The organism is Kitasatospora sp. NPDC093806 (assembly GCF_040683335.1).
GTDB lineage: Bacteria > Actinomycetota > Actinomycetes > Streptomycetales > Streptomycetaceae > Kitasatospora.
The window spans coordinates 112,207-169,209 of sequence record NZ_JBFBDO010000005.1 but is presented as its reverse complement, the minus strand read 5'-3'; the positions used below and the strand labels follow the sequence as shown (position 1 = coordinate 169,209).

Sequence of the window (57,003 nt, the reverse complement as noted above, 5' to 3'; positions counted from 1 at the left end):
CCTCCGCGACCGCGCCTGCCGACCAGGACACGAAAGCCGCCGCGTCCGCTGCTGCCGTCGGCGGCGCAAAGCCACCAACGTTCACCAACGGGCGGTCCGGTGCCGACGGCCAGGCCACGAAAGCGACGCCCACCTCCGTCGGCAGCACAAGGCCGCCAGCCACCAGCAACGCGGCTACACCTGCCGACCAGACCACGAAAGCCGCCCCCGCTGCCGTCGGCAGCGCAAAGTCAGCGGCCTCCACCCCTGCCAATGGGCGGCCCGGCGCTGAGACGGCCAAGCCTGCGCAGGCCGCCCCTCCTGACCAAGTGGCAGCACCTGGGGCGCCCGATACCGCACCAGCAACCACCACCCCCGCCGACGTACGGCCCGGCGCCAAGGCGGCCGAGCATCCCGGCCAGGCCGCGAAAACAGCGCCCGCCTCCGTCGACAGCGGAAAGCCAGCGGCCTCCACCCCCACCAGTGGGCGGCCCGGCATCAACACGGCTGCGCCTACCGGCCAAGCCGCGAAACCCGCGACGGCCACCGCCGCCGTCGGCAGCGCGAAGCCACCAGCCGCCGCCGCGACCGCGCCCATCAGCCAGGGCCTGAAAGCCACAACCGCGGCTGCCGCCGTCGGCAGCGCGAAAGCACCGGCCGACGCCGACGCGACCGCCCCCGTCAGCGAGGGCGCAAAAGCCGTAGCGCCCACCACTGCCATCGGCGGCGCGAAGGCACCAGCCATCGCCGGCGGGCAGCCCGGCGCCGAGGCTGACGCACCTGTTGGCCAAGCCGCAAAAACCGCAGCGGCCACTGCCGCCGTCGGCGGCGCCAAGCCACCGGCCACCACCGACGCGAGCTCGTCTACCGGTCAGGGTGCGAAGGCCACGGCGCCCAACGCCGCCAAGCCGACCACTCCCACCCGACCCGCCACCGACGACCCATGCGCGGACAAGGCCAAACGCACCGACGGGGAGCCCGCTGCTGCGGCCGAGGCGTTCAACGAACCGTACGCGGACAAGGCCAAACGCACCCGCAGGGAGCCCGCTGCTGCGGCCGAGGCGTTCAACGAACCGTGCGCGGACAAGGCCAAGCGCACCGGCGGGGAGCCCGCTGCTGCGGCCGGGGGGTTCGAGGAGGTGTACGAGGCGGCGCACGCGCGGTTGGTGCAGCAGGTGTTCCTGCTCACCGCGTGCAAGCACCGGGCCGTGCACTGTGTCGGGCGGGCGTTCGGGGAGGCGCGGCGGCGGTGGGCGCGGGTCGTGGGCGGGGGTGATCCGGAGCGGTGGGTGCGGGTGCGGGCGTTCGAGCTGGCGCTGTCGCCGTGGCACCGGGGCGGGCCGCGGCGGGCTCACGCGTGGCGGCTGCCGCACCGTCGGATCAAGGTCCGTCCGGCCGACGAGACCCAGGCGGTGCTGCCGGACCACGACCGCCTCACCGACCGGGACCGCGCGCTGTTGAAGGCGCTCCGCCGGCTCTCCCGCCCGCAGCGCCGGGCGCTGGTGCTGCACGACGGCCTCGGACTGCCCGCCGTCGCGGTGGCGGAGGAGGTGGAGTCGACGCTGGCCGCCGCCGAGGGCCGGGTGTGGACGGCGCGGACGGCGCTCGCGCACTGGGTGCCGGAGCTGGTGGGGCCGGATCCGGCGGCGGACGGGTTCGCCGACCGGCTGTGCGGGCTGCTGCACCGGGCGGCGGTGCGCGGGGTTCCGGAGCCGCACCGCCCGCCGGTGCCGCTGCTGCGGGCCCGGCACGGGCTGGTGAGCGCGGGCCGGACCGGCGCGGCGGTGCTGCTGACGGCGGCGGTGGGGGGCGCGGTGGTGGCGACGCTGGCGGGTGGCGGGCCGGGTGAGCTGTTCCGGCCGCCGGAACCGCCGCCGCCGTCGCTGTGCGCGGCGTTCCCGACGCTCGCCTCCTCGCCGGACGCGCTGCTGCCGCTGCTCCCGGACGGGGCGCCGAGCGGGGTGCACAGCCTCTGGTGCTCGCCGACGCCGGGGCTGGAGCCGGTCGTGCTGGACCCGCCGCCGCCCCGCCCGGACGGGCCGTACCGGCCGCCGGCGGGCGGCCGGACCACCGAGGCGCTGCCGCCGCCGGGCACGGTGGCCGGCGCGCTGTCCGCCTGCGCCCTCTGGGCCCTGCACCCCTGCGCGACCGACCGCTGAACGGCGAGCGCGGAAAGCACAGCGCCCCGTCCGGGAGTCCGGACGGGGCGCTGTGGGACAAGCCGCGGGGCGTCAGCCCTTGAACAGCTCGCGGGCCAGGCGGGCGGTCTCGGACGGCGTCTTGCCGACCTTGACACCGGCGGCCTCAAGGGCCTCCTTCTTCGCCTGGGCGGTGCCGGACGAGCCGGAGACGATGGCGCCGGCGTGGCCCATGGTCTTGCCCTCGGGGGCGGTGAAGCCCGCGACGTAGCCGACGACCGGCTTGGTGACGTGCTCGGCGATGTAGGCCGCGGCACGCTCCTCGGCGTCGCCACCGATCTCACCGATCATGACGATGAGCTCGGTCTCCGGGTCCTCCTGGAACGCCTTGAGGGCGTCGATGTGGGTGGTGCCGATGACCGGGTCACCGCCGATGCCCACGGCCGAGGAGAAGCCGATGTCGCGCAGCTCGTACATGAGCTGGTAGGTCAGGGTGCCCGACTTCGAGACCAGGCCGATCTTGCCGGCCTTGGTGATGTCGGCCGGGATGATGCCGGCGTTCGACTGTCCGGGGCTGATCAGACCGGGGCAGTTCGGGCCGATGATCCGGGTCTTGTTGCCCTTGGAACCGGCGTAGGCCCAGAACGCGGCGGTGTCGTGCACCGGGACGCCCTCGGTGATGACGACGGCCAGGCCGATCTCGGCGTCGATGGCCTCGACGACGGCGTCCTTGGTGAACTTCGGCGGCACGAAGATGACGGTGACGTCGGCACCGGTCTTCTCGATGGCCTCGGCGACGGTGCCGAAGACGGGCACCTCGGTGCCGTCGACGTCAACGGTGGTGCCGGCCTTGCGCGGGTTGACACCGCCGACGATCTGGGTGCCGGAGGCGAGCATGCGGCGGGTGTGCTTCATGCCCTCGGAGCCGGTCATGCCCTGGACGATGACCTTGCTGTCCTTGGTAAGGAAGATAGCCATGGTGTGAAAGTCCCCTTCCTTACTTGTTGGCCAGCTCGGCGGCGCGGTCGGCCGCACCGTCCATGGTGTCCACGCGCTGGACCAGCGGGTGGTTCGCGTCGTCCAGGATCTTGCGACCCAGCTCCGCGTTGTTGCCGTCGAGGCGGACGACGAGCGGCTTGGTGACGGCCTCGCCCTTCGACTCGAGCAGGGCCAGGGCCTGGACGATGCCGTTGGCGACCGCGTCGCACGCGGTGATGCCGCCGAAGACGTTGACGAAGACCGACTTGACGTCGGGGTCGCCGAGGATGATCTCCAGGCCGTTGGCCATGACCTCGGCGGAGGCGCCGCCACCGATGTCGAGGAAGTTGGCGGGCTTCACGTTGCCGTGCTGCTCACCGGCGTACGCGACCACGTCGAGGGTGCTCATGACGAGACCCGCGCCGTTGCCGATGATGCCGACCTCGCCGTCGAGCTTGACGTAGTTGAGGCCCTTGGCCTTGGCCGCGGCCTCCAGCGGGTTCGCGGCGGCCTTGTCCTCGAGCGCCTCGTGCTCCGGCTGGCGGAACTCGGCGTTCTCGTCCAGGGAGACCTTGCCGTCGAGCGCGATGATCTTGCCGTCGCCGGACTTGATCAGCGGGTTGACCTCGACGAGGAGGGCGTCCTCCTTGATGAAGACGGTCCACAGCTTCTGCAGGACCTCGGCGACCTGGTCGGCGACCTCGGCCGGGAACTTCGCCGCGGCGACGATCTCGGCGGCCTTCTCCGGGGTGCAGCCCTCGTTGGCGTCGACCGGGATCTTGGCGAGCGCCTCGGGGTTCTGCTCGGCGACGACCTCGATCTCCACGCCGCCCTCGACGCTGGCCATGGCCAGGAAGGTGCGGTTGGTGCGGTCCAGCAGGAACGAGACGTAGTACTCGTCCTTGATGTCCGCGGTCTGGGCCAGCATCACCTTGTGGACCGTGTGGCCCTTGATGTCCATGCCGAGGATCTGCCCGGCCTTGGCGACGGCGTCGGCCGGGTCGGCGGCGAGCTTCACGCCACCGGCCTTGCCTCGGCCACCCACCTTCACCTGAGCCTTGACGACGGCGCGGCCGCCGAAGCGCTCCGCGATGGCGGCAGCGTCTGCGGCGGTCTCGATGACATCACCGTCAAGCACGGGAACACCGTGCTTGGCGAAGAGGTCCCTCGCCTGGTACTCGAACAGGTCCACGTGTTTGTCCTTGTTCGTGGTCGCGGATTGTGTCTCTACGAGCGTGCCACGGCAGGATCTTCGCTGCGGGTCGTCGGGGCGGTGCGGGTACGCAGAGGTACGGCCTTGCGGCCCACACAGCCACGGGCGCACACGTCAATTCACACGCGCGTCACGTCCGTCTGGCAGGTTATCCCCGCCGGACGGGCGTGTTTCGCCCGGGACCGGCCCGTCTTTGGTGAGAACCGTCACAGAAAGCCTACGGGCGTGCGCCGGGCGCCCTGACCGGCGGGTCCGTTCGCCCGCGCCCCGGGTTCCGCCTTCCGAGTGAGCCCGGCGTGCGCCGCTTTGACACCTTTGTTCACACTCCGCGTTCCGCGAGCGCCGTTCCCGCGTTCCGCCTCGCCTCACACCCCCTGGTCCGGGACCGGGATCGGGCGCTTCTCGATCGCCGCCGCCATGATCTCCGGGAAGACGTCGGGGGTGCAGGCGAAGGCCGGGGCACCGAGCGCGGCCAGCGCGGCGGCGTGCGCGTGGTCGTAGGCGGGCGCCCCCTCGTCGGAGAGCGCCAGCAGGGCGATGAACTGGACGCCGGCCGCCTTCATCGCGGCGACCCGCTTGAGCATCTCGTCCCGGATGCCGCCCTCGTAGAGGTCGCTGATCAGCACCACGATCGTCTCGGCCGGTCGGGTGATCCGGGACTGGCAGTAGGCGAGCGCCCGGTTGATGTCGGTGCCGCCGCCGAGCTGGGTCGCGAACAGCACGTCGACCGGGTCGGTCAGCTGCTCGGTGAGGTCCACCACCGAGGTGTCGAAGACGACCAGCCGGGTGTCCAGGCTCTTCATCGAGGCCAGCACGGCGCCGAACACCGCCGAGTGCACCACGGACGGGGCCATCGAGCCGGACTGGTCGATGCAGAGGATGACGTCCTTCTTCACCGCGCGCTGCGCCCGGGCGTAGCCGACCAGCCGCTCGGGGACGACGGTGCCGTGATCGGGCAGGTAGTTCTTCAGGTTGGCGCGGATGGTGCGGTCCCAGTCGATGTCGCGGTGGCGCGGACGGTTGACCCGGGCGCTGCGGTCGAGCGCGCCGCCCAGGGTGGCCCGGGTGCGGTCGGCGAGCCGGCGCTCCAGCTCGGCGACCACCTTGCCGACCACCGCGCGGGCGGTCTCCCGGGTGGTCTCGGGCAGGGCGTGCTTGAGCGAGAGCAGGGTGCCGACCAGGTGGACGTCCGGTTCGACGGCCTCCAGCATCTCCGGTTCGAGCAGCAGTTGCTCCAGCCCGAGCCGGGTGATGGCGTCCTGCTGCATCAGCTGGACGACGGTGGCCGGGAAGTACTCCCGGATGTCGCCCAGCCAGCGGGCCACCTGCGGGGCCGAGCCGCCCAGGCCGGCCGCGCGGCGCCCGGAGCGCGGCTGCCCGGACCGGCCCTCGCCGGCGGCGCCCCGGTAGAGGGCGGCGAGCGCGCCGTCGATCGCGGCGTCCCGGCTGTGGAGGGTGCGGCCGGTGCCGTCCGCCTCGCCGCCGAGGACCAGGCGCCAGCGGCGCAGCCGCTCGTCGGCGGCGAGGGAGACGGGCTCGGTGGTGACGGCCATCGGGGCTCCTCTGGGTGCGGTCGGTGTCAGCGGGAAGGGGGATCAGGTGTCGCGGCCGTCGGCCTGCCGGGGGATCCGCGGCCGGTCCCCGGCGGGCTCGGGCCGGTCCGGTCGGTCCGGCAGCCCGAGCAGCAGGGCGACCACCGGCAGTGCGGCGGCGGCCCGGGCGGCGTCCAACTCGGCGTCTTGGTCGGCCGGTTCGTCCCGCCCGCCTAGCGGACCGGCCGCGACCCGGCTGCCGACGGTGCCGCGCACCCCGGCCTCCAGGGTGGCGAAGGTCCGCCGGAGCAGCGGCAGCACATCGGTGAAGACCTCCGCCGGGACGGCGGTCAGCCAGTCGTCGAGCAGGCCCAGCAGCCGGGGGTCGTGCAGCAGCAGGGCACCGCCGCCGGTCAGGAAGCCCTCGATCCAGCCGGCCGCGTCCGCCGGGCTGTTGGCGGCGGACAGGACCAGGCCGAGCCGGCGGCCGGCCTCCGCCGAGTCGAGCCGGCCGTCGTCCAGCAGCAGCCGGACGGCGCGCCCGCGCAGCAGTCCGGGGACACCGGTGGCCGGCCCACCGGCCGGCTCCCGCCGGGCGAGCGCCCGCAGCGTGCCCGCCCACCGCTCCGCGAGCCCACCGGCCGGGTCGAGGGCGGTGGCCGGGGCCGGGTCGGGGACGGCGGCCGGGTCAGGGGCGGTGGCCGGGTCAGGGGCGGTGGCGTTGCCAGGTCCACCGGCCGTGCCGGATCCGTCGGCAGAGTCGGATTCACCAACTGAGCCGGGTACGGCAACCAGGTCGGATCCACCGGCCGCGCCAGGTCCGGCGACCGAGCCGGATCCACCATGCGAGCCGGGCCCGCCGACCTGGTCGGAGCCGGCAGCCGTGCCAGGTCCGTCGGCCAGGCCGAGTCCGCCGGCCGAGCCGGGTCCGCCGGCGATGCCCGATCCACCAGGCGAGCCGGACCCGTCGACAGAGTCGGACCCGTCGACCGAGCCGGGCCCGCCCGCCGGGGCCAGGAGGCCGATCGCGCCGTGGACCTCGTCGAGGTGGGCGCGCATCAGGGCGGCGCCGGCCGGGTCCAGGCCGGTGCAGGCGGGCGGCAGGCCGACGCAGATCCGGTCGGCGAGTCCGCCGGCGACCTCGTCGAGCGCGCCGTGGTCGGTGCCCCGGACGTCGCCGTAGCGCAGCGCGCGGACCAGTGCGGGCAGCGCGCCGGCCAGGTGGGCGACGTCGGTGTCCAGGGCGGCGCGGTCGGCGAGCACCCGCATCACCGCGGGCAGCGCCTCGCCCAGCCCGGCCACCAGGCAGGTCTCCACCAGACCGGTGAGCTCGGCGAGTTCGACCGCCGCGTGCGCCGTGCCGACCGCCTTGCCGACGGCGGCCCGTTCGACCGTGGTGCCCCACTGGGCGGCCTCGGCGATCCGGACCGCGAACTCGGGCTGCCAGCAGAGCCGCCAGCTCTCCCGGAAGGTCCCGGTGGAGGTGACGGCGGAGCGGGCCGGCACGCCCCAGTCGACGCCGAGCAGGCGCAGCCGGTGCAGCAGCCGGGAACGGGCCGCGTCGGTGTCCTTGCGCAGGTCGAGGTCGAGGTCGCGCGGCGCGGGGTCGGGCTTGAGCCGCAGGGTGCGCTGCAGCCGGGCGAGGTCGCGCTGGAGCGGGACGGCGGGCGCGCCCTCGGGCACCTCGCCGAGCGCGTCGCCGATCACCAGCCGGTCCCGGACCAGGGCGAGCGGGACGTCCGAGCCGTCGCACAGCACCGAGCGGACGGCGTCCAGCGTCTCGGTGAGCCCGGCGAGCGGGCGGCCGCGCAGCACGGCGAGGGTGCGGGCCAGCCGGACGGCCTCGATGACGTGCGCGGAGGAGACCGGGTGGTCCTCGGCGCGGAGCAGTTCGGCGGCCCGGGTGAGCCAGCCGGGCAGCGGGTCGCCCTCGGTCCGGTACAGGTGGTGGTACCAGCCCGGGGAGACGATCCCGGCGCCGTAGCCGCTGAGCTGGGCGAGCCGGCGGTGCGTCCAGGGCACCCAGGTGATCTCGGTCCGCACCTTCTTCGGCAGGCCGGCGAGCAACGCCCGGTCGTGGGCGACGGTGGTCGTGGCGGCCAGCGCGGGGACGTGGAAGGCCCCGCAGACGACGGCGATCCGCCGGTGGCCGGCCCGGCGGGCGGCGCGGATCTGCTGGCGCATGTAGACCTCGCGCCGTTCGTCGTGCAGGCTCGCGCCGCCGTCCTCGCGCAGCGCGGTCATCGCCTCGGCGACGGCCGCGAAGGGCGCGAGCGGGTCCTCGCCGCCCACCGGGCGGCGGTGCTCGACGACGTCCTCCCACCAGCGTTCCGGGTCGTCGTGGCCGGCCGCCGCGGCGAGCCGGGCGATCGGGTCGCGCGGCAGCTCGGCGTCCGCGTCCTCCTCGTCGAGCCCCTCCGCAGTGTCCGTGGCGTCCGTGGCGTCCGCGAAGGCGTAGCCGGCCGGCAGGTCGATGAAGCGGAGCGGGACGCCGAGTTCGCCGGCGTAGCGGATCGCCACCCACTCGGGCGAGAACTCGGCGTACGGCCAGAACGCGGCCCGGGCCGGGTCGTCGGCCGCGTGGGCCAGCAGGGCGACCGGCGGCACCATGTCCTTCCCGGCGGCCAGCCCGAGGATCGGGTCGGCCTCCGGCGGGCCCTCGACCAGCACCGCGTCCGGTCGCAGCCGCTCCAGGGCGGCGGCCACCGCGCGGGCCGAGCCCGGACCGTGGTGCCGTACGCCCAGCAGCGTCACCTCCGCGCTCGTCGCCACGCCCGCCCCCACGCTCGTCCCCCCGCTCGTCCCCGTGCTCGTCGCTGCGCTCATCGCGTCCTCCCTCCGGTGTGTCGTGGTGTGTCGTGCGGGTTCAGCGGGCGTTCTCACGGGCGGCGCGGTAGAAGTCCTTCCAGCCGTCGCGCTCGCGGACCACGCCCTCGACGTACTCGCGCCAGACCACCTGGTCGGCGGCCGGGTCGCGGACCACCGCGCCGATCACGCCGGCCGCGACGTCGCCGGCCCGGAGCACGCCGTCGCCGAAGTGCGCGGCGAGCGCGAGGCCGTTGGTGACCACCGAGATCGCCTCGGCGGTGGAGAGGGTGCCGCTGGGGGTCTTCACCTTGGTCCGGCCGTCGGCGGTGACGCCGGCCCGCAGCTCCCGGAAGACGGTCACCACGCGCCTGATCTCCTCGGCGCCGCCCGGCAGTTCGGGCAGCCGCAGGGAGCGGCCGAGCTGTTCGACCCGGCGGGTGACGATCTCGACCTCCTCCTCCAGTGAGCCGGGCAGCGGGAGCACGACGGTGTTGAAGCGCCGGCGCAGGGCGCTGGACAGCTCGTTCACGCCCCGGTCGCGGTCGTTGGCGGTGGCGATGAGGTTGAAGCCGCGGACGGCCTGGGTCTCGGTGCCCAGCTCCGGGATGGGCAGGGTCTTCTCGGACAGGATGGTGATCAGACTGTCCTGGACGTCCGCCGGGATGCGGGTCAGCTCCTCGACCCGGGCGATCCGGCCGTCCGCCATCGCCCGCATCAGCGGCGAGGGGACCAGCGCCTCCCGGCTCGGCCCGTTGGTGAGCAGCTGCGCGTAGTTCCAGCCGTACCGGACGGCCTCCTCCGGGGTGCCGGCGGTGCCCTGCACCAGCAGCGTGGAGTCGCCGCTGATCGCCGCGGCGAGGTGCTCGGACACCCAGGTCTTCGCGGTGCCCGGCACGCCGAGCAGCAGCAGCGCCCGGTCGGTGGCCAGCGTGGTGACCGCGACCTCCACCACCCGGCGCGGGCCGATGTACTTGGGGGTGATCACGGTGCCGTCGGGCAGCTCGCCGCCCAGCAGGTAGGTGGCAACGGCCCACGGGGACAGCCGCCAGCGCTCCGGGCGCGGGCGCTCGTCCTGGGCGGCCAGCGCGGCCAGTTCGGCGGCGAACGCGTCCTCGGCGTGCTGCCGCAGGACGTCCGCCGCGGCGTCCGTCGCGGCGTCCGTGGTGGGGTCGGTCGTGAGGTCGGTCATCGGGGCTCCTTCGGGTCGGCCGCCGGGCGCACGGGTGCCCCGGCGGCGGGGTGACGGGAAAGGGGAGCCAGGTCGGCGTCCCGGCCTGCGACAACCACCCTGCACCGGACCACTGACAATCCTGACCGGACCTCAGTTCGGTCCGTCCGACTGTCAGTCCCCCCGCCTACGGTCGTGGGCATGGAGGAACGCTGGAGCACCGAACACGTCCTGTCCCTGGCGCCCGACGCCGCCTCGCGCAAGGCCGCGGGCAAGCTCTCCACGCCCGCGCCCTGGTCGGACACCGGCACCGACGGCGGCGCGGTCTGGGGCGCCTGCAAGGGCAGCGGCAGCACGCCGTACCGCACGGTCGTCGAGCTCGCCACGCCCGCCTACCAGTGCAGCTGCCCGAGCCGGAAGTTCCCGTGCAAGCACGCGCTCGGGCTCCTCCTGCTCTGGAGCGGCTCCCCCGACGCCGTGCCCGAGGCCGCCGAGCCCGCCGAGTGGGCCGCCGAGTGGCTGAAGGGCCGCCAGGAGCGGTCCGAGCAGCGGGCCGTGAAGGCCGAGGCCCCGGTCGATCCGGCCGCCGCCCGGCGCCGGGCCGAGAAGCGCTCCGCCCGGGTCGCGGCCGGCGCCGCCGAGCTGCGGCTGCGGCTGGCCGACCGGGTCCGGCACGGCCTCGCCGACCAGTCCACCGCCGGCCCCTGGGAGGAGGTCGCGGCGCGCATGGTCGACGCCCAGGCCCCCGGCCTGGCCACCCGGGTCCGCGAGCTCGACGCGCTGCCGCAGCACGGGCTGCTGGAGGAGTACGCGCTGCTCCACCTGCTCGCCACCGCCGCGACCCGGGTCGACGAGCTGCCCGCGCCGCTCGCCGCGACCGTCCGGGCCCGGGTCGGCTACACCACCGACACCGCCGAGCTGCTGGCCGGCCCGACGGTCCGGGACCGCTGGCAGGTGCTCGGCAGCCGGGACACGGCCGACGACCGGCTGACCACCCGCCGGCTCTGGCTGCGCGGCGCCAAGACCGGCCGGCCCGCCCTGCTGCTCGCCTTCGGCCGCCCCGGCCAGGCCCCCGAACTCGCCCTGCCCACCGGCCAGGTGGTCGAGGCCGAGCTGGCCTTCCACCCCGGCGCCCGCCCGCTGCGGGCCGTCCTCGGCACCCGCTACGGCGCCCCCGAGGCCGGGCCGGACGGCCCGCCGCCCGGTCTGGGCGTCGCCGAGGCGGTCGCCGGCTACGGCACCGCGCTGGCCGACGACCCGTGGCTGGACGCCTGGCCGACCGTGCTCACCGACGTCGTCCCGGTCCTCGCCCCCGAGGGCTGGCAGCTCACCGACGGCCGGCACACCGTCCCGGTGCGCCGCGCCGCCGTCCCCGAGGCCGCGCTCTGGCGGCTCGCCGCCGTCTCCACCGGCCGCCCGCTCACCGTCTTCGGCGAGCACGGCCACCAAGGCTTCGCCCCGGTCACCGCCTGGGGCGCGGACGGCCGCCCGATCGGCCTCACCACGCCCTGACCTGTCCCCGAACGGAGGAGGAGGCCCCGTGCCCGACCCCTGGGAGTCCCTGCACACCACCGCGCTGCTCGGCACCGACCGCCGTCCGCTCCCGGCGCCCGACCCGGCCGTCCCGTACGACGCCGCCGTGGACCGCACCGACCCGGCCACCGCGCTGCTCGAACTCGCCGCCCTGGCGACGGTCCGCCGCCGGGCCGGCGCGCTGCCCGTCCCGGCTGGCGGGCCGCCCGCCGCACCGGCCGCCGAGGACCCGCGCCCCGAACTGCCCGCCGCGGCCGCCCGCCGGCTCTCCCTGCTGCTCTCCTCCCGGGGCGGCGGCAGCGCCGTCCTCGCCAACCTGGGCGAGCTGCTCCCGCAGTGGCTGGCCACCGCCCGCGACCGCGGCTACCGGCCGCCCGCCGCCACCGTCCCGGCGCTGCTGGACGCCGCCCGGGCGCGCAGCGAACTGCGTCCGGACGCGGTGGCGCTGGCCGGGCCGCTCGGCCGCTGGCTCGCCGAGCGCAACCCGGACTGGCGGTTCGTCCAGCGTGCCGCCCCGCAGCCCGCGCCCGCCCCGCGGCCCACCCCCGAGCCCGCGTCCGCACCCGCACCGGGTCCGGACGCCGCCTCGGCCGGCGACGACCGGCTCTGGCACGAGGGCCTGTTCGCCGAACGGGTCACCCACCTCACCCTGCTGCGCCGCCGCGACCCGGCGGCCGGCCTCGCGCTGCTGCGCGGCACCTGGCCGACCGAGCGCGCCGAGGACCGGCTGCTGTTCCTGGACGCCCTCCAGGAGGGCCTCTCCCCCGCCGACGAACCGTTCCTGGAGGCCGCGCTCGGCGACCGCAGCAAGAACGTCCGGGCCACCGCCGCCGAACTGCTCTCCGCCCTGCCCGGCTCCGCCCTGGCCGCCCGGATGGCCGAGCGCGCCCGCACCGCCGTCCGCCTCTCCGAGCACGGCACCCACCTGCTGGTCACCCCGCCCACCGCGTGCGACGCGGCCATGCAGCGCGACGGCATCCCGCCCAAGTCCCCGACCGGGCGCGGCGAACGGGCCTGGTGGTTCGGCGAGCTGATCGCCGCCGCCCCGCTCGCCCTCTGGTCCGGGCACACCGGTCTGACGCCCGAACGGCTGCTCGCCCTGCGGGTCGGCGACGCCATCGACGAGACCAGCAGCACGTGGGCCGACGACCTGCGCGAGGCCTGGGCCCGGGCCGCCGTCCGGCAGCAGGACGCCGACTGGGCGCGCGCCCTGCTCGGCCCGCCGCCGGTCCCCGGCCCGGGGCGGACGGCCCGCCCCACCGGCGCCCCCGCCAAACTGCTCGCGGTACTGCCGCCCGCCGAACGGGCCGCCTGGACGGCCGCGTTCATCGAGGCGCACGGCCTGGGCGACGCCTTCCAGCTGCTCGGCGCCTGCGCCACCCCGTGGACGCCGCCGCTCTCCACCGCCGTGGTCACCGCGCTGGCCCGGGCCGCCGCCTCCGGCGCCTACCCGTGGAGCCACAGCGGGGTGCTCGGCATGACCGAGCGGGCGCTCTCCCCGGAGGCGGCCACCGCCGTGGAGGAGCTGGCCGCCGAGGCCGCGCCCGCCACGGCCTGGGGCGAGACCTTCGCCCGGCTGGCAGGCACCCTGCGCTTCCGGGAGGCGATGCTCGCCGAACTGGCCTGAGCCCGGACGCACAGGGGGCCCGGACACGCCAAGGCCCCGGGCACGCGAAGGGGCCGGTGCCGGACGCGTGTCCGGTACCGGCCCCGAGGGCGTGACGTCAGCCCGCGGCCCGCAGGTTGGCCGCGACCCAGGCGACCACGTCGCTGGTCGGCGTGCCCGGGGTGAAGATGTCGGCGACGCCCATCGCCTTCAGCTCGACGATGTCCTCGTCCGGGATGATCCCGCCGCAGAACACCTTGATGTCCGCCGCGTCGCGCTCGTTCAGCAGCTCGATCACCCGCGCGCAGAGCGTCATGTGCGCCCCGGACAGGATCGACAGGCCGATGCCGTCCGCGTCCTCCTGGATCGCGGTGTCGACCACCTGTTCCGGCGTCTGGTGCAGGCCGGTGTAGATGACCTCCATGCCGGCGTCGCGCAGGGCGCGCGCGATGACCTTGGCGCCGCGGTCGTGGCCGTCCAGCCCCGGCTTGGCGACCACCACGCGGATCGGTCCTGACACACCCATCACTGCCTCCCGGACCTCGTCGTCCATTCCCCACCGGACCTTGTGGGCACGGGCGAGGTTAACGAGCAATAACCAATCTGATGGGGAGGGTAGCGTCACCCGCCGCGGTTGGCGTTGCCGCCCCTCAAGACGAGGGGAAAATCACAGGCGCCCACCCACCCGGCACTCTCCTACCCCGCAACCGCACGCCCCCAGCCCCTTGACATACGGACTTTTGTCCGGATGTCCGGCTTCCGGCTACAGTCTCGGTCGTTTACCCCTCGCCCGACGACGCGCCCGAGGCCCACCGAGGAGGCAGCCCGCGATGGCTCCCGAAGCAGCCGCTCGCCCGACCCGTGCGGAACTGCGCGTCGCCGCCCGCGAGCAGTCCCGCGCACAGCGCCGCGACGCCGCCAAGGCCGCCACCCGGACGGCCCTGCTGCGGGTCGCGCTGCCCTCGGTCGCCGCCCTCGGGGTCGCCGCCGCGGCCGCCGTCACCGTCCAGGGCGAGGCCGACCAGCAGCGCGCCCAGGCCGCCGGCCGGCTTCCCGAGCAGGCCACCGCCGCCGCCTCCGGCGACAACGCGACCTACCCGTCGGAGCAGGCCGCGAAGGCCGCCGCCCAGCAGGCGCTCGCCACCGGCAACGCCGCCCAGGCCTCCCGCGGCGACGCCCGCCAGCCGCTCTCCGGCGCCCAGCCCGCGGCCGACGGCGCCGCCCCGGCGACCGGCACCGACCAGGCCCCGCCGCCCGCGGCCCGCCCCGCGGTCTCGCTGCCGGTGTCCCAGCACGGCCTCGGCGAGGTGTTCGGCGCGGCCGGCACCCACTGGGCCAAGCGGCACACCGGCATCGACTTCCCGGTGGACGGCGGCACCGAGGTCATGGCCGTCACCGACGGCACCATCCGCACGCAGTGGAACCCGTCGTACGGCTACATGTCGATACTCAAGATGGCCGACGGCACCGAGGCCTGGTACTGCCACCTGCGCTCGTACAAGATCCGCAAGGGCACGGTGAAGGCCGGCGACGTGATCGCCTTCGTCGGCAGCAGCGGCAACAGCACCGGCCCGCACCTGCACTTCGAGATCCGCCCGGCGGACGGCGGCGCCCCCGTCGACCCGCTGCCCTGGTTCCTCGCCCAGGGCGTCGACCCGCGGTAGCCGCCGCCGTTCCGCAGGCCTACAACTTCTCCACCGGCGCGTAGCGCAGCAGCAGCTGCTTGCGCCCCTCCGTGCCGAAGTCCACGGTGGCCTGCGCCTTGTCGCCGACCCCGGTGGTGGCCACCACGGTGCCCAGCCCGAAGGTGTCGTGGGTGACTCGGTCGCCGACCGCCAGCGCCACCGCCTCGCGCTCGACCGCCGCGCCGCCCGGGCGCCGCGCCGACTGCCCCCAGCCCGCCTTCGGCGAGGACGCCGTCGAGGCCGAACCGCGCGAGGAACCGCCGCGCGAGCCGCGCGAGGAGCCGCCCCAGGACGAGCCCGAGGACCCCGATGCCCCGGAGGAGAAGCCGCGCGAGGCCGGCGCCGCCACCCCGCCCGTGCGCTTCCACTCCACCAGCGGCTCCGGGATCTCCTCCAGGAACCGCGAGGCCGGGTTGTACGACGGCTGCCCCCAGGCGCTGCGCAGCACCGACCTGGTCAGGTAGAGCCGCTGCCGCGCCCTGGTCAGGCCGACGTAGGCGAGCCGCCGCTCCTCCTCCAGCTCCTTGACCTGGTTGAGCGCCCGCATGTGCGGGAAGATGCCGTCCTCCATGCCGGTCAGGAAGACCACCGGGAACTCCAGGCCCTTGGCCGTGTGCAGGGTCATCATCGTGATGACGCCCCGGCCGTCCTCGTCCTCGTCCGGGATCTGGTCGGAGTCGGCGACCAGCGCGACCCGCTCCAGGAAGTCGGCCAGCGAGCCGACCGGCGGCGCGCCGTCCTCCCCGGCGTCCGGACGCTCGCCCGGGTCCTGCTCGTACTCCAGGGCGACCGAGGCCAGCTCCTGGAGGTTCTCCACCCGGGTCTCGTCCTGCGGGTCGGTGGAGGCCTGCAGCTCGGCCAGGTAGCCGGTCTCCTCCAGCACCGCCTCCAGCACGGCCGCCGGACCGGCGCCGGACTCGACCACCTGGCGCAGCCCGGCCAGCAGCGCGTTGAACTTGCGCACCGCGTTCGCCGAGCGCGCGGCCAGCCCGTACGCCTCGTCGACCCGCACCAGCGCCTGGGCGAAGGAGATCCGCTCGCGCGCGGCCAGCGCGTCGATCATCGCCTCGGCGCGGTCGCCGATGCCGCGCTTGGGCACGTTGAGGATCCGGCGCAGCGGCACGGTGTCCTCCGGGTTGGACAGCACCCGCAGGTAGGCGAGGACGTCCTTGACCTCCTTGCGCTCGTAGAAGCGCACCCCGCCGACCACCTTGTACGGCAGGCCGACCCGGATGAACACCTCCTCGAAGACGCGGGACTGGGCGTTGGTCCGGTAGAAGATCGCCACGTCGCCGGGCTTGGCGGCGCCCGCGTCGGTGAGCCGGTCGATCTCGTCGGCGATGAACTGGGCCTCGCCGTGCTCGTCGTCCGCGACGTAGCCGACGACCTTCTCGCCGTCCTCGCCGGCCGTCCAGAGCTTCTTCTCGCGCCGGTTGGCGTTGCGCTCGATGACGGCGTTGGCCGCGCTCAGGATGGTCTGGGTGGAGCGGTAGTTCTGCTCCAGCAGGATCGTGGTGGCGTTCGGGTAGTCCTCCTCGAACTGGAGGATGTTGCGGATCGTCGCGCCGCGGAAGGCGTAGATCGACTGGTCCGCGTCACCGACCACGCACAGCTCGGCGGGCGGCACCTCGGCGAGCCGGCCGGCCGCCGGGTTCACGTAGTCGCCGTCGGCGGTGCGCTTGGGGGCGTCGGCCGCCGCGCCGCCGCTCAGCTCGCGGACCAGCATGTACTGGGCGTGGTTGGTGTCCTGGTACTCGTCGACCAGGATGTGCCGGAACCGCCGCCGGTAGTGCTCCGCGACGTCGGGGAAGGCCTGGAGCAGGTTCACCGTCGTCATGATGATGTCGTCGAAGTCGAGGGCGTTGGCCTCGCGCAGCCGCCGCTGGTAGAGGAAGTACGCCTCGGCGAGCTTCTTCTCCATCGGGTTGGCGGCCTGGTCGGCGTAGGTCTCCTCGTCGATCAGCTCGTTCTTGAGGTTGCTGATCTTCGCGGTGAAGGACTTCGGCGGGAACTGCTTCGGGTCGAGGTCGAGGTCCCGGCAGACCAGCGCCATCAGCCGCTGCGAGTCGGCCGCGTCGTAGATCGAGAACGACGAGGTGAAGCCGAGCAGCTTGGACTCGCGGCGCAGGATCCGCACGCAGGCGCTGTGGAAGGTGGAGACCCACATCGCCCGGGCGCGCGGGCCGACCAGCTGCTCGACGCGCTCGCGCATCTCGCCGGCCGCCTTGTTGGTGAAGGTGATCGCCAGGATCTCGCCCGGCTGCACCCCGCGGGCGCCCAGCAGGTGGGCGATCCGGTGGGTGAGCACCCGGGTCTTGCCGGAGCCGGCGCCGGCCACGATCAGCAGCGGCGAGCCGGCGTGCACGACGGCCTCGCGCTGCGGGTCGTTCATGCCCTCCAGCAGCGCGGCCGGGTCGATCACCGGACGGGCGGCGCCGTTGCGGTACCAGGAGTCGCGCTCGGCCTCGGCGGCATGGTCGGTGTGGAACAGCCCCTCCGGGATCGCCTCCTCGTAGGCGTCGTACGGGGCTTCGTCCTCGTACGGCGGCGGCTCCTCGTCGAGGGGCGGCGCGGGCTGCTTCGACCCGGCGGCGGGGGCCTCGAAACCGGGGAGCGGGAGGTCGTCAAAGAGGCTATTCATGGCACTCCGAGTCTATGGCCACCCACCGACAAGCCCGCCCGGTCCCGACGGACCGGACGGGCCTCGACAGCGGACGGGCCTCGACAGCGGACGGGCTCAGACCAGCCGGCGCGCGGTGGCCCACCGGGTCAGCTCGTGCCGGTTGCTGAGCTGGAGCTTGCGCAGCACCGCCGAGACGTGGCTCTCCACCGTCTTCACCGAGATGAACAGCTGCTTGGCGATCTCCTTGTACGCGTAGCCGCGGGCGATCAGCCGCAGCACCTCGCGCTCGCGCTGGGTCAGCCGGTCGAGGTCCTCGTCCACCGGCGGGGTGTCGGTGGCGGCGAAGGCGTCCAGCACGAAGCCGGCCAGCCGGGGCGAGAAGACGGCGTCGCCGTCGCCGATCCGGAAGATCGCGTCGACCAGGTCGGTCCCGGTGATCGTCTTGGTGACGTAGCCGCGCGCGCCGCCGCGGATCACGCCGATCACGTCCTCCGCCGCGTCCGACACGGACAGCGCCAGGAACTTCACGCCCCCCTGCTCGCCCATCAGCCCGGCCGAGCGGCGCAGCACCTCGACCCCGCCGCCGCCGGGCAGGTGGACGTCGAGCAGCACCACGTCGGGGCGCGTCTCGGCGACCACCCGGACCGCCGACTCCACGTCGTCGGCCTCCCCCACCACGTCGATGCCGGTCGTCTCGGTGCGCCCGATCTCGGCCCGGACCCCGGTCCGGAACATCCGGTGGTCGTCGACCAGCACGACCCGAGCGGTGCGGTCCGGCGCTGCCTCAGTCATTCGTTCTCTCCATCTCCAGCTCGACCTCGGTGCCGCCGTCCGGCGCGGGCCGCACCCGTGCGGTGCCGCCGTTGCGCTTCATCCGGCCGAGGATCGACTCCCGTACGCCCATCCGGTCCTCCGGCACCGTGTCCGGGTCGAAGCCCGGTCCGTGGTCGCGGACGAACACCATCACGGTCCTCCCCTCGACCTCGGCGTAGACCTGGACCGGTCCCCCGCCACCGTACTTGGCCGCGTTGACGGTCGCCTCCCTCGCGGCCTGCATCTGGGCCGCGATCCGCTCGTCCATCGGGCAGTCGCCGACGATGACCACCTCGACCGGGACGCCGTGCCGGTCCTCGACCTCGGCGACCACCGCGCGCAGGCTCTCCGCCATGGTGTCCGGCGCCGCCTCGGCCACCGCCTCCGGACGGTAGAGCCAGAGCCGCAGTTCGCGCTCCTGGGCGCGGGCGAGCCGCAGCACCTCCTTCGGGTCCTCGGCCCGACGCTGGATCAGGGTCAGCGTGTGCAGCACCGAGTCGTGCACGTGCGCGGCGATCTCGGCCCGTTCCTGGGCCCGGATGCGGGCGGTGCGCTCGGCCCCGAGGTCCTGCCACATCCGCAGCGCGTACGGGCCGACCAGCACCAGCACGCCGGCCAGCACCGCGAGCGAGGCCTCGATCACCGAGGCGATGGTGGAGCCGCTGCCCTGGGTGGCGAGGAAGGCGATGGTGCCCGCCACCACCAGCAGCACGCCCGCGCCGACCCGGGTGTACGCGCCGCGCCGCTTCTCGCCCTCCTCCAGGCCGAACCAGCGCTGCCAGCGGGAGTCGTCGGCCTGCCGCCAGACCAGCGCCACGCCGACGCCGATCGCCAGCAGCGGCCAGGTGTACGGCTTGGCGGTCTGCACGTTCAGCGCGTTGAGCAGCGCGATCACGCCGATCACCAGCGTCACCAGGGCGGCCAGCTGCCCCAGCCCGCCCTGCCGCGGCCCGCCCGGACCGGCGTCGGCCGCGGCCCCGTCGGCCGCTCCGGCCGCCGCCCCGGCGGGCTCGCCCCGGAGGGCGTGCTGCAGCACCTCGCGCAGCCGGCCGATCCAGCCGCCGCGCCGGGCGCCGCCCTTGCTCAGCTCCCCCGAACCGCCCTGCCAGGAGCCGACCGGGACGAACGCGCCGTTCACGTACACCCAGTGCGCCCCGCCGCGCCGGGCCGGCTCGCCGATGCCGATCGGCACCACGAACCAGAACGCCGCGTACAGCAGCGCGCCGATGCCCTGCGCGAAGAACAGCAGCACGAAGGCGATCCGCACCCAGCTGACGGGCAGTCCGAGGTGCACCGCGAGCCCGTGCGCGACCCCGCCGAGCATCCGTCCCTGCGGGCTGCGGTACAGCCGGCGGTACGGCGGCCGCTCACCGTCGGGCGCGGACGGGTCGACGCCCCCGGGCGGCGCGGGCTCGGGGGCGAGGGGACGGGAGTCGGAACCGGGTGCAGCCACGGCACCGATGGTTCCACGCGGGCGCGTCCACCCGCATCAGGGTGCATCCCTGACCCTTCTCAGGGACAAGTCAGGGTCCGGACAGGGGCAGCACCGGTTGGGCCGGGGAGCGACACCCACCAGGATGGTGCCATGACCCGAGACCACCGCACCGAGGAGTCCCATGAGGCCGGGCCGAGCGCCCCGCCCGCGCCGGACCGGCCCCCGCTGACCCGGGCCGAGCACCACCGCGTGGTGGCCGGCGTCTGCGGCGGCCTCGGCCGGCACCTGGACATCGACCCGGTGGTGTTCCGCGTCGTCACGGTCGTGCTCTGCCTCTCCGGCGGCCTCGGCCTCTTCCTGTACGGCCTCGCCTGGCTGATCGTGCCGACCGAGGCCGGCCCGGACGGCGCCGGCGGCCGCTCCGGGCGCACCGAGCTGCAGCGGGTGCTGACCGGCCGGGTGGACGGCCAGTCGATCGGCGCGGTGCTGCTGACCGTGATCGGCACCGGCGTCTTCTTCTCCCAGATGGGCGACGGCGACCAGATGTTCCCGTTGCTGCTGCTCGCCGGGCTGGTCTTCCTGGCCGTCCGGTACGACCCGGAGCGCCGGCGCGGCCGGATCCGCGGCCGCCGCCGGCACCGGCACGGCCACGGGCATGGCCACGGGCATGGCCACGGCGGCCCGTACGACCGCTGGTTCCCGGAGGCCGACCCGGCCGCCGGCGACCCCACCGGAGACCCGGCCGGCCACCCGACCGTCCGGGAGTGGGCGGACTCGGTCCGGGCCAACGCGCACGCCGCCGCAGCCCGTGCCCGGCACGCCCGGGAGCGCGCCGCCGGCACCGTCCCCGCCGACACCCCGCACGCCGGCCCGACCGGCTACCTGTGGGACCCGCGCCACCCCGAGCGCAACCCGTACGGCGCCGCCACCCCGCCACCGCCGCCACCGCCCCCGGGCGCGACCCCGGCCTACGGCACCGCGGCCCAGCCGTGGTGGCAGCGGCCCGACCTCCCGCAGGGCGACCCGCTGCGCAAGGACGGCCCCCCGGCCCCGCCGGCCCCGCCGCGCCCGCGCGTCGTGGTGCACCGGCGCGAGCGCTCCCCGCTCGGCCTGATCGGCCTGCTGCTGGCGGTGGGCGCGGCCAGCGCCCTCTGGTCGGCCTCGGCCGGCGGCGGCTCGACCGTCCGGACCGGCGCCGTGCTGGCCACCGCGCTGCTGGTGATCGGACTGACCCTGCTGGTCGGCGCCAAGTTCGGCCGGGCCCGCCGGCTGGTGGTGCCGGGCCTGCTGCTCACCGTGGCGCTGACCGCGGTCGGCCCGTCCTCGATCTCCGCGCAGAACCTGGCCGGCGAACGCTCCTGGACGGTCCCCAGCGCCGCCGAACTCCAGCCCACGTACAGCCTGGGCTTCGGCGAGCTGAACCTGGACCTCAGCGCGCTCGACCCGGCCGGCGGGACGCTGGCCACCACGGTCGAGCTCGGCGCCGGCGACCTGACGGTGTGGGTGCCGGCGGGCGTCACCGTCGAACTGCGGACCGAGGTCGGCCTGGCCGAGATCCGGGTGCCGGGCCGCGACGGCTACGACGACGGACCGGGGAAGTTCGACTACCGGGTGCTCCCGACGAACGGGCAGGCATCCAAGGGCACGCTCGACCTCTCGCTGAAGGTCGGGCTCGGCGACGTCAAGGTGGTCCAGAAGTGAGGAAGCACCAGCTCGACCTGTTCTCGCTGATCGCGGGAGGGCTGTTCACCGTGATCGCGGTGCTCTACCTGGTGGCGGCGGTGAACGACGTCTCGGTGAACGGCCGGATCGTCATCCCGGTCACCTTCATCGTGCTGGGCCTGGGCGGCCTGGCCGGGGCGGTGGCGGCGGCGGTCCGCCGCTCCCGGCCGGACGCCGAGCAGGAGTAGCGCCGGGGGGCGCTCAGCTCTCCAGCGGCCCGAGGTGCAGCTTGTCGCCCTCCTTGGTGACCCGGTACTTCGGCAGCGGCTTGGTCGCCGGGCCGTTGAGCACCGCGCCGGTCGCCGCGTCGAACCGGGAGCCGTGGCAGGGGCAGTACAGCTGGCCGTTCTTCGGCGCGTCGACCGCGCAGCCGGAGTGCGTGCAGACCGAGGAGAACGCGCAGTACTGGCCCGCCTTCGGCTGCACCAGGTAGACCGCGTCACCGCTGGCCGGGTCCTTGACCTGGGCCGAACCGCCGAGCGGGACGGTCGCGGCGTCCACCGTGACGGCCGCCGCGGCGGGCGCGGGGGCGGCGGCCTGCTTCGGCTTCGCGGACGGCTTCTCCCGCCCGAAGGTGGCGGTCAGCGAACCGGTGAGCAGCCCGGCGCCGCCCATCGCGACGGCCGCGATGCCGCCGTCCATCAGGGCCCGGCGCCGGACGTGGTCCTCGCTCAGGCCGCGCCCGCGGTCCCGGCCGGCCCGGCGGGCGAGGTAGCCGTCCACCGAGAGGTACGGGGTGCCGGCCAGCACCAGCGGGGTCCAGGCCAGCAGGTAGGCGAGGTCGTTGCCGAGGTAGTACGGGGAGACGTTCCAGCTGACGGTGAGCCAGAGGCTGAGGCTGAGCGCCGCCCCGCCGGCGGCCGCGAGCCGGCCCCAGAGGCCGAGCAGCACGCCGAGGCCGACCGCCAGCTCGCCGAAGGCGATCAGCAGCGCGAACGGGGTGGGGTGGTGCAGGGCCGGGCCGAGCAGGGAGGCGACCGGGCTGCCGCCGCCTTCGACCGCCCGGGTCTGCGAGACGAAGGAGGCCGGGTCGGTGCCGCCGGCCAGGTAGTGGGCGTCGGAGAGCTTGTCGAGCGCGGCGTAGCAGAAGGTGACGCCGAGGAAGAGCCGCAGCGGGAGCAGGGCGAGCCGGGCGCCGGCCGCCTTCCACGCGGTGAGCCGGCCGGGTCTGCCGGCCGGGGCTCCCGGCGCCGGTCCGGCCGTGCCGTCGTCGATGGTCGCGGCCGCGCCCGGACCGGCCGCCACGGAGCTGCTGACCTCCGTCATTCCCCACACCTTCCCTCACCGGCCCGCCACCGCCTGACAGGTCCGGACGCATTCTGCCCGCTTGTGCGCGCTTTCGGTGGGAGGGCCCACCCGGCGCACAGGGATCCGCCCCGAGCCAAAGGGCGCGCCGGTGCCGAAAGGGAGAAGTGACAAGCGACGAAGGAGCGCCGGAGCGCCGACCGTCGGCATCGGGTCGGAGCGCCCGGAGGCGAGCGGGCGAATAACAGTCGTGCCGTCGTCCCCGTGGTACGGGGGCGACGGCGCGGCCGTTCAGAACCGGTTCAGGACCGGCGGGCGGGAGGTCTTACTCCCACTCGATGGTGCCCGGCGGCTTGCTGGTGCAGTCCAGCACCACGCGGTTGACGTCGCGGACCTCGTTGGTGATCCGGGTCGAGATCTTCGCCAGCACCTCGTACGGCAGGCGCGACCAGTCGGCGGTCATCGCGTCCTCGGAGGAGACCGGACGCAGCACGATCGGGTGACCGTAGGTGCGGCCGTCGCCCTGGACGCCGACGCTGCGGACGTCCGCGAGCAGGACCACCGGGCACTGCCAGATCTCGCGGTCCAGGCCGGCCAGGGTCAGCTCCTCGCGGGCGATCGCGTCCGCCTCGCGGAGCAGGTCCAGCCGCTCCTCGGTGACCTCGCCGACGATCCGGATGCCCAGGCCCGGGCCCGGGAACGGCTGGCGCTGGACGATCTCCTCCGGCAGGCCGAGCTCCTGGCCGACCATCCGGACCTCGTCCTTGAACAGCTTGCGCAGCGGCTCGACCAGCGCGAACTGCAGGTCCTCGGGCAGGCCGCCGACGTTGTGGTGGGACTTGATGTTGGCGGTGCCGGTGCCGCCGCCGGACTCCACCACGTCCGGGTACAGGGTGCCCTGGACCAGGAAGTCGACCGACTCGCCGTGCTCGCCGGCCTCGGCGACGATCTCCGCCTGCGCCTGCTCGAAGACCCGGATGAACTCCCGGCCGATGATCTTGCGCTTCTCCTCCGGGTCGCTGACGCCCTTCAGCGCGGTGAGGAAGCGCTCCTTGGCGTCGACGACCTTCAGCTGCACGCCGGTGGCGGCGACGAAGTCCTTCTCGACCTGCTCGGTCTCGCCCTTGCGCATCAGACCGTGGTCGACGTACACGCAGGTGAGCTTCTCGCCGATGGCCTTGTTGACCAGGGCGGCCGCGACCGCCGAGTCGACGCCGCCGGAGAGGCCGCAGATGGCGCGCTTGTCGCCGACCTGGGCGCGGATCAGCGCGACCTGCTCCTCGACCACGTTGCCGGTGGTCCAGGTCGGGGCGATGCCGGCGCCGCGGTAGAGGAAGTGCTCCAGGATCTGCTGGCCGTGGTCGGAGTGCAGGACCTCGGGGTGGTACTGGACGCCGTAGAGGCGGGCCTCGTCGTTCTCGAAGGCCGCGACCGGCACCACGTCGGTGGAGGCGGTGACGGTGAAGCCCTCGGGCGCGGCGGAGCAGGCGTCGCCGTGCGACATCCACACCGAGTGCTGCGCCGGGACGCCCTCGAACAGGGTCGAGCCGGTGCGGGAGACGGTCAGCGGGGTCCGGCCGTACTCACGGGCGCCGCTGTTGTCGACGGTGCCGCCCAGCGTCTTGGCCATCAGCTGGAAGCCGTAGCACATGCCGAAGACCGGCACGCCGGCCTCGAAGATCGCGCGGTCGAGCTGCGGCGCGCCCTGCTCGTACACCGACGAGGGACCACCGGACAGGATGATCGCCTTCGGGTTCTTGGCGAGCATCTCGGCGACCGGCATGCTGCTCGGCACGATCTCGCTGTAGACCCGGGCCTCACGCACCCGGCGGGCGATGAGCTGGGCGTACTGGGCACCGAAGTCGACCACCAGGACGGTGTCGGTCTCAGGTACGGACTGGACGGGAGTAGCAGAGGACACAGACGGCCTTCCGGCAGCGGTACGAAAGGTGCCGCACGCGGCGCGTCCAACGGAGGGTTCGCTGCGGGCGACAGGCGGGGGTCTGCCATCGAGTCTACCGGGCTGGCCGGTTTCACTCGTCTGCCCGCCCCGCCGGCCGTGACCGCGCCGGTGGCCGGTTCGTTGCTCCGGGCGGACCGTACGACCGCGCCGCGCCCGCCAGGCGTGTCGCTCCGCCCCGGCCAGGGGCACCGCCGTACGGCACTGCAGGACCACGCGTGGAGCTCATCACCAGTCCACCGGCGCGCGTGGCGCCGTCGCGGAACCCGGCCCGGCCGGGAGCGACGCGCCGTGGGACCGTGCGCGGGTGCTGCGGCCGGCCAGCAGGGGACAGCGACCCCGGCCGCGACTGGACCAAGGAGGTGGGGCGGTCGGCCGCCGGGGACGCCCGGGGCCGGCCGCCACACCCGGCGCGATCCCGGCGCACTTTGTCCACCGTCCCGCGCCGCTACGCGCGTCCCCGTGCGCTCCGGCCCGTTTTCACTACACACCGTGATCATCGACGCCGCCTCCCGGCTGCCCGCGCGGCACCCGCCGGGGCGGTCCCGGGCCCCTGGCGGCCACCGCCCCGGCCGGAAACGCCCTGTACCGAATCACGCCGAATCGGTTGCAGAGCAAGCCCTCCGTCCAGCACGATGCTGAGTGGAAGCAGTTCTCCCGGTGGCCGACGGGCCGCCCGCGGAGGGCCTCCCCGATGCCGTCGAGAGCTTGGTGGCAACGGTTATCACCTCACGCTCCGTGAGCGAAGGTCAGACAGCCAACCGACCCGACGGCACTCCTCCCCCGGTGCCGTCACCCCAGCACCGGCGCAGCCCTGACGCCGCGTGCTGAACGACAAAGGGCCCCGTTCCCCCGCGGGGCCCTTTGCCCTGTCCCGGTCCTCGCGCCCTACTCGCGACGGCTCCAGACGCTCGGGTCGACCGGGTCGGCGGCGTCCGTGCGCCGCGCCTCACCGGAGCCGACCACGTCGGCGACCGGGCCCACCTCGCCGACCTCGCCGACCTGGCTGACCTCGTTCACCCCGGCCTCCGACCAGCCCCCGTCCGGGGCCCGGTCCGGGGCCCGGTCCGGGTCCGGGGGCGGCTCGGGCAGCGTCCCCGGCCGGCGGTCGCGGGCCGCCAGCAGCGGCGGGAGCGCCAGCGCGCCGACCGCCGCCCAGACCGCGTTGGCGACCAGCGCGCTCCACGGCGCCAGCGAGACCGCCTCCTCGGACAGGCTGTGCCGGGTGCTGCTGAGGTAGGACAGGGCCGCGTCCGAGGACGTCAGCGCCCCGGCGACGGTCATCAGCAGGGTGAGCCCGGCCGCGTACACCGCCGCCAGCCGGAGCCGGTCCGCGGCGTCCAGCCGCCGCCGGTACGCCGTCCAGCCGAGCACCGCGGCGGCGGTCAGCGCGAGCAGCCCGGCCCAGCGCCAGTCGGCGCTCTGGCCGTGCAGGTCGAAGAACGAGAACTCGTCGACGTCGCGGGAGATGCCGTACGGGCCGCCCACCCCGGGCGAGGTCCCGCTGCTCGACCGGAGGGTCGCCCCGGAGCCCAGTCCGAGCAGCGCCAGGCCGATGTTGGGCAGGAAGGCCAGCGCGACCGCGGTCAGGTCGCCCTCGTCGTGGACCGCGACCACCACGAATCCGGCCACCGCCGCCACGCCGATCGACAGCGCCAGCGCCCGGCCCGCCGCCAGCCCGGCCACCGCCCAGCCGCGCACCGCGCGGTTGCGCCAGGCCGCCCAGCGCAGCGCGTCCGTGCCGTACACGGCGAAGGCGAGCAGCCCGGCGAGCAGCGCCGTCCAGCCGACCGCCTCCGGCCAGCCGGCCGCGGACCCGTACGCGGCCCGGCGGAACGCCCCGGTCGCGGGCCCGTCGTCGAGGTCGAGGCCGCCGCCGGGCCCCGCGTGCCAGTCCGCGCCGGCGACCAGGCCGAGCAGCAGGGTGACGGCGGCCGCGACCACGGCGGTGCGGGCGGCCTCGGCGGCCGCCTGCTTGCGGGTCTGCTGCTCGCCGGTGCGGTCCTGCCGGCGGCGCGCCCCGACCCGCAGGCCGCGCCAGAGCGCGAGCAGCCAGAGCGCGGTGACCGTCATCGGCACCGCCCGGAGCGTCGTCTCGTAGCTGCCCGCCGAGTCGAAGGGGCCGCCGCCGTTGCTGAACGAGTTCCGGAACGGCGCGCCGAGGGCGGCCAGCACCAGCGCCAGCGCGGTGCCGAACCGGGTGCCGTAGGAGGGCGCCTCCAGGGCGAAGAGGTAGGGGTAGCGCTCCGGGATCGCGGCGATCAGCGCGGCCAGCAGCAGGACGGCGGTCGGGGCGACCAGCGCGCGCATGGCCGGGCGCCAGTCCGCGCCGGTCAGCCAGGCGAACGCGGCGGAGCGGTCGGCGGCCGGGTCGTACGGCTTGCCGGCGCCCCAGCCACCGGCCGGCGGGGTGACGTCGTACGGGTCGGCGGCGGTCGCGGCCGGCCCGGGCGGCGGGGACAACGGCGGTGGCGGAGCGGACGGCGCGGACGGCGGCAGCACCGGCGGCGGCAGCACCGGCGGAGCGGACGGCCGTGGTGGCGGCAGTGGCCGCGGCGGCAGCACCGGTGGCGGCACCAGCGGCCGCCCGCAGGAGGCGCAGGCGAGCGCCTCCGCCGCCGAAGCCGCGCCGCAGGATGCGCAGATGGCCATGGACCGCGTCCCCCCGTTCGAACCAGCGATCCCCTGGTCCCCCCAGGGAGCCCTTTTCTCCCACCGGGCACGGACGGCTGTCAACCGCTCACGGCACGGCCCGGGAGCCGCCGCCGAGGGCGCTCCCGGACCGGCCGCGCTACCCGCGCTTCTTCGGCACCTCCGGCACCGCCAGCAGCGGCAGCCGGAGCGCGCCGAACGCGTCGGCGGGCACCATCGGGGCGACGGGCTCTACCGGGGCGACCCGGCGGTACGCCTCGCCGGGCGCCGGGCGGGTGTCCTGCTCGCCCTTGTTGGGCCACATCGACATGGCCCGCTCGGCCTGCGCGGTGATGGTCAGCGATGGGTTGACGCCGAGGTTGGCGGAGACCGCCGCGCCGTCCACCACGCTGATCCCGGGGTGGCCGTAGAGCCGGTGGTACGGGTCGACGACGCCGGTCTCCGGGGAGTCGCCGATCGCGCAGCCGCCGAGGAAGTGCGCGGTCAGCGGGATGTCGAAGATCTCGCCGACGGTGCTGCCGGCGAAGCCGTTGATCTCGTCGGCGAGCGCCCGGGCGCCGCGCTCGGCGGCCGGGATCCAGGTCGGGTTGGGCGCGCCGTGGCCCTGGCGGGAGGTCAGCTGGCCCTTGCCGAGGCCCTTCTCCTTGAGCGAGACGGTGATCGAGTTGTCCAGCGACTGCATCACCAGGCCGATGATCGTCTTCTCCGACCACCGGTGCTGGTTCATCGAGCGGGCGAAGGTCACCGGGTGCTTGACCGAGGTGCCCAGGTAGCGCAGCCAGCGCGGGATCCGCCCGCCCCCGCGGACCTGGGCGATCGACAGCGCGCCCATCGCGTTGGAGCCCTTGCCGTAGCGGACCGGCTCGATGTGGGTGTTCTCGTCCGGGTGGATCGAGGAGGTGATCGCCACGCCCTTGGTGAAGTCCGCGCGGGCGCCGTAGCGCCGGTCGGTGGTCTGCGCGCCGACCAGCGCCTCGGAGTTGGTCCGGGTCAGCTCGCCGAGCCGGGCCGAGATCCCCGGCAGGTGCCCGGCGGCCCGCATCCGGTGCAGCAGCCGCTGGGTGCCGTAGGTGCCGGCCGCGACCACCACCCGGGCGGCGGTGATGGTCCGCGCCCCGGCCTTGACCGGGTCGGTGGTGGAGCGGGCGTCGGTGCGCCGGACGTCCACCGCGTAGCCCTCGCCGCGCTCGCGGATCCGGGCCACCGTGGTCAGCGGGTGGATCTCGGCGCCGCCGCGCTCGGCGAGGTAGAGGTAGTTCTCGGTGAGCATGTTCTTGGCGCCGTGCCGGCAGCCGGTCATGCACTCGCCGCACTCGGTGCAGGCCCGGCGGGCGGGTCCGGCGCCGCCGAAGTACGGGTCGGCGACCTCCTCGCCGGGCGCCGCCGCGGCGGTGCCGTCGGCGTCCTCGCCGTCACCGAAGAAGACCCCGACCGGCGCCATGTGGAAGGTGTCCCCGACGCCCATCCGCTCGGCGGCGGCCTTGAGGTGGACGTCGGACGGGGTGACCGTCGGGTTGAGCCGGACGCCGAGCATCCGCCGCGCCTGGTCGTAGAACGGCTCCAGCTCCTGCTGCCAGTCGGTGATGTGGCACCACTGGCGGTCCTCGAAGAAGGCCTTCGGCGGCACGTAGAGGGTGTTGGCGTAGTTCAGCGAGCCGCCGCCGACCCCGGCGCCGGCCAGGATCAGCACATTGGCCAGCAGGTGGATGCGCTGGATGCCGTAGAGGCCGAGGCCGGGCGCCCACAGGTAGTTGGCGACGTCCCAGGAGTTCCTGGGCAGTTCGTCCCGGTCGAAGCGGCGACCGGCCTCCAGGACGGCGACCCGGTAGCCCTTCTCGGTCAGCCGCAGCGCGGAGACCGCGCCGCCGAAGCCGGAGCCGACCACGACCACGTCGTAGTCGAACTCCCGGTCACCCGCCGCACCCGTCATCTGCCCCTGCTCCTTCACGAAGACCCGCCCTGCACGAAGACCCGCTCTGACCCGCTCTGACCTGCTGTGACCCGGACGGCCGACCCGGCCCGGACGGCTACTTGAACCGGAGCGCCTTCAGCACCCGCAGCCCGCCGCTGAACACCGCCGCGAACTGCTTGTCGTCCAGGCCGAACGCGGGCGCGATCGGCACCAGCCGCTGGCTCGCGATGGTCTGCGCCTCGGTGAACCGCAGGATGCCCTCGGCGCCGTGCCGCCGGCCGAGCCCGGACTCGCCCATGCCGCCCATCGGCGAGCCGACCGAGCCGTAGGCCGCGCCGTACGCCTCGTTGACGTTGACCGTGCCGGTGCGCAGCCGGGCCGCGATCGCCCGTCCGCGCCGCCCGTCCCTGGTCCAGACGCTGGAGTTGAGGCCGTACGGGGTGGAGTTGGCGGCGGTGACCGCCTCGCCCTCGGTGTCGAAGCGGTAGACCGAGACCACCGGGCCGAAGGTCTCCTCGCCGCAGACCGACATCTCCGGGGTGACGCCGTCCAGGATGGTCGGCTCGAAGAAGTACGGGCCGAGGTCCGGCCGGGCCCGCCCGCCGGCCAGCACGGTGGCGCCGGCCTTGACCGCCTCCTCGACGTGCCGGCTGGTGGTCTCCAGCTGCCGGGCGGAGACCAGCGAGCCCATGTCCGCGCCGTAGGCGAGGCCGCCGCCGAGCCGCAGCGCGCGGGTCCGGGCGGCGAACTTGGCGAGGAACTCGTCGGCCACCGAGCGGTGCACCAGCAGCCGCTCGATCGAGATGCAGAGCTGGCCGGCCGAGGAGAAGCAGGCCCGGACGGCGCACTCGGCGGCCCGGTCGAGGTCGGCGTCGGCCAGCACCAGCATGGCGTTCTTGCCGCCGAGTTCGAGCGAGGCGCCGACCAGCCGGGCGGCGGCGCGCTGGGCGACGTCGCGGCCGGTGCGGGTGGAGCCGGTGAACGAGACGTAGTCGGCGTGCTCGACCACGGCCGGACCGATCACCGGGCCGTCGCCGACCACCACCTGCCACAGGTCGGCGGGCAGCCCGGCCTCGATCAGCAGCTCGCGGGCCCAGAGCGCGGTCAGCGCGGTCTGCGTGTCCGGCTTGTTGACCACCGCGTTGCCGGCCACGAAGGCGGGCAGGGCGTCGCCGACGGACAGCTCCAGCGGGTAGTTCCAGGGCGAGATGTGGCCGATCACGCCCTTGGGGCGGCGGGCCTCGATCGCCTGGGTGAGCACCGGCAGGGCGCCGCCGTGCCGCTTGTCGCGCAGGTAGCCGTGGGCGGCGCGGCCGTAGTGCCGGGCGGCCAGCGCGACGGCGAGGACCTCCTCGAAGGCGTGCAGCCGGGCCTTGCCGGTCTCCGCCTGGATCAGGTCGAGCGCCTCGTCCTGCCGCTTGATCAGCAGGTCGTGGAAGCGCAGCAGGACGGCGGCGCGGCGGCGCACCGGCAGCGCGGCCCAGGCCGGCTGGACGCGGCGGGCCAGCTCGAAGGCGACCTCGACGTCGGCCGGGGTGGACTGCGGCAGGCCGGCCAGCCGTTCGCCGGTCAGCGGGGCGACGGTGTCCACCACGCTGGGCTCGCCGGTGGCGGTGATCCCGGCGGCGAGCCGGGCGACCAGGGCCGGCGGGACCGCCGCGGCGACGGTGCGTCCGCCGCCGGGCGCGGCCGGGTTGCGGCCCGGCGAGCCGGCGCCGGCGGGTTCGGTGGCCGTGGCAGCTGCTGTGAGGTCCGTCATAGGGCGCAGCCTAGGCCCTCGGCGGCCAGTCCGGTACCCGTCGGTAACAAGAAACCGCCCGGCCGGTCCCGGGCCGGGCGCCCGACGGGCCGGGCGGCGGTGTCAGCGGGTCGGGATGAAGTGGTTGAGCACGGTGGTGAACCGCCGCTCGCCCTCCGGCCAGTCCTTCTCGTTGTCCGGGCCGGACACGTAGATCGCGTACGCGGTGCCGTCGTCGTCGATGAACTCGGCCTCGATGGCCCGGCGCCGGCCGCCCTCCTTGGCCGCGTAGCTGAACTCCCAGACCGCCGCGTCGTGCCCGTTCACGGCGACGCTGGTGAGCTTGTGCTGGCGGTACTCCTTGCGCTTGGAGACGGTGGACTCCATCTGCCGCAGGTGGTCCAGCGGCTTGACCGACTGGCCGACGGTGACCGCGAACTGCAGGTAGTGCACCCGCTTGTCGGGCTTGTCGGGGCTGTAGTAGATCTGGTTGGCGTCGTCGGTGGAGCGCTGCCAGGGCGGGTCGGCCACCGGCAGCGGGAAGCGGAAGCCCGCCGGATCGTCCACCCAGCGGTAGCCGTTGGGCGCGGGTGTCGCCTCGGTGCCGGGCTCGGTGGGCAGCGGCTCGACGACGGTCGGCTGCGGCTGGGCCACCTCCGGGACGCCGCCGCCGTGCCGGGTCATCAGGAAGGTCACCCCGGCGGCCAGCGCGGCCAGCGCGAGCACGACCGCGACCACCTGCAGCACGACCCGGCGCCTGGCCGGCCCGCGCGCGGGCGTTTCGGAGTACGCCCCCGGCGCGCCCGGACCGAAGGGCGCCCCCTCGAACGGCGCCGGGGGCCCCGGCGGCACGGCCTCCGCCGCCGCGGGCTCCGCCGGACGCGGCACCGTGACCGCCGCCGGACCGCCCTCCGCGACAGGCTCCTCGGCCGGCTCCCCGGACTCGGCCACCCGGTCCACCACCGGCACCGACTGGGTCGGCATCCGCACCGGCTCGACCGGCTTCAGCCCGATGGTGTGCCCGGCCTCCACCTCGGCCAGCATCCGGGCCGCCTCGTCCGCGGTCGGCCGCTCGGCCGGGTCCTTGGCCATCAGCGCGGCCAGCACCGGCCCCAGCGGACCGGCCCGGCGCGGCTCCGGCAGCGGATCGCCGACCACCGCGGCCAGCGTGGTCAGCGGCGAGGTGCGGCGGAACGGCGAGTCGCCCTCCACCGCCGCGTACAGCGTCGCGCCGAGCCCCCACAGGTCGGAGGCCGGTCCCGGCCGCTCGCCCTGCGCCCGCTCCGGCGCCAGGTAGTCCGGCGAACCGACCAGGTCGCCCGGCCGGGTCAGCTCGGCCGAGCCCTCGTACGTCGCGATGCCGAAGTCCAGCAGCACCGCCCGCCCGGTGCCGTGCTCCAGCAGCACGTTGGCCGGCTTCACGTCCCGGTGCAGCACGCCCAGCTGGTGGCCCCGGTGCAGCGCGGCCAGCACCTGGCCGCCCACCTCGGCGGCGGCGCGCGGCGGCAGCGTGCCGTCCTGGCTGATCACGTCGGCCAGCGAACGGCCGTCGACCAGCTCCATGACGATCCACGGCCGGCCGTCCTGCTCCAGCACGTCGTGCACGGTGATCACGCCGGGGTGCTTGATCCGGGCGGCCGCGGCGGCCTCCCGCTTCATCCGGGCGTGCAGGATCTGCAGGTCCTCCTCGGGGAGGTGGTTGACGGTCAGCTCCTTGACCGCGACCTCGCGGTCCAGCATCCGGTCCCGGGCCCGCCAGACCGTGCCCATCCCGCCCCGGCCCAGCCGCTCGCCCAGCTCGTAGCGACCGGCCAGCAGCCGCTCCGTCTCGGCCGACTCCGGCCGGTCCTGCACGCCCATCCGCGACCGCTCCCCCTCATCCACCTGCCGTCACCACGACGGAGGGCCCGGTGCAGACCACACGGTGCGGACCACTGAATCGAACAAATCCCACGGACACATTAGGCGTCCCGCCCCCGCCCCGGTAATCTCGCCCACCCCCCGGACCGGCGACCGGGGACCGACCCGCCCCGTCAGCCTGCGAACAGCACCACGGCCGTCACCCCGGCCACCAGCAACAGGAACACCCCGCCGACCAGCAGCGGACCGAGCAGCGCCGGCGGCACCAGCGGCCGCCGCCGGGGCCCGGACTCCGCCGCCGGCCGCGAACGCCCCGCGCCACCGCCGCCCTTCGACCGCCGCGCCTTCGGGGCGACCGGGCCCTCGGCCCGCGGCTCCGGCACCCGCGCCACCCGCTCCCCGTCCACCGGCTCCGGCGCGGCCGCCAGCAACTCCGCCAGCTCCCCCCGGATCTCCGCCGCCGTCGGCCGCCGCGCCGGATCCGGCTGCAACAGCCGCTCCACCAGCGGCCCCAGCGGCCCGCACGCCTCCGCCGGCACCCGCCGGCCGTCCCGCACCGCCGTCACCAGCTCCGGCACACCGCCCTCCGGGTACGGCGAACGACCCGTCACCATCCGGTGCAGCAGCACCCCCAGCGCCCAGCAGTCGCCGGCCGGACCGCCGTCCAACGGCCAGCGCTCGGCCACCGGCCCGACCAGGGTGGCCCGCACCTCGTACCGGCGCCGCCCGCCCGGGCCGCCCAGCTCCTCGGCCAGCGCCTCCTGCGCCACCCCGGGCAGCAGCCCGCCCAGCAGCGCCGCGCCGTCCTCGCAGACCAGCACCGACTCGGCGGTCGGGTTCCCGTGCGCCAGCCCCGCCTCGTGCAGCGCCCGCAGCGCCCCGGCGAGGTCCGCCGCGATCTCCGCGGCCCGGTACGGCGGCAGCGGCCCCTCCGCCAGCAGCGCGGCCAGCGGCACCCCGGCCGGCCGCTCCTCGACGGTCCACAGCAGGTCGCCCTCGACGAACGCCCCCGCCCCCTGCAGCAGTCGGGGATGCCGCGGCGCGGCCGCACCCACCTCCGCCACCCGGCGCACCAGCCACTCGCCCTGCGCCGGCACCGGCGCGTCCGGCTCCTGACCGCCGGTCAGCAGCGCGGGCAGCTCCAGCGCGCGCAACCGGACCGCGTCACCGCTCCGTTCGTCCACGGCGAGCGCGTTCAACGCCTCCGGACGGCCCGTCAGCCGGTAACGCCCCGCCAGCACCTGCCCCGGGCCCGCTCGCATGCGTGTTCCTCTCCCCGCTCACCACCCACCCTAGTCAACCTTGGGGAGCATCGCCCGAGAGCCTCGGATTACCCTCGGTCCATGGACTGGACCGATCTGATCGACGCGGCCTTCGACGTGGCCGGCAACAGCAGCAGTGACACCCGGGCCGCGACTCTTCGCACCGTCGAGGCGAACGTCGCGCCCGACGAGAAGCCGGTCGCCTCCACGGCCGGACGCCACCCCGACCACTTCCGCAAGGGCGTCCTGGTCCTGACCACCCACCGGCTGCTCTTCCTCAAGGACGGCAAGCCCCCGGTCCCGGTTCCGCTCTCGGCGGTCACCGACGCGACCGTCAGCAAGTCCCGGATCAACGGCGAGATCCTGCTGGTGGTGGCGCTGACCGGCTCGCACCGCTACGAGGACGTGGTCAAGGCCGAGATATTCGCCGAGCAGGTCCGCGCCGCCGCCCGACTGGCCCGCAACGCCGAGCAGAAGGCACTCGCCGCCCCGGCGGCTCCCGCCGCCGCCCCGATCGCCTCCTCCGGCGCCGAGCTGCTCGACCAGCTGGAGCGGCTCGCCGCCCTGCGCACCGCCGGAGCGCTCACCGACGAGGAATTCACCCGCGCCAAACAGCGCCTGATCGGCTGACGACCATCCGGTGCCGTGGCCGACACCGGCTACGGCACCGGTCCGCCCCGCCCCGCCCCGCCCCGAGCCGCCCCGCCGCGATTACGGCGCGGGGCTGAAGGTATCGAAGGAGGTCTGGCGGGCCTGGGCGTTCTGCGGGGCGGCCCAGTCGGCGTCCGGCGTCGTCCAGTAGATCGCGTAGCCGTACTTGGCCGGGGAGCCGGTGACGAAGCCCCGGTTCAGCGAGTGCATCCGCGGGGTGCCGTTGGTCCACTCCCAGTCGGCCGCGTTGCTCCACTCCCGGTAGGCGACGGACTGCAGCTGCACCCGCTGGTAGTTGCTGACCTGCCCGCGCAGCCCCGGCTCGGACGCCTGCCAGTCGGCGAGCGCGTTCGGACCCGGGGTGGTCGTCCACTCGATCCGCAGGGTGCTGTTGCCGCCCTTGAAGGTCCGCCGGATCGACTCCGAGCTCGACAGCTGCAGCCAGTCGGGCAGCACGATCGAGAAGCCGCTCGGGTCCTTGTACTCGTGGTACCCGGCCGGCACGGCGGCCCCGCTCGCCGTCGGGGTCGGCGTAGGAGTCGGCGTCGGCGTGGGCGTCGCCACGGCACTCGGCGTCGCGGAAGGCGTCGGGGCGGGCGCGGGCGCCGCGGTCTCCGCCGCCGGGGCGGAGCTCTCCGAGGCCGTCACCGGCGTGGTACCGCCGGACGGGACCTCGGCGCTCGCCGCGACCGAGGAGGTGCCCGGCGCGCCCTCGGCCGACCCCTTGCCGGAGTCGCCGAAGGCCTGGATCAGCGCGACCACGCCCGCGATCAGCAGCAGCACCACCACCACCGTGGCGACGGCCAGCCGCCGCCGGCCGGTGTGCGGGTTCGCCCCGGCCGCCTGGGTCGCGCCCAGCGTCCACTCACTGGTCACCGGCCGGGCCGCCTCGGTCTCCGGCGCCGCGGACGGCCCCGCCGACGGCTCGCCGGGCGCCGGAGCGGCCGGCTCCGCGGACCGCTCCCCGCCGTCGGCGTCCTTGGCCCGGCTGCCCACCCGGACGGTCCCGAGCAGCCCGCCGACCGCCGGCTTCCGCTCCGGCTTCGCGTCCGGCCGCTCCTCGGCCGCCCCGGCCGGCTCCGCCTTCGCCGCCGTCCCCGCTCCGGCGCCATCGCCGTCGCCGTCGCCCGCCACCGGCACCGCGTGCTCGGTGGTCGACTCGGCCCGCGCGGTCGCCTCGGCCGCCACCCGCTTGAGCATCGACCTGGCCTGCGAGGCGGTCAGCCGCTTGGCCGGGTCCTTGGCCAGCAGCCCGTCGATCACCGGCAGCAGCGGCCCGGCGTTCTCCGGCGTGGTGAAGTCCTCGGTCATCACCGCCGTCAGGGTGGCCAGCGCCGAGCCCCGGTCGTACGGCGGCCGCCCCTCGACCATCGCGTACAGCGTGCCGCCCAGCGACCAGAGGTCGGCCGGCGGCCCGGGCTTCTGCCCCTGGGCGCGCTCCGGGGATATGTAGGAGGGCGCGCCGACCAGCATGCCGGTGGAGGTCACCGAGGGGTCGCCCTCGACGCTGGCGATGCCGAAGTCGGTGAGCACCACCCGGCCGTCCTCGCCGATCAGCACGTTGGACGGCTTGACGTCGCGGTGCAGGATGCCGAGCGCGTGCGCGGCGGTCAGCACGCCGAGCACGTCGAGCGCGATCTCGGCGGCCCGGGCCGGGGCCAGCGGGCCGTCCTCGCGGATCACGTCGGCCAGCGAGCGGGACTCGACCAGCTCCATGACGATCCACGGCCGGTCGTCCTCCTCGACCACGTCGAAGACGGTGACCGCCGAGCCGTGCCGGATCCGGGCGGTCGCCTTGGCCTCGCGCAGGGTGCGGACGATCAGCCGGTGCTTCTCGTCCTCGTCCACGCTGGCGTTCATCCGCAGTTCCTTGACCGCGACGGTCCGGCCCAGCATCTCGTCCTCGGCGCGCCACACGGTGCCCATGCCGCCGCGCCCGAGCACCGCGTCCAGCCGGTAGCGTCCGGCCAGGAGGCGGCCGGTGGTGGAAGAACCCTGCGCCTGGGTCATTCGGAACGTTCCCCCATGTGCTGCTGGCGGTCGTGATGACGGCGTGTCGGACCGGCGTCGGGCCCGAACGCCCAAGCCTCCATCATCCCCTGTCCCGCGGGCCCCCGACCACCCGGCCCCCGGCCACCCTGACACGGACCCCGGCCCGGCACGGCGCTCCGTGCCCGATCTGTGATCGAAAACTCTGTCCGCCCAGCTCCGCCCACTGCTACCGTTCGGCAGCTCACCGTCTTTCCGGGGGGATTTCGACGTCCATGACCGCACCCGCACCGGGCGCTGACGGCCAGTCGGGCCGACCGCCCACGGCCCCGCACTTCTCGGTCGTACCGGAACCGAAGGCCCCCGAGGGCTATGTGGCCCCGGGCATGCCCGGCGCCCCGGTGGCCGGTTACCGACCCGCCGAACCGCTCCCGCCCCGAGCCGAAGGGCCCGCCGGTGCCGAAAGGGAGAAGGGCCAAGCCGCCGACGGAGGAGGTGACGCCGGGCCCGCCGACCGTCGGCGCCGGGTCAGGAGGGCCCGGAGGCGAGCGGGCGAGTCACCGCCCCGAGCCGAAGGGCCCGCCGGTGCCGAAAGGGAGAAGGGCCAAGCCGCCGACGGAGGAGGTGGCGCCGTGCCCGCCGACCGTCGGCGCCGGGTCAGGAGGGCCCGGAGGCGAGCGGGCGAGTCACAGCGCACCGGCCGCGCGGTGGCGATCGCCGTCCTCGCGATGCTGGCCGGCGGCCTGGCGCTCGGCTGCGCGCCGACCCGCGCGGCGGCGACCGTCGGCTGGCTGGCGATCGCCCCGGCCGCCGCGGTCGCCTGGCCGCTCGGCCGGCTCGGCGGCCCGGGCCGGCTGCTGCCGCCGCTGGGCGCGCTGCTGGCGGCGGGCGCGCTCTTCCTCGGCCAGCTGATCGGCCAGACCCGCCGGCTGCACGAGCTGGCCGGCACCGGGTACGGCGCGCTGCTGCGCGACGCCCTGCCGCTCTGGCGCGCCGACCGCCGGCCGCTGGACCTGGTCTTCTACGGGATCGCCGTGATCGGCGGCTTCCTGCTCACCCGCCGCGCCGCCACCCGCCAGTAGCCACGGCCGGAACGGCACGAGGCCCCCGCCGCGAACGGACGGGGGCCTCGTGAACGGGCCGGCACGGCCGGACCGGGCGACTCAGCGGGCTCAGCGCGCGGAGTTGACCGTGACCTCGACCCGCTGGAACTCCTTGAGCTCGGTGTACCCGGTGGTCGCCATCGCCCGGCGCAGCGCGCCGAACAGGTTCATGGTGCCGTCCGGGGTGTGCGACGGGCCGGTGAGGATCTCCTCGGTGGAGCCGACGGTGCCGAGGTCGACCCGCTTGCCGCGCGGCAGCTCCTCGTGGACGGCCTCCATGCCCCAGTGGTAGCCCTTGCCGGGCGCGTCGGTGGCCCGGGCCAGCGCCGCGCCGATCATCACCGCGTCGGCGCCGCAGGCGACCGCCTTCGGGATGTCGCCGCTGTAGCCGACGCCGCCGTCCGCGATGACGTGCACGTAGCGGCCGCCGGACTCGTCCATGTAGTCGCGGCGGGCGGCGGCCACGTCGGCGACGGCGGTGGCCATCGGGACCTGGATGCCGAGCACGTTGCGGGTGGTGTGGGCGGCGCCGCCGCCGAAGCCGACCAGCACGCCGGCCGCACCGGTGCGCATCAGGTGCAGCGCGGCGGTGTAGGTGGCGCAGCCGCCGACGATGACCGGGACGTCCAGCTCGTAGATGAACTGCTTCAGGTTGAGCGGCTCGGCGGCGCCGGAGACGTGCTCGGCGGAGACGGTGGTGCCGCGGATGACGAAGACGTCGACGCCGGCGTCCACGACGGCCTTGGAGAACTCGGCGGTGCGCTGCGGGGAGAGCGCGGCGGCGGTGACCACGCCGGAGTCGCGGACCTCCTGGATCCGCTGCTTGATCAGCTCGGCCTTGATCGGCGCGGAGTAGATCTCCTGCAGGCGGCGGGTGGCGGCGGCCTCGTCGGTGATCGAGGCGATCTCGTCGAGCAGCGGCTGCGGGTCCTCGTAGCGGGTCCAGAGGCCTTCGAGGTTCAGCACCCCGAGGCCGCCGAGGCGGCCGATGGCGATGGCCTGCTGCGGGGAGACCACGCTGTCCATGGGCGCGGCCAGGAACGGCAGCTCGAACCGGTAGGCGTCGATCTGCCAGGCGATCGAGACCTCCTTCGGGTCACGCGTCCGGCGGCTGGGGACGACGGCGATGTCGTCGAAGGAGTACGCCCGGCGGCCGCGCTTGCCTCGCCCGATCTCGATCTCAGTCACTTCGAGCCCTTCTGGTGGTATTGCTCATGCCGGCCGGGTCACCCCGGCCGCCCCCCAGTATCCCAAACCCGTCCGGGGTCGCACGGCGCCGCCCGCCCCCCGGACACGCGGAAGGGGCCCGCGGGTGCGGGCCCCTCTCACCTGCGCGGTGTCAGCGGGAGCTGTAGTTCGGCGCCTCGACGGTCATCTGGATGTCGTGCGGGTGGCTCTCCTTGAGGCCCGCCGAGGTGATCCGGACGAACCGGCCCTTGCTCTCCATCTCGGCGACGGTGGCGGCGCCGACGTAGCCCATGGTCTGGCGCAGGCCGCCGACCAGCTGGAAGAGCACCGCGGACAGCGGGCCGCGGTAGGGGACCTGGCCCTCGATGCCCTCGGCGATGAGCTTCTCGTCGGAGGTGACCTCGCCCTGGAAGTAGCGGTCCTTGGAGAAGGACTTGGCCTGGCCGCGGGACTGCATGGCGCCCAGCGAGCCCATGCCGCGGTAGGACTTGTACTGCTTGCCGTTGATGAACAGCAGCTCGCCCGGGGACTCCTCGCAGCCGGCCAGCAGCGAGCCGAGCATCACGGTGTCGGCGCCGGCGGCGAGCGCCTTGCCGATGTCACCGGAGTACTGCAGGCCGCCGTCGCCGATGACCGGCACGCCGGCCGCCTGACAGGCGAGCGCGGCCTCGTAGATCGCGGTGACCTGCGGGACGCCGATGCCGGCGACCACGCGGGTGGTGCAGATCGAGCCGGGGCCGACGCCGACCTTGACGCCGTCCACGCCGGCGTCGATCAGCGCCTGGGCGCCGTCGCGGGTGGCGACGTTGCCGCCGACCACGTCGACCTTGACGGCCGCCTTGATCTTCGAGATCCAGGCCAGCGCGTTGTGGCTGTGGCCGTGCGAGGTGTCGACGACCAGGAAGTCCACGCCGGCCTCGACCAGGGCCTGGGCGCGATCGAAGGCCTCGGCGCTGGCGCCGACGGCGGCGCCGACCAGCAGGCGGCCCTCGGAGTCCTTGGCGGCGTTCGGGTACTGCTCGGCCTTGACGAAGTCCTTGACGGTGATGAGGCCCTTGATCCGGCCCTCGTCGTCGACCAGCGGCAGCTTCTCGATCTTGTGGCGGCGCAGCAGCGCCATCGCGTCGACGCCGGAGATGCCGACCTTGCCGGTGATCAGCGGCATCGGGGTCATGATCTCGCGGACCCGGCGGGTGCGGTCCGACTCGAAGGCCATGTCGCGGTTGGTGACGATGCCGAGCAGCTTGCCGCTCTCGTCGGCGATCGGCACGCCGGAGATCCGGAACTTGGCGCAGAGCGCGTCGGCCTCGGCGAGGGTGGTGTCCGGGCCGACCGTGATCGGGTCGGTGACCATGCCGGACTCGGAGCGCTTCACCAGGTCGACCTGGTTGACCTGGTCCTCGACCGAGAGGTTGCGGTGCAGGACGCCGACGCCGCCCTGACGGGCCATCGCGATCGCCATCCGCGACTCGGTGACCTTGTCCATCGCGGCGGAGAGCAGCGGGATGTTGACGCGCACGTTCCGGGAGACCCGCGAGGACGTGTCGACCTGGTTCGGCAGGACCTCGGACGCCCCGGGCAGCAGCAGGACGTCGTCGTACGTGAGCCCGAGCATCGCGAATTTCTCGGGTACGCCTGCGGCGTTGTAAGACATTTCGGGGGTACCTTCCGTGGCCGGCCTAATCCGCACACGCCCTGACGGTGGGCGCTGTCATCAGCCCACTCGTTCGGACGCCGAAAGCCCGGTGCCGTTCGGAGGATCCTCCAAGGGAACCCCGTTCACACCGTCGAAACTTTGGCGACCCGCCCAGGCGCCGATACCCCATGGTACTGGCACCGCGAATGGGTCCTCGTGTGCCCTTGACAACACCCGTCACCCCCAGCTCATTCCGGCGGGTGGCGAACGCCACGACGGGCACCGGACGGACACCACGGCGGCCCCGGGCCGGCCGCCGGCCGGGCGCCGCAGGGTGCCGGGCGAGCGCTAGGAGGACTCCTCGGCGAGCGCCCGCAGCCGGCTGAGCGCCCGGTGCTGGGCGACCCGGACGGCCCCCGGCGACATCCCGAGCACCTCGCCGGTCTCCTCCGCCGAGAGCCCGGCGGCCACCCGCAGCAGCACCAGCTCGCGCTGGCGGGCCGGCAGGTTGGAGAGCAGCTCCTTGGCCCAGGCCGCGTCGCTGCTGAGCAGCGCCCGCTCCTCCGGGCCGAGCGCCTCGTCCGGCACCTCGGGCAGGTCGTCCTGGGCGACCACGGTCGAGCCGGGCCCGCGCATGGCGGCCCGCTGCAGGTCGGCGATCTTGTGCGCGGCGATCCCGTAGACGAAGGCCTCGAACGGGCGGCCCTGGTCCTTGTACCGGGGCAGCGCGCAGAGCACCGCGACGCAGACCTCCTGCGCGATGTCGTCCACGTGGTGCCGGGCGCCGCCGGGCAGCCGCACCAGCCGGCCCCGGCAGTACCGCAGGGCGAGCGGGTGGACGTGGGCGAGCAGCGCGTCGATCGCCGGGCCCTCGCCGCGGACGGCGGCCGCGACCAGCTCGCCGAGCGCGCCCGGACCCCCGGCCGTGTCCGCGTACGCCGGGTCGGGACCTGGCGCGGAGGGCTCGGCCTCCACCGGGTCCGCCTCGCCGGGAGCCCCGGTCACGTCGTCGCGCATCGGTCCATGGTGCCTGGTCGCGCGGGAAAACGCGGCACCGCGTCCGGAGTTGTGCACCGGAACGTTATGCGGTGCCGCACCGGCACGCACCACCCGCCCCTCCTGCACCGTCCCGCCTCCCGCTCCGCCGCCCCGGACGGTCCCGTCCGTCGCGCCGTCCGCCGAGTCTCCTGCGGCTGCGTGGTTCGCCGCAGTTCCTGTCCGCTGGTCCCCGAGGTGCTCCACTCCTCCATGGTGCAACCTCGGGACCGTAACGTCACACGCCTCCGCACGGGGAATCGCGAACAGCGTGCCGGAACCGGCGGCGCCGCCGGCGGTCAGCGGACCAGACCCCAGCGGAAGCCCAGGGCCACCGCGTGCGCGCGGTCCGAGGCGCCGAGCTTCTTGAACAGGCGCCGGGCATGGGTCTTGACGGTGTCCTCGGAGAGGAACAGCTCGCGGCCGATCTCGGCGTTGCTGCGGCCGTGGCTCATGCCTTCGAGCACCTGGATCTCACGCGCCGTCAAGGTCGGCGCGGCCCCCATGTCGGGGCTGCGCAGCCGGCGCGGCGCGAGCCGCCAGGTCGGGTCGGCGAGCGCCTGGGTGACGGTGGCCCGCAGTTCGGCGCGCGAGGCGTCCTTGTGCAGGTACCCGCGCGCACCCGCGGCGACCGCGAGGGCGACGCCGTCGAGGTCCTCGGCGACGGTGAGCATGATGATCCGGGCGCCGGGGTCGGCGGACAGCAGCCGCCGGACCGTCTCCACCCCGCCGAGGCCGGGCATCCGGACGTCCATCAGGACGAGATCGGAGCGGTCGGCCACCCAGCGGCGGAGGACCTCCTCCCCGTTCGTCGCGGTGGTGACCCGATCGACACCGGGTACGGTCGCGACGGCGCGGCGAAGCGCCTCGCGGGCGAGCGGGGAATCGTCGCAAACGAGAACGGAAGTCATGACCGTCGTCCTCCGCAGCTGATCCGCGTCACGTTGAGCCTCCTGGCTGGTACGAACCTCTCCGACACGGCCGATCGGCGACGGAGTCCGTGCTGATCGCCTGAGATTCCCCGCGATCGTTCCCGACGTCCGGCACCCGCTAACCGCCTCCGCACTTCCAACGACCGTCACTCGAATGAGTTACGGCCTTCAGGGCCATCTCCACCACTGTACGTGGCCGACCCGTTACCGATCAGCCGCATCGCGGTGCACACGCCGCACTTTTGCGCAGCTCGCGCGCGGTCGGCGTACGACCCGCACGCCGGTGCGAGGCCGCGTGCGCCCGTCGGCCACCCGATTGCCACGTCCGCGCCGGGCGATCGCCTACCCGCCAGGCATGCCCACTTTGCCCGTTTTTAGAGCTTTTGTATGGTCATTGACTGTTGTGCCAGTCTGTGGGTGACTTGTCCATGGAGTTGCCGTAAGTCATATTTCCAGGTGTCCACACCGGCGCCGGACGCCCCGCCGGGCCGCCCAGCACAACCCCCGCTGGCGATCGGCCCGCGGTCGACGACCTCTGAAGGGAATGAGCCATGGCAGATTTCTCCCGCCTCCCCGGCCCCAACGCGGATCTGTGGGACTGGCAGCTCTCCGCGGCCTGCCGCGGCGTGGACAGCTCGCTCTTCTTCCACCCCGAGGGGGAGCGCGGCGCGGCGCGCAGTTCGCGCGAGGCGAGCGCCAAGGAGGTCTGCATGCGCTGCCCGGTGCGCACCGAGTGCGCCGCGCACGCCCTGGCGGTCCGCGAGCCGTACGGCGTCTGGGGCGGACTGACCGAGGACGAGCGCGAGGAGATGATGGGCCGCTCCCGGCACCGCCTGGTCGAGGTGCCGCTCACCGCGCCGAGCATCGCCCAGCAGTAGCCCGTCCGATGGCGCCCACCGGGGAGAAACGTTTCTCCTCGGGCTGAGGCGTGTCCGTCCCCCGACCGGCGGTCAGCGGTCGGTGGTCAACGGCCGACGGCCGACGGTCAGCGGTCGGCGGCCGCCCCCGCCAGCCGCTCCAGCATCAGCGCCACGGCCGGCACCTCGGCGAGGTCCGGCAGGGTCAGCGCGACCACCTGCCGCACCGCCGGCGCCCCCGAGGCGGCGTGCACCGCCACCGTCGCCACCCCGTCCGGGCGCACCGAGGCCAGCGCCAGCCCGGGCAGCACCGCGACCCCCAGGCCGGCGGCCACCAGCCCGACCACCGCCGGGTAGTCGTCGGTCGCGAAGTCGATCCGCGGCTCGAAGCCGGCGCCCGCGCAGAGCTCCACCAGGTGCCCCCGGCACTGCGGGCAGCCGGCGATCCACTGCTCCTGCGCCAGCTCGGCCAGCCGCACCGGCCCACCGCGCCCGGCCAGCCGGTGCCCGGCGGGCAGCAGGCCGACCAGCGGGTCGTCCAGCAGCGGGGTGACCACCAGATCGGACCAGTCGGCGCCCGCGCTCAGCTGCTGGGCCTCCAGGTTGGCCTCGGCCCGGGCCTCCCGCGGCGTCCCGTGCGCGGGCGCGGGCGCCGGCGCACCGGTCGTCCCGGGGGCCTGCGGGTAGCGGAAGGCGAGCGCGACCTCGCACTCGCCGCCGCGCAGCATCGCCAGCGACTCCGGCGGTTCGGCCTCGACCAGCGACACGCGCACCCCCGGATGGCTGTCCCGCAGCCGGGCGACGGCGGGCGGCACCAGAGTGGAACTCGCGGTCGGGAAGGAGACCAGACGGACCCGTCCGGCCCGCAGTCCGGCGATCGCCGCCACCTCCTCCTCGGCGGCGGAGAGCCCGGCGAGGATCCCGGTGGCATGCTTGAGCAGCACCCGTCCGGCCTCGCTCAGCTGCATCCCGCGACCCGAACGGACCACCAGCGGGGTGTCGACGGACTTCTCCAGGGCCTTCATCTGCTGGCTGATGGCGGGCTGCGTACAGCCCAGCTCGCGGGCGGCCGCGGAGAAGGAGCCGGTGCGGGCGACGGCACGCAGGACGCGCAGGTGGCGGGCCTCGATCATGCCCCAAAGATATAAGAGAATCTTTGCAACGCGCAAAATTCAACTGATAGTTGAAGGGTGGAGCAACGCCGGAGGCCCGGCCCGCCTCCCCTGACGGGGTGCGGACCGGGCCTCCGGTCGAGCGCTACCGGCCTCAGTGCGAGTGGCCGTGGCCGCCGTGCGAGTGGCCGTTGTCGGCCTCCTCTTCCTTCTTCTCCACCACGAGGGTCTCGGTGGTGAGCAGCAGGGAGGCGATCGAGGCGGCGTTCTCCAGGGCGGAGCGGGTGACCTTGACCGGGTCGATGACGCCGGCCTTCACCAGGTCGCCGTACTCGCCGGTGGCGGCGTTGTAGCCCTGGCCGAGCTCCAGGTCGGCGACCTTGGAGGTGATGACGTAGCCCTCCAGGCCGGCGTTCTGGGCGATCCAGCGCAGCGGCTCGTGCAGCGCCTTGCGGACGACCGCGACACCGGTGGCCTCGTCACCCGACAGGCCCAGGCCGCCGTCCAGCACCTTGGCGGCGTGGACCAGGGAGGCGCCACCGCCGGCGACGATGCCCTCCTCGACCGCGGCACGGGTCGCCGAGATGGCGTCCTCCAGGCGGTGCTTGCGCTCCTTCAGCTCCACCTCGGTGGCGGCACCGACGCGGATGACGCAGACGCCGCCGGCCAGCTTGGCCAGGCGCTCCTGCAGCTTCTCGCGGTCCCAGTCCGAGTCGGTGTTGGCGATCTCGCCCTTGATCTGGGCGACGCGGCCGGCCACGGCCTCGGCGTCACCGGCACCGTCGACGACCGTGGTCTCGTCCTTGGTGATGGTCACGCGGCGGGCGGAGCCCAGCACGTCCAGACCGGCCTGGTCGAGCTTGAGGCCGACCTCCTCGGAGATCACGGTGCCGCCGGTCAGGGTGGCCAGGTCGCCCAGGATCGCCTTGCGGCGGTCGCCGAAGCCGGGGGCCTTGACGGCCACCGCGTTGAAGGTGCCGCGGATCTTGTTGACCACGAGGGTGGACAGCGCCTCGCCGTCGACGTCCTCGGCGATGATCAGCAGCGGGCGGGAGGTGCCGCCCTGCAGGATCTTCTCCAGCAGCGGCAGCAGCTCCTGGATGGAGGAGATCTTGCCCTGGTTGATCAGGATGTACGGGTCCTCGAGGACCGCCTCCTGACGCTCCGCGTCGGTGACGAAGTACGGCGACAGGTAGCCCTTGTCGAACTGCATGCCCTCGGTGAAGTCCAGCTCCACGCCGAAGGTGTTCGACTCCTCGACGGTGATGACACCGTCCTTGCCGACCTTGTCGATCGCCTCGGCGATCAGCTCGCCGACCTGGGCGTCCTGGGCGGAGAGGGTCGCGACGGCGGCGACGTCGTCCTTGCCCTCGATCTCGCGGGCGACCGAGAGCAGGTGCTCGGAGACGGCGGCGACGGCCTTGTCGATGCCCTTCTTCAGAGCGGCCGGGCCGGCGCCGGCGGCGACGTTGCGCAGACCCTCGTTGACCAGGGCCTGGGCCAGCACGGTGGCGGTGGTGGTGCCGTCACCCGCGACGTCGTTGGTCTTGGTGGCGACCTCCTTGACGAGCTGCGCGCCAAGGTTCTCGTACGGGTCGTCGAGCTCGACCTCACGGGCGATGGTGACGCCGTCGTTGGTGATGGTCGGGGCGCCGAACTTCTTGTCGATGACGACGTTGCGGCCCTTGGGGCCGATGGTCACCTTGACGGTGTCGGCCAGCTTGTTGACACCGCGCTCCAGCGAGCGGCGGGCGTCCTCGTCGAACTGCAGGATCTTCGCCATGTTCCCTATTCCCTCGGGGCTGCGGCCGTCGCGGCGGCCGCCGGACTACGTGAACCAACAACCACGCCCCGGGCCCCTGTCACTTGGGACACGGATCCGGGGCGGGCTGGAACGTCTTACTTCTCGATGATCGCGAGAACGTCGCGGGCGGAGAGCACCAGGTACTCCTCGCCCTGGTACTTCACCTCGGTGCCGCCGTACTTCGAGTACAGGACGATGTCACCCACGGCGACGTCGAGCGGCAGACGCTGGCCGTCCTCGAAGCGGCCCGGGCCGACGGCCAGGACGACGCCCTCCTGGGGCTTCTCCTTGGCGGTGTCCGGGATAACCAGGCCGGAGGCCGTGGTGGTCTCGGCGTCGAGCGGCTGGACCACGATGCGGTCCTCGAGCGGCTTGATGGCAACCTTGCTGCTGGTGGTCACGTCCGAGCTCCCCTTCGGAGATTACGGGGTTTTCTAACGGGTAGGTGGCGAACCTGCGAGCCTGCCGTCGCGGGGGTCAGGCACACGTCTTCGCGTTAGCACTCCCCTGGTGGGGAGTGCTAGTGACGACCATAGGCCGCGGTTAGCACTCAGTCAACCAGAGTGCCAACGACGCGCCCTGGCGGTTCCGGTCGGCCCGCTCGGCCGGGCCCGGCCGAGCGGGGAGAATGGGCGGGTGGAGAACGACGATCTGCGGGACCTGTTGACCGGGCGGGGCCAGGAGCTGCTCGCCGAGCTGCGGGACTTCGCGCCCGGGGAGGAGCTGGCGCTGGCCACCCGGCTGCGCAAGGAGCACCCCGCCGAGCTGGTGTCGGCCGCCTTCGGGCAGGCCCGGCTGCGGCAGCGGGCCCGGGCCAAGTTCGGCGCGGACGCCGACCTGATGTACTTCACGCCCAACGGCGTCGAGCAGTCCACCCGGCGCAGCGTCGCCGAGTGGCGGGCGGAGCGGTTCGCCGGGCTCGGCGTGCGGCGGCTGGCCGACCTCTGCTGCGGGATCGGCGGCGACGTCCTGGCGCTGGCCCGGGCCGGCATCGAGGTGCTCGCGGTCGACCGGGACCCGGCCGCCTGCGCCGCCCTCGCCGCCAACGCGGCCGCGCTGGGCGTGGCCGAGCTGGTCGAGGTGCGCTGCGCGGACGTCGCCGACGTCGACGTCAGCGGCTGCGACGCGGTGTTCACCGACCCGGCCCGGCGCACCTCGCGCGGGCGGGTCTTCGACCCCGAGGCGTACGCGCCGCCGCTGTCCTGGGCGATCGAGGCCGGCCGGCGGACCCGGATCGGCGCGCTCAAGGTGGCGCCGGGCATCCCGCACGAGGCGGTGCCGGCCGACGCGGAGGCGGAGTGGGTCTCCGACCACGGCGACGTCAAGGAGGCCGTGCTCTGGTTCGGCACCGGCGCGCGGAGCCCGCACCGGGCCACCCTGCTGCCGCAGCGGGCCAGCCTGGCCGGCGGCGACCTGCCCGACCCGCCGGCCGGCCCGGTCGGCCGCTACCTGTACGAGCCGGACGGCGCGGTGATCCGCGCCCACCTGGTCGCCGAGGTCGCCGGGCAGGTGAACGGGCGGCTGATCGACCCGAAGATCGCCTATCTGACCTCGGACGAGTTGGTCGACACCCCGTACGCGCACGCCTTCGAGCTGACCGACGTGCTGCCGTTCCACATCAAGAAGCTGAAGGCGCTGCTGCGCGAGCGGGGCGTCGGCACGGTGGTGATCAAGAAGCGCGGGATGGCGATCACCCCGGAGGAGCTGCGCCGTCAGCTGAAGCCCACCGGCCCGAACACGGTCACGGTGATCCTCAGCCGCACCGACCACGGCCCGCTGATGATGCTCGGCCAGCCGGTGACCGGACCGGCCGCGGCCGTCCGGGAGGCGGGCGCTCAGGTGGCGTCCGGTCAGGCGGCCGGCGCCTCGATGTAGTCCTCCAGCCGGGCCACCGCGAAGCCCTGCTCCTGGATCCGGGCCAGCAGCTCCCCGAACATCTGCGTCATCGTCTCGCCCTTGAGGTCCTTCGGGCCCCGGAAGTGGGCGAGCACGATGTCGCCGGGCCGCAGCTTCTTGTCCGCTGCCTGGTACTGCATGTCGTGGATCTGCATCGACTCGCGCCACAGCACGATCGCGCGCGGCCCGCACTGCTGCACCGAGGAGTTCAGCGCCGGGGTGTTGGCGCCGTCCCCGTACGGCGGGCGGAACAGCAGCGGCGCGGTGCCGTACTGCTGGGTGAGCGCGGACTGGGCGTCGCAGATCTCGGACTTCTGCTTCTCCGGCGCCACCTTGCTCATCTGGGCGTGGTCCACGGTGTGGTTGTGGACGTGGTTGCCGAGCGCCTGGAGCTGCTTGAAGTAGCCGTAGTTGTCCTTGACGATGTCGCGGGTCAGGAACATCGAGACCGGCACCTTGAGGTCGGTCAGCATCTCGACGAACTTCGGGTCCTTCTCGGCGCCGTCGTCGATGGTGACGAAGACCACCTTGTCGTTGGTCTTCACCTCGCTGAACACCGGGACCGGCCCGGTCCGCTGGAGCTTCACCGGCTTGTCGGCGGGGGCCGGCGGCGCGGCCGGCAGCGGCGTCAGGTGCCACTTCGCCCAGGCGGCCGCGTCCCCCGCGGCCGGGGCGGCCCCCGGCGACGGCGGGGCGGACTGCTGCGGCGGGCCGGACGGCGTGGCCGGGGCGGCGGCCGAGGCGGTGCCCCGGCCGGTCGGGGCGGCGGGCGCGGCGGTGCTCCCGCCGTCGCTGCCGCACCCGGTGACCGCGGCCAGCAGGGCCAGCGCCCCCACCGCGTACGTCGTCGTCCTGCTCCGCCCGTGCCTGTCCACCGCGCCGCGCTCCCCGGTCCCGTCCAGCGATCTCTCTCGCTAGCACGGTAACGGTCAGGCGTTCGGTTCCCGCTCGGGCGTGCGAACGGCTACCCGGGACTACTCCACATGCTCGCTGGTGAACGACCAGCGGTGGGCCGGACGGCCCAGCAGCCCGGCGGGCGGCTCGGGCACCGGCATCGGCTCGCCGGTCCACCAGGTGATCAGCAGCACGCGCTCGCCGGGGGCGGCGAACAGCTCGGTGCGGACCAGCCCGGCCGAGCCGCGCAGCGCCGGCAGCGCGTCCGCCCGGACCCAGGCGGCCAGCTCGGCACCCCGGCCGTCGGCCGCCCGGGCCTCCCACATCGCGGCGGTGGTGGTCACCGCTGCTGCCCGGTCAGCGCCTGGTAGGCCTGGCCGTGGAAGTCGCCGTGCACGATCGTGGCAGCCGGGACGTGGGTCTCGGTGACCGGCAGCGAGGAGTCCGCCGACAGGTCGAGGGAGGACGGCGCGCGGTCGCGCCAGACCATCTCGGAGCCGAGCGCGGCGACCATCGCGCCGTTGTCGGTGCACAGGCCCGGACGCGGCACCCGCAGCCGGATGCCCGCCTTGTCGCAGCGCTGCTGGGCCATCTCGCGCAGCCGCGAGTTGGCCGCGACGCCGCCGCCGATCATCAGGTGGTCGACGCCGTTGTCCTTGCAGGCCTTGACCGCCTTGCGGGTCAGCACGTCGGTGACCGCCTCCTGGAAGGACGCCGCGACGTCCGCGATCGGCACCTCCTCGCCGGCCCGGCGCTTGGCCTCCACCCAGCGGGCGACCGCGGTCTTCAGGCCGGAGAAGGAGAAGTCGTACTCCGGGTCCTTGGGGCCGGTCAGGCCACGCGGGAAGGCGATCGCCTTCGGGTCGCCCTCGCGGGCCTTGCGGTCCACCACCGGGCCGCCCGGGAAGCCCAGGCCGAGCACCCGGGCCACCTTGTCGAAGGCCTCGCCGGCCGCGTCGTCGATGGTCGCGCCGAGCGGGCGGACGTCGGTGGTGATGTCCTCGCTCAGCAGCAGCGAGGAGTGCCCGCCGGAGACCAGCAGGGCCATCGTCGGGGACGGCAGCCGGCCGTGCTCCAGCTGGTCCACGCAGATGTGCGAGGCGAGGTGGTTGACCCCGTACAGCGGCTTGTCCAGCGCCCACGCGTACGCCTTGGCGGCGCTCACGCCGACCAGCAGCGCGCCGGCCAGGCCGGGGCCGGCGGTGACGGCGATGCCGTCCAGGTCGCTGGCCTTGACGCCGGCGGTGTCCAGGGCGCGCTGGATGGTCGGGACCATCGCCTCCAGGTGCGCGCGGCTGGCGATCTCGGGGACGACGCCGCCGAACCGGGCGTGGTCGTTGACGCTGGAGGCCACCGCGTCGGCGAGCAGCGTGGTGCCGCGCACGATGCCGACGCCGGTCTCGTCGCAGGAGGTCTCGATGCCGAGGACGAGCGGTTCGTCAGCCATGGCGGGTGTCCTTCTTCACGTCCGGTCGCGGGTCGTCCGCGGGTTCGTCCAGGTCTTCGGGGGCGGCGGGGGCGGGGGCGGCCGGGGCGGCGGCGCGGGCGGCGGTCAGGTCGAGGCGCATCACCAGCGCGTCGACGTTGGCGGGCTGGTAGTAGCCGCGCCGGATGCCGACCGGCTCGAAGCCGAAGCGCTCGTACAGCCGCTGGGCGCGCTCGTTGTCCACCCGCACCTCCAGCAGCAGGTCCGCGCAGTCGCGCCGGGCGGCCTCGCCGACCAGGTCGGTGAGCAGCGCCGAGCCGAGGCCGGCGCCCTGGTGCCGGCCGTCGACGGCGATGGTCTGCACGTCGCCCTCGCCGGCCACCGCCATCAGCCCCGCGTAGCCGGCGAGCGCGCCGTCCGGGGTGACCGCGACGGTGTAGTGGCGGGTGCCGCCGGGGTGGGCCTCGGCCAGCTCGGACCAGAACATCCCGGCGGACCAGGCGTCCTCGGGGAACAGCTCCAGCTCCAGGGCCAGCACCGGGGCGATGTCCCACCAGCGCATCGGGCGCAGGGTGAAGGCCGGGGCCGCGGTCCGGGTGGCGCCGGTGCCGGCCGGACCGGTGGCGGTGGCAGTGGCACTCGCCGGGCCGGTGGTGCTCGGGCCGGTCACGCCGGGAGCACCGCCTTGTAGCCGGCCGGCACCTGGGCGTCCGGGCGGCGCAGGTACAGCGGGGCGTTCGGCAGCAGCGCCCGGCCGGCGGCCAGCTCGGCGGCGGCGAAGTCGGCGAGCGCGCCGGCCGAGACGTGCTCGGGGCCGTGCGCGCCGGGGAAGGCGTCCGGGTAGAGCAGCGCGCCGGCGCCGACCGACCGCGCCTGCGGGGTCAGCTCGGCCGGGCGGTCCACGGACGGGCCCTCGGTCCGGCGGCCCTCGGCGTCGTAGGAGGCCCAGTAGACCTCCTTGCGGCGCGCGTCGGTGGCCACCGTGAACGGTTCGCCGGCCAGGCCCTCGGCCCGGGCCTGGTGGGCCAGCGCGTCCAGCGTGCAGACGCCGTGCACCGGCAGGCCGAGCGCGTGGCCGAGCGCGGCGGCGGTGACCAGGCCGACCCGCAGGCCGGTGTACGGGCCGGGGCCGACGCCCACCGCGATGTCGGTCAGCCGGTGCTTGTCCACACCGGCCGCGCGCAGCACCTGGTCGATGGCGGGCAGCAGCAGTTCGCCGTGGCGCCTGGCGTCGACCTGGTCGGTCTGCGCGAGGACGGCCGTGCCGTCGTGGACGGCGGCGGTGACGGCGGGGGTAGCGGTGTCGAACGCGAGCAGCAGCACGGGTCAAGGTTAGACCGGTCGGCGGGTGGACGGTCCGGGCCCGGTCCCGCACCGGTCCCGCACCGGCTCACCGGAGGCCGGCGGCCGGATCTGCTCCGCCCGATCGAAAACCCGCTCCACTCCGGAACACACGTCCGGCAGGATGCGGACCGGACGGACGGACCTGGCACGATGGGGCCGACGGTTTTGGGACGGCGGTGGGAGCACACGTGGCGAAGATGGGTCCTGGAGTGGTGGTCACGGGGCTGACCCTGGGGGCCCTGGCGGTGGTGAGCCTGCTGGCCTTCCAGGCCAACGGCGCGCAGGACCGCGCGGTCGCCGCGAACCCGAGCACGAGCACCTCCGCCTCGTCCACCGGGCCGGCCGCCTCGGCCACCCCGACCGCCACCCCCACGCCGACCGTCCCGGCCCTGCCCACCACGGGCGCGGGCACCGGGCTGCGGGTCGTCTACTCGGTGAGCACGCACTACGTCTGGCTGGTCGACCCGAAGAAGAACCCGCAGGTGGTGGCCGCGTTCCAGGTCACCCCGGGCACGGTCGAGCCGGCCCCCGGCAGCTACCCGGTGTACAGCCGGACCCCGTCCGGCACGGGCACCGACGGCAAGCAGATCGAGCACGTGGTGCGGTTCGCGCAGCAGAACGGCGTGGTGTTCGGCTTCAGCGCGGCCGTCGACGGCGCCACCGGCACCCCGGCCGCGGCCCCGACGCCGACCTCGACCGCGAGCACCGCGATCGGCGGCGGCCCGTCGGCCGGCGCGACCGCCGACCCGAAGACCAACAAGACGGGCGGCATCCGCAGCAGCCGGGCGGACAGCCAGCTGCTCTGGGACTTCGCGCCCAACGGCACCAAGGTGGTCGTGATCGCCTGACCGGGCGCCCTCGGGCCCGTTCGGGCTTGTTCGGGCCCGTTCGGGCCTGCGCGGGCCTGCTCCGGCTTACGCCGCGCGGCGGGTCCCGTGCGCTCCGCCACCCGCGGGCGCGTCGGGAGTCCCGGGCTCGGCCGCGTCCCCGGCCGCGGCTGCGACCGAGCGGCGCTCCGGCGGCGTGGAGACCGCCTCCGCCGCGGCACAGGCGGCCAGCAGGGCCCGCATCGGCTCCCCCGCGGCACGACGGGCGGGCTCCTCGGTCCCGGTCCCGCGCGGCGCGCGCTCCGGGGCGGGCGTGGTGCTCGGCATGGCGCCTCCCTAGTTAGGCAGACCTAACCTCAGCACCCATCCCACCACGCCCGGGACCCCGACCGCAACATCTTCCCGACGGACTGTCGGCAAACCGTGACACGGGCCCGGAGCCGCCGGCGTCAGGCCAGCGCGGACAGGTCCACGCCGTCCCAGCGGCCGCCGATCCCGGTCAGCCCCACCTGGCGCGGGTCCAGGTCGTCCGCGTCCGCCCCGGCGCCGATCGCCCGCTCGATCCGGACCTCCAGCCGGTCCTCCGAGAGCCGCTCGACCTTGCCCTCGCCCCACTCGACCACCACCACCGACTCGGGCAGCGAGACGTCCAGGTCGAGGTCCTCCATCTCGTCCAGGTCCCCGCCCAGCCGGTACGCGTCGACGTGCACCAGCGCCGGACCGCCGACCAGCGACGGGTGCACCCGGGCGATCACGAAGGTCGGCGAGGTGACCGCCCCGCGCACCCCGAGCCCCTCCCCCAGTCCCCGGGTCAGCGTGGTCTTCCCCGCCCCCAGCTCGCCGGAGAGCAGCACCAGGTCCCCCGGCCGCAGCAGCGCGGCCAGCTCCCGGCCGAGCCGGCCCATCCGCTCGGGGGTGGCGACGGTGAGAGAGGCGTGCGAGCCCATGCGCGAATCAAGCCCTTCGGTCCGGACGACGGCGCACCGTCCTTCGGGCGCCCCCGCTACCGTGCCACATCCCCGACCGCGCCCGCGCCGGGCCCGGTCTGTCCCGGTGTGATCGACTTTGCCGACCCGCCCCCGCCGGAGGACGGGGACCCGCGCTCGGGAGGCTCCCGGGCGGCCGCTACGGTCCTGTTCCTGAAACCCTTCCGGATCGAAGGACCCGCCCCGTTCGGGCACCGGTCCGGAGCTGCGCCCGGGCTGCCCGACGGCCCGGCATACCTCCCGTGAGGTCACACCGATGAAGCTCCGTCGCGGTCTCGCGATACCCGCCGTCGCCGCCCTGGCCTCGGCCTCCGTCATCGCGGCCGCCCCGGCCGCCCTGGCCGCCCCCGCCGCCGGCACCGGCGTCCTCGCCGCCGCGCAGGCCGCCGTCGGCCCGCAGGCGCCGCCGGTGCTGACGTTCAAGAACTTCCCGGCCCGCGTCGTCGCCGGCGCCCCGGCCGTCGCCTTCAGCGCCGAGGTCAGCAACACCTCCGGGCGCGACATGATCATCGAGCCGATGATGGTGTTCGGCTCCAAGCAGGAGAAGCTGGCCGTCGGTCAGATCAAGCTCCAGTTCCAGGACGTCGACACGCACGCGTGGCGCGACGCCACGCCGTCGCAGATCGGGCTGCGCGTCCCGGTGCTCGACCTGGGCGGACTGCTCTACCTGCCGAAGGGCGAGTCGCTCACCCTCCAGCTCAAGCTGGCGCTGACCGGCGACGCGGTCGCGGACAGCGCGGCGGCCCAGCTGTCGATGTTCTTCGACGACCCGGACGAGGACCCGGCCGAGGGCCCGAGCTGGGCCTTCAGCGGCAAGGGTGAGTTCGCCATCGTCGGGGCCGGCGAGGGGACGGCGAGCCCGTCGGCGTCGGCCACGGCTTCGGCCACGGCGACGGCTTCGGCGTCCGCCACCGCTTCGGCGACCGCGACGGCCACGAGCACCGCCACGGCCACGGCCACCGCCACGGCCACGGCCACGGCCACGCCGAGCGGGACGCCGTCGGCCACCGCCAGCACCACGGCCAGTGCGACTCCGACGACGACGGCGACGGCCTCGCCGAGCGCCACCTCCAGCGCCACCGCGTCCCCGTCGGCCAGCGCCACCGCGTCCGCCTCGCCGTCGGCCACCGCCACCGCCAGCGCGTCCGCCTCCCCGTCGGCGACCGCCACCAGCGCCACCACCGCGCCCGCCGGTGGCGGCACGACGGCCGGCACCGGCAGCACCGGCGGTGCCGCGCAGGTCAGCCTCCCCGACGCCAAGACCTTCGAGCAGGCGGCCGCCAAGCTGCCCAAGCCGACCGCCGAGGCGGTCGCCGCGGCCAAGGCCAAGGCCGCCAACCGCCCGTCCGGCGGCAGCAACCTGGCCACCACCGGTGGCGGCGACAACACCACCGCCATCGCGGTGGCCGGCGGCGCGGTGCTGGCCGCCGGTGTCGGCACGCTCGTCGTGCTGCGCCGCCGCAAGGGCGCCGCGAGCGCCTGACGTCCCGCACCCGGACATGCCGGTGGCCCGGCTCCCCGTCGTGGGGCCGGGCCACCGGCACGTTCAGCACACCACGGGGCGCACCCGCCGCCCCGGCACGGACCGGCCCACGCCGTCGTCCACCCGGTGGGAGTACATCGCGGGGATCCTCCTGGCCGCCGGACCACGGCCGCGTCGCAGCCCCCACCCGATCACGGCCGCCTCCGGTGCCCCAGCGCGAACCAGGCCACCCCACCGCCCACGGGGCGGGAGCACCTCACGAGGAGGCAGCCTCCTGGCCGCCGGACCACGGCCGCGTCGCAGCCCCACCCGATCACGGCCGCCCCCGGTACCCCAGCACGGACCAGGCCACCCCACCGTCCACGGGGCGGGAGCACCTCGCGAGGGGGTGCCTCCCGGCCGATCAACCGGAGACGTCGCTACGCCGGTTCGCCCACCGAGGGTGGAAGGGGGGCCGCGCCGCAGTGGTGGGCGGCCTGTTCCAGCAGGGCGGTCAGGTACCCGTCGACCACGTCGGGGCGCTCCAGCATCACCAGGTGTCCGGCGTCCTCGACCAGGACCAGCTCGGCGCCCGGCAGTTGGTCGGCCATCACCTCGCCGTGGCCCGGCGGGGTGAGCAGGTCCTTGGTGCCGGTCAGCACCAGGGTGGGGAGGCCGCGCAGGGCGGCCAGCGCCGCGGTCTTCTCGTGCGCGGAGAAGACCGGGTAGAACTCGGCCACCACGTCGATCGGGGTGGCGTCCAGCAGCTGTTCGGCGAACCGGACGACCCCCGGGTCGACGTCCTTGCCGCCGAAGGAGAACCGCCGGTAGAGGACGGCGCTGACGTCCGCGCCGAGCCGGCGGGTGGCCTCGACCAGGTCGACCTGGCGGCCGAGCAGCCGCATCGCGCCCGGTGCGACCTTCCGGAACAGCCTGGCGCCCACCGAGGGCAGGCCGAAGGTGACGGCGTCCCAGTTCCCGGCCAGGGTGCCGATCAGCGCGACGCCGGCGACCCGCTCGCGGAACAGCTCCGGGTGCTGGTCGGCCAGCGCCATCACGGTCATGCCGCCCATCGAGTGGCCGACCAGGACCAGCGGACCGGTCGGCGCCACGGCGTCGATCACCGCCTTGAGGTCGCCGCCCAGCTGGTCGATGCCGGCCGGCTCGCCGGCCAGGTAGGAGCGGGAGCGCTCGGAACGGCCGTGGCTGCGCTGGTCCCAGAAGACCAGCCGCACACCGGCGGACCGGAGCGCGGCGCGCTGGAAGTGCCAGCTGTCCTGGCTGAGGCAGTAGCCGTGGCTGAAGACCACGGTCAGCGGCGGGGCTCCGTCGCCCTTGCCCTCGGCGTCCTGCTCGTCGGGCCAGCCGGTGCCGTCCAGCTCGACGTACAGCTCGGTGCCGTCGGCGGCGGCCACCGTGCGGGGACGGCCGCGCAGCGAGCCGTACGGGGCCTTGGCGTCCAGTTCGGCGCGCGCTCGGCGGCGCATCGTCCGGCCGACCGTCAGGCGTTCGATCGCCACGCCGGCGGCGGCGCCGGCCGCGAGCACACCGACCGAGATGCCGATCAGGCCCGCCCGGCTCACGCCGGTGGCCGTTCCGACGGCCTCGGCCGCCTCGGCCACCGCGGCGGCCGGGCCGGTGCCGGAGGGCTCGCTCATCCGAGCAGCCCGCCGTGCAGACCGCCGCGCAGGCCGTCCAGGCCCGCGTCGAGGCCCTCGTCCAGGCTGCCGATGTAGCGGCGCGGCACCCGGGCGCCGATCCGGGTCACGATCTCGTAGGAGATGGTGCCGCAGGCCCGGCCCCAGTCCTCGGCGGTCGGCTCGCCGCGCTCGCCGTTGCCGAAGACCAGCACCTCGTCGCCGATCTCCGGGGTGTCGCCGCCGAGGTCGACGACGAACTGGTCCATCGCCACCCGGCCGGCCACCGTCCGCCACTTGCCCTCGACCTGCACCGGGCCGATGCCGCTGGCGTGCCGGGGGATGCCGTCGCCGTACCCGAG

45 protein-coding genes (2 of these 45 cut by a window edge) are annotated in these 57,003 nt (G+C 74.8%); 12 read left to right on the top strand and 33 right to left on the bottom strand.

All coding sequences use genetic code 11. The annotated features are described in order from the left end of the window. Positions 1 to 2,138: the 3' portion of a LuxR C-terminal-related transcriptional regulator gene (locus AB0N76_RS05990; protein WP_363553578.1), read on the top strand. It extends 1,342 nt beyond the left edge of the window; only the last 2,138 of its 3,480 coding nucleotides appear in the window; its start codon lies off the left edge, out of view; its stop codon occupies positions 2,136 to 2,138. Positions 2,139 to 2,210: 72 nt separating this feature from the next. Here AB0N76_RS05990 and sucD read toward each other — a convergent pair whose 3' ends face one another. The 5 genes from sucD to AB0N76_RS05965 all read right to left on the bottom strand — a co-directional run bounded on the left by sucD (position 2,211) and on the right by AB0N76_RS05965 (position 9,837). Next, complete coding sequence (sucD, locus tag AB0N76_RS05985; protein WP_030393363.1) at positions 2,211 to 3,095, bottom strand: succinate--CoA ligase subunit alpha; 885 nt, start codon at positions 3,093 to 3,095, stop codon at positions 2,211 to 2,213. 19 nt (positions 3,096 to 3,114) lie between these two features. Continuing rightward, positions 3,115 to 4,287 carry an ADP-forming succinate--CoA ligase subunit beta gene (gene sucC, locus AB0N76_RS05980; RefSeq protein ID WP_363553575.1) on the bottom strand — a complete coding sequence of 391 codons (1,173 nt, stop codon included), beginning with the start codon at positions 4,285 to 4,287 and terminating at the stop codon, positions 3,115 to 3,117. 386 nt (positions 4,288 to 4,673) lie between these two features. Further along, positions 4,674 to 5,861, bottom strand: a complete 1,188-nt coding sequence (locus AB0N76_RS05975) for a VWA domain-containing protein (RefSeq protein ID WP_363553573.1) — start codon at positions 5,859 to 5,861, stop codon at positions 4,674 to 4,676. Positions 5,862 to 5,903: 42 nt separating this feature from the next. Beyond that, complete coding sequence (locus tag AB0N76_RS05970) at positions 5,904 to 8,666, bottom strand: DUF5682 family protein (protein WP_363553571.1); 2,763 nt, start codon at positions 8,664 to 8,666, stop codon at positions 5,904 to 5,906. Positions 8,667 to 8,706: 40 nt separating this feature from the next. Next, positions 8,707 to 9,837 (bottom strand): AAA family ATPase, encoded by a 1,131-nt coding sequence (locus AB0N76_RS05965; protein ID WP_363553569.1) that lies wholly within the window; start codon positions 9,835 to 9,837, stop codon positions 8,707 to 8,709. A gap of 180 nt (positions 9,838 to 10,017) precedes the next feature. Between AB0N76_RS05965 and AB0N76_RS05960 the strand changes: the two genes are divergently transcribed. Then, positions 10,018 to 11,328, top strand: coding sequence for an SWIM zinc finger family protein (locus AB0N76_RS05960; protein WP_363553567.1), 1,311 nt, complete (start codon positions 10,018 to 10,020; stop codon positions 11,326 to 11,328). A 28-nt stretch (positions 11,329 to 11,356) separates the two neighbouring features. Further along, positions 11,357 to 12,976: a DUF5691 domain-containing protein gene (locus tag AB0N76_RS05955; protein ID WP_363553565.1), complete on the top strand. Its 1,620-nt coding sequence runs from the start codon at positions 11,357 to 11,359 to the stop codon at positions 12,974 to 12,976. Positions 12,977 to 13,073: 97 nt separating this feature from the next. Here AB0N76_RS05955 and AB0N76_RS05950 read toward each other — a convergent pair whose 3' ends face one another. Further along, positions 13,074 to 13,481 (bottom strand): cobalamin B12-binding domain-containing protein, encoded by a 408-nt coding sequence (locus AB0N76_RS05950; RefSeq protein WP_363553563.1) that lies wholly within the window; start codon positions 13,479 to 13,481, stop codon positions 13,074 to 13,076. A 304-nt stretch (positions 13,482 to 13,785) separates the two neighbouring features. On the opposite strand from AB0N76_RS05950, the gene AB0N76_RS05945 reads away from it, so the two are divergent. Further along, positions 13,786 to 14,619 (top strand): M23 family metallopeptidase, encoded by an 834-nt coding sequence (locus AB0N76_RS05945; protein WP_363553561.1) that lies wholly within the window; start codon positions 13,786 to 13,788, stop codon positions 14,617 to 14,619. Positions 14,620 to 14,638: 19 nt separating this feature from the next. On the opposite strand, the gene pcrA is transcribed toward AB0N76_RS05945, so the two are convergent. The 3 genes from pcrA to AB0N76_RS05930 all read right to left on the bottom strand — a co-directional run bounded on the left by pcrA (position 14,639) and on the right by AB0N76_RS05930 (position 19,424). Further along, positions 14,639 to 17,281, bottom strand: a complete 2,643-nt coding sequence (pcrA, locus tag AB0N76_RS05940; protein ID WP_363553559.1) for a DNA helicase PcrA — start codon at positions 17,279 to 17,281, stop codon at positions 14,639 to 14,641. 96 nt (positions 17,282 to 17,377) lie between these two features. Beyond that, entirely contained in the window at positions 17,378 to 18,055 is a 678-nt protein-coding gene (locus AB0N76_RS05935) for a response regulator transcription factor (protein ID WP_363553557.1), read from the bottom strand. Then, positions 18,048 to 19,424 (bottom strand): PspC domain-containing protein, encoded by a 1,377-nt coding sequence (locus tag AB0N76_RS05930; RefSeq protein ID WP_363553601.1) that lies wholly within the window; start codon positions 19,422 to 19,424, stop codon positions 18,048 to 18,050. The genes AB0N76_RS05935 and AB0N76_RS05930 overlap by 8 nt, the downstream gene beginning before the upstream one ends. A gap of 237 nt (positions 19,425 to 19,661) precedes the next feature. Here AB0N76_RS05930 and AB0N76_RS05925 point away from each other — a divergent pair, with 237 nt between their 5' ends. After that, on the top strand, positions 19,662 to 21,212 hold the full coding sequence (locus AB0N76_RS05925; protein WP_363553555.1) for a PspC domain-containing protein: 1,551 nt from the start codon (positions 19,662 to 19,664) through the stop codon (positions 21,210 to 21,212). Continuing rightward, a complete protein-coding gene (locus AB0N76_RS05920; protein ID WP_363553553.1) occupies positions 21,209 to 21,421 on the top strand; it encodes a hypothetical protein in 213 nt (70 codons plus the stop codon). The genes AB0N76_RS05925 and AB0N76_RS05920 overlap by 4 nt, the downstream gene beginning before the upstream one ends. Positions 21,422 to 21,434: 13 nt before the next feature. Here AB0N76_RS05920 and AB0N76_RS05915 read toward each other — a convergent pair whose 3' ends face one another. The 7 genes from AB0N76_RS05915 to AB0N76_RS05885 all read right to left on the bottom strand — a co-directional run bounded on the left by AB0N76_RS05915 (position 21,435) and on the right by AB0N76_RS05885 (position 33,862). Continuing rightward, positions 21,435 to 22,499: a Rieske (2Fe-2S) protein gene (locus AB0N76_RS05915; protein WP_363553551.1), complete on the bottom strand. Its 1,065-nt coding sequence runs from the start codon at positions 22,497 to 22,499 to the stop codon at positions 21,435 to 21,437. Between the two features lie 304 nt (positions 22,500 to 22,803). Further along, positions 22,804 to 24,399, bottom strand: a complete 1,596-nt coding sequence (guaA, locus tag AB0N76_RS05910) for a glutamine-hydrolyzing GMP synthase (RefSeq protein WP_363553549.1) — start codon at positions 24,397 to 24,399, stop codon at positions 22,804 to 22,806. A 927-nt stretch (positions 24,400 to 25,326) separates the two neighbouring features. After that, on the bottom strand, positions 25,327 to 27,090 hold the full coding sequence (locus tag AB0N76_RS05905; protein WP_363553547.1) for a hypothetical protein: 1,764 nt from the start codon (positions 27,088 to 27,090) through the stop codon (positions 25,327 to 25,329). Between the two features lie 139 nt (positions 27,091 to 27,229). Beyond that, positions 27,230 to 29,020 (bottom strand): GMC family oxidoreductase, encoded by a 1,791-nt coding sequence (locus tag AB0N76_RS05900; protein ID WP_363553545.1) that lies wholly within the window; start codon positions 29,018 to 29,020, stop codon positions 27,230 to 27,232. Positions 29,021 to 29,117: 97 nt separating this feature from the next. Further along, positions 29,118 to 30,761 carry a succinic semialdehyde dehydrogenase gene (locus tag AB0N76_RS05895; RefSeq protein ID WP_363553543.1) on the bottom strand — a complete coding sequence of 548 codons (1,644 nt, stop codon included), beginning with the start codon at positions 30,759 to 30,761 and terminating at the stop codon, positions 29,118 to 29,120. Positions 30,762 to 30,863: 102 nt separating this feature from the next. Beyond that, positions 30,864 to 32,600, bottom strand: a complete 1,737-nt coding sequence (locus AB0N76_RS05890; protein WP_363553541.1) for a serine/threonine-protein kinase — start codon at positions 32,598 to 32,600, stop codon at positions 30,864 to 30,866. 173 nt (positions 32,601 to 32,773) lie between these two features. Next, entirely contained in the window at positions 32,774 to 33,862 is a 1,089-nt protein-coding gene (locus AB0N76_RS05885) for a protein kinase (protein ID WP_363553539.1), read from the bottom strand. Between the two features lie 81 nt (positions 33,863 to 33,943). Here AB0N76_RS05885 and AB0N76_RS05880 point away from each other — a divergent pair, with 81 nt between their 5' ends. Next, the gene (locus AB0N76_RS05880; RefSeq protein WP_363553537.1) at positions 33,944 to 34,492 is read left to right on the top strand and encodes an SHOCT domain-containing protein; all 549 of its coding nucleotides are present in this window, start codon (positions 33,944 to 33,946) and stop codon (positions 34,490 to 34,492) included. Between the two features lie 81 nt (positions 34,493 to 34,573). Here AB0N76_RS05880 and AB0N76_RS05875 read toward each other — a convergent pair whose 3' ends face one another. Continuing rightward, positions 34,574 to 36,523, bottom strand: coding sequence for a serine/threonine-protein kinase (locus AB0N76_RS05875; protein ID WP_363553535.1), 1,950 nt, complete (start codon positions 36,521 to 36,523; stop codon positions 34,574 to 34,576). 686 nt (positions 36,524 to 37,209) lie between these two features. On the opposite strand from AB0N76_RS05875, the gene AB0N76_RS05870 reads away from it, so the two are divergent. After that, positions 37,210 to 37,584 carry a hypothetical protein gene (locus AB0N76_RS05870; RefSeq protein WP_363553533.1) on the top strand — a complete coding sequence of 125 codons (375 nt, stop codon included), beginning with the start codon at positions 37,210 to 37,212 and terminating at the stop codon, positions 37,582 to 37,584. Between the two features lie 90 nt (positions 37,585 to 37,674). Here the strand turns inward: AB0N76_RS05870 and AB0N76_RS05865 are convergent, their stop codons facing one another. The 4 genes from AB0N76_RS05865 to AB0N76_RS05850 all read right to left on the bottom strand — a co-directional run bounded on the left by AB0N76_RS05865 (position 37,675) and on the right by AB0N76_RS05850 (position 42,375). Further along, entirely contained in the window at positions 37,675 to 38,793 is a 1,119-nt protein-coding gene (locus tag AB0N76_RS05865) for a GuaB3 family IMP dehydrogenase-related protein (RefSeq protein ID WP_363553531.1), read from the bottom strand. Positions 38,794 to 38,944: 151 nt separating this feature from the next. Then, complete coding sequence (guaB, locus tag AB0N76_RS05860; protein ID WP_363553529.1) at positions 38,945 to 40,447, bottom strand: IMP dehydrogenase; 1,503 nt, start codon at positions 40,445 to 40,447, stop codon at positions 38,945 to 38,947. A 330-nt stretch (positions 40,448 to 40,777) separates the two neighbouring features. After that, on the bottom strand, positions 40,778 to 41,446 hold the full coding sequence (shbA, locus tag AB0N76_RS05855) for an RNA polymerase sigma factor ShbA (protein ID WP_363553527.1): 669 nt from the start codon (positions 41,444 to 41,446) through the stop codon (positions 40,778 to 40,780). A 317-nt stretch (positions 41,447 to 41,763) separates the two neighbouring features. Next, positions 41,764 to 42,375, bottom strand: coding sequence for a response regulator transcription factor (locus AB0N76_RS05850; RefSeq protein WP_014136228.1), 612 nt, complete (start codon positions 42,373 to 42,375; stop codon positions 41,764 to 41,766). A 572-nt stretch (positions 42,376 to 42,947) separates the two neighbouring features. On the opposite strand from AB0N76_RS05850, the gene AB0N76_RS05845 reads away from it, so the two are divergent. Next, on the top strand, positions 42,948 to 43,274 hold the full coding sequence (locus tag AB0N76_RS05845; protein ID WP_363553525.1) for a WhiB family transcriptional regulator: 327 nt from the start codon (positions 42,948 to 42,950) through the stop codon (positions 43,272 to 43,274). Between the two features lie 107 nt (positions 43,275 to 43,381). Here the strand turns inward: AB0N76_RS05845 and AB0N76_RS05840 are convergent, their stop codons facing one another. From AB0N76_RS05840 to groES, 3 genes are all read right to left on the bottom strand, one after another. Then, positions 43,382 to 44,386 (bottom strand): LysR family transcriptional regulator, encoded by a 1,005-nt coding sequence (locus tag AB0N76_RS05840; protein WP_363553523.1) that lies wholly within the window; start codon positions 44,384 to 44,386, stop codon positions 43,382 to 43,384. Between the two features lie 133 nt (positions 44,387 to 44,519). After that, positions 44,520 to 46,148, bottom strand: coding sequence for a chaperonin GroEL (gene groL, locus AB0N76_RS05835; protein WP_363553521.1), 1,629 nt, complete (start codon positions 46,146 to 46,148; stop codon positions 44,520 to 44,522). A 116-nt stretch (positions 46,149 to 46,264) separates the two neighbouring features. Further along, on the bottom strand, positions 46,265 to 46,570 hold the full coding sequence (gene groES / locus AB0N76_RS05830) for a co-chaperone GroES (protein ID WP_014136232.1): 306 nt from the start codon (positions 46,568 to 46,570) through the stop codon (positions 46,265 to 46,267). Positions 46,571 to 46,805: 235 nt separating this feature from the next. Here groES and AB0N76_RS05825 point away from each other — a divergent pair, with 235 nt between their 5' ends. Beyond that, on the top strand, positions 46,806 to 48,044 hold the full coding sequence (locus AB0N76_RS05825; protein ID WP_363553519.1) for a class I SAM-dependent methyltransferase: 1,239 nt from the start codon (positions 46,806 to 46,808) through the stop codon (positions 48,042 to 48,044). Here AB0N76_RS05825 and AB0N76_RS05820 read toward each other — a convergent pair. The 5 genes from AB0N76_RS05820 to tsaB form a co-directional block, all read right to left on the bottom strand. Further along, on the bottom strand, positions 48,020 to 48,940 hold the full coding sequence (locus AB0N76_RS05820) for a polysaccharide deacetylase family protein (RefSeq protein ID WP_363553517.1): 921 nt from the start codon (positions 48,938 to 48,940) through the stop codon (positions 48,020 to 48,022). The genes AB0N76_RS05825 and AB0N76_RS05820 overlap by 25 nt on opposite strands. A 99-nt stretch (positions 48,941 to 49,039) precedes the next feature. Next, positions 49,040 to 49,285 (bottom strand): hypothetical protein, encoded by a 246-nt coding sequence (locus tag AB0N76_RS05815; RefSeq protein WP_363553599.1) that lies wholly within the window; start codon positions 49,283 to 49,285, stop codon positions 49,040 to 49,042. 14 nt (positions 49,286 to 49,299) lie between these two features. Then, a complete protein-coding gene (gene tsaD, locus AB0N76_RS05810; protein ID WP_363553515.1) occupies positions 49,300 to 50,406 on the bottom strand; it encodes a tRNA (adenosine(37)-N6)-threonylcarbamoyltransferase complex transferase subunit TsaD in 1,107 nt (368 codons plus the stop codon). Then, positions 50,399 to 50,947: a ribosomal protein S18-alanine N-acetyltransferase gene (gene rimI, locus AB0N76_RS05805; protein WP_363553597.1), complete on the bottom strand. Its 549-nt coding sequence runs from the start codon at positions 50,945 to 50,947 to the stop codon at positions 50,399 to 50,401. Before rimI ends, tsaD begins: the two co-directional genes overlap by 8 nt. 104 nt (positions 50,948 to 51,051) lie before the next feature. Continuing rightward, the gene (gene tsaB / locus AB0N76_RS05800) at positions 51,052 to 51,708 is read right to left on the bottom strand and encodes a tRNA (adenosine(37)-N6)-threonylcarbamoyltransferase complex dimerization subunit type 1 TsaB (RefSeq protein WP_363553513.1); all 657 of its coding nucleotides are present in this window, start codon (positions 51,706 to 51,708) and stop codon (positions 51,052 to 51,054) included. Positions 51,709 to 51,926: 218 nt separating this feature from the next. Between tsaB and AB0N76_RS05795 the strand changes: the two genes are divergently transcribed. Next, positions 51,927 to 52,577, top strand: coding sequence for a hypothetical protein (locus AB0N76_RS05795; RefSeq protein WP_363553595.1), 651 nt, complete (start codon positions 51,927 to 51,929; stop codon positions 52,575 to 52,577). A gap of 66 nt (positions 52,578 to 52,643) precedes the next feature. On the opposite strand, the gene AB0N76_RS05790 is transcribed toward AB0N76_RS05795, so the two are convergent. Together AB0N76_RS05790 and tsaE are read right to left on the bottom strand one after the other, a co-directional pair. Next, positions 52,644 to 52,883: a hypothetical protein gene (locus AB0N76_RS05790; RefSeq protein ID WP_363553511.1), complete on the bottom strand. Its 240-nt coding sequence runs from the start codon at positions 52,881 to 52,883 to the stop codon at positions 52,644 to 52,646. 122 nt (positions 52,884 to 53,005) lie between these two features. Then, positions 53,006 to 53,503 carry a tRNA (adenosine(37)-N6)-threonylcarbamoyltransferase complex ATPase subunit type 1 TsaE gene (gene tsaE, locus AB0N76_RS05785; protein ID WP_363553509.1) on the bottom strand — a complete coding sequence of 166 codons (498 nt, stop codon included), beginning with the start codon at positions 53,501 to 53,503 and terminating at the stop codon, positions 53,006 to 53,008. A gap of 295 nt (positions 53,504 to 53,798) precedes the next feature. On the opposite strand from tsaE, the gene AB0N76_RS05780 reads away from it, so the two are divergent. Continuing rightward, positions 53,799 to 55,025 carry an LPXTG cell wall anchor domain-containing protein gene (locus AB0N76_RS05780; RefSeq protein ID WP_363553507.1) on the top strand — a complete coding sequence of 409 codons (1,227 nt, stop codon included), beginning with the start codon at positions 53,799 to 53,801 and terminating at the stop codon, positions 55,023 to 55,025. Positions 55,026 to 55,444: 419 nt separating this feature from the next. Here AB0N76_RS05780 and AB0N76_RS05775 read toward each other — a convergent pair whose 3' ends face one another. Both AB0N76_RS05775 and alr read right to left on the bottom strand, forming a co-directional pair. Beyond that, positions 55,445 to 56,662, bottom strand: a complete 1,218-nt coding sequence (locus AB0N76_RS05775) for an alpha/beta hydrolase (RefSeq protein ID WP_363553505.1) — start codon at positions 56,660 to 56,662, stop codon at positions 55,445 to 55,447. Continuing rightward, positions 56,659 to 57,003, bottom strand: partial view of an alanine racemase gene (gene alr / locus AB0N76_RS05770; protein WP_363553503.1) — the 3' end only. 897 nt of this gene lie beyond the right edge of the window; the window shows 345 of its 1,242 coding nt (coding positions 898–1,242); its start codon lies off the right edge, out of view — the gene reads right to left on this strand; the stop codon is at positions 56,659 to 56,661. The genes AB0N76_RS05775 and alr overlap by 4 nt, the downstream gene beginning before the upstream one ends.

Bases quoted from the DNA above. Each gene is read 5' to 3' on its own strand.
- sucD (WP_030393363.1), bottom strand. From the start codon at position 3,095: ATGGCTATCTTCCTTACCAAGGACAGCAAGGTCATCGTCCAGGGCATG.
- AB0N76_RS05975 (WP_363553573.1), bottom strand. From the start codon at position 5,861: ATGGCCGTCACCACCGAGCCCGTCTCCCTCGCCGCCGACGAGCGGCTG.
- AB0N76_RS05970 (WP_363553571.1), bottom strand. From the start codon at position 8,666: ATGAGCGCAGCGACGAGCACGGGGACGAGCGGGGGGACGAGCGTGGGG.
- AB0N76_RS05965 (WP_363553569.1), bottom strand. From the start codon at position 9,837: ATGACCGACCTCACGACCGACCCCACCACGGACGCCGCGACGGACGCC.
- AB0N76_RS05960 (WP_363553567.1), top strand. From the start codon at position 10,018: ATGGAGGAACGCTGGAGCACCGAACACGTCCTGTCCCTGGCGCCCGAC.
- AB0N76_RS05950 (WP_363553563.1), bottom strand. From the start codon at position 13,481: ATGGGTGTGTCAGGACCGATCCGCGTGGTGGTCGCCAAGCCGGGGCTG.
- AB0N76_RS05945 (WP_363553561.1), top strand. From the start codon at position 13,786: ATGGCTCCCGAAGCAGCCGCTCGCCCGACCCGTGCGGAACTGCGCGTC.
- pcrA (WP_363553559.1), bottom strand. From the start codon at position 17,281: ATGAATAGCCTCTTTGACGACCTCCCGCTCCCCGGTTTCGAGGCCCCC.
- AB0N76_RS05935 (WP_363553557.1), bottom strand. From the start codon at position 18,055: ATGACTGAGGCAGCGCCGGACCGCACCGCTCGGGTCGTGCTGGTCGAC.
- AB0N76_RS05925 (WP_363553555.1), top strand. From the start codon at position 19,662: ATGACCCGAGACCACCGCACCGAGGAGTCCCATGAGGCCGGGCCGAGC.
- AB0N76_RS05915 (WP_363553551.1), bottom strand. From the start codon at position 22,499: ATGACGGAGGTCAGCAGCTCCGTGGCGGCCGGTCCGGGCGCGGCCGCG.
- AB0N76_RS05905 (WP_363553547.1), bottom strand. From the start codon at position 27,090: ATGGCCATCTGCGCATCCTGCGGCGCGGCTTCGGCGGCGGAGGCGCTC.
- AB0N76_RS05900 (WP_363553545.1), bottom strand. From the start codon at position 29,020: ATGACGGGTGCGGCGGGTGACCGGGAGTTCGACTACGACGTGGTCGTG.
- AB0N76_RS05895 (WP_363553543.1), bottom strand. From the start codon at position 30,761: ATGACGGACCTCACAGCAGCTGCCACGGCCACCGAACCCGCCGGCGCC.
- AB0N76_RS05890 (WP_363553541.1), bottom strand. From the start codon at position 32,600: ATGGGCGTGCAGGACCGGCCGGAGTCGGCCGAGACGGAGCGGCTGCTG.
- AB0N76_RS05885 (WP_363553539.1), bottom strand. From the start codon at position 33,862: ATGCGAGCGGGCCCGGGGCAGGTGCTGGCGGGGCGTTACCGGCTGACG.
- AB0N76_RS05880 (WP_363553537.1), top strand. From the start codon at position 33,944: ATGGACTGGACCGATCTGATCGACGCGGCCTTCGACGTGGCCGGCAAC.
- AB0N76_RS05875 (WP_363553535.1), bottom strand. From the start codon at position 36,523: ATGACCCAGGCGCAGGGTTCTTCCACCACCGGCCGCCTCCTGGCCGGA.
- guaB (WP_363553529.1), bottom strand. From the start codon at position 40,447: ATGTCTTACAACGCCGCAGGCGTACCCGAGAAATTCGCGATGCTCGGG.
- shbA (WP_363553527.1), bottom strand. From the start codon at position 41,446: ATGCGCGACGACGTGACCGGGGCTCCCGGCGAGGCGGACCCGGTGGAG.
- AB0N76_RS05850 (WP_014136228.1), bottom strand. From the start codon at position 42,375: ATGACTTCCGTTCTCGTTTGCGACGATTCCCCGCTCGCCCGCGAGGCG.
- AB0N76_RS05845 (WP_363553525.1), top strand. From the start codon at position 42,948: ATGGCAGATTTCTCCCGCCTCCCCGGCCCCAACGCGGATCTGTGGGAC.
- AB0N76_RS05840 (WP_363553523.1), bottom strand. From the start codon at position 44,386: ATGATCGAGGCCCGCCACCTGCGCGTCCTGCGTGCCGTCGCCCGCACC.
- groL (WP_363553521.1), bottom strand. From the start codon at position 46,148: ATGGCGAAGATCCTGCAGTTCGACGAGGACGCCCGCCGCTCGCTGGAG.
- AB0N76_RS05815 (WP_363553599.1), bottom strand. From the start codon at position 49,285: ATGTGGGAGGCCCGGGCGGCCGACGGCCGGGGTGCCGAGCTGGCCGCC.
- tsaD (WP_363553515.1), bottom strand. From the start codon at position 50,406: ATGGCTGACGAACCGCTCGTCCTCGGCATCGAGACCTCCTGCGACGAG.
- rimI (WP_363553597.1), bottom strand. From the start codon at position 50,947: ATGCGCTGGTGGGACATCGCCCCGGTGCTGGCCCTGGAGCTGGAGCTG.
- AB0N76_RS05795 (WP_363553595.1), top strand. From the start codon at position 51,927: ATGGGTCCTGGAGTGGTGGTCACGGGGCTGACCCTGGGGGCCCTGGCG.
- AB0N76_RS05790 (WP_363553511.1), bottom strand. From the start codon at position 52,883: ATGCCGAGCACCACGCCCGCCCCGGAGCGCGCGCCGCGCGGGACCGGG.
- tsaE (WP_363553509.1), bottom strand. From the start codon at position 53,503: ATGGGCTCGCACGCCTCTCTCACCGTCGCCACCCCCGAGCGGATGGGC.
- AB0N76_RS05780 (WP_363553507.1), top strand. From the start codon at position 53,799: ATGAAGCTCCGTCGCGGTCTCGCGATACCCGCCGTCGCCGCCCTGGCC.
- AB0N76_RS05775 (WP_363553505.1), bottom strand. From the start codon at position 56,662: ATGAGCGAGCCCTCCGGCACCGGCCCGGCCGCCGCGGTGGCCGAGGCG.